The 57671-nt window shown below is 65.2% G+C and carries 51 protein-coding genes, 7 tRNA genes and 1 riboswitch; of the genes, 34 read left to right on the top strand and 24 right to left on the bottom strand.

Annotated elements, in window-relative coordinates; all coding sequences use genetic code 11:
- Window positions 1-212 precede the first annotated feature (212 nt).
- From AB4089_RS13710 to AB4089_RS13690, 5 genes are all read right to left on the bottom strand, one after another.
- Window positions 213-287: transfer RNA gene (locus AB4089_RS13710), tRNA-Val, on the bottom strand.
- Between the two features lie 49 nt (window positions 288-336).
- Window positions 337-409, bottom strand: a tRNA-Gly gene (locus AB4089_RS13705).
- A 61-nt stretch (window positions 410-470) separates the two neighbouring features.
- Window positions 471-545: transfer RNA gene (locus AB4089_RS13700), tRNA-Val, on the bottom strand.
- 39 nt (window positions 546-584) lie between these two features.
- Window positions 585-655: transfer RNA gene (locus AB4089_RS13695), tRNA-Cys, on the bottom strand.
- A gap of 46 nt (window positions 656-701) precedes the next feature.
- A tRNA-Gly gene (locus AB4089_RS13690) sits at window positions 702-774 on the bottom strand.
- Between the two features lie 422 nt (window positions 775-1196).
- Between AB4089_RS13690 and AB4089_RS13685 the strand changes: the two genes are divergently transcribed.
- The 15 genes from AB4089_RS13685 (at window position 1197) to hisF (ending at window position 13285) form a co-directional block, all read left to right on the top strand.
- Window positions 1197-1268, top strand: a tRNA-Val gene (locus tag AB4089_RS13685).
- A gap of 86 nt (window positions 1269-1354) precedes the next feature.
- Complete coding sequence (locus AB4089_RS13680; protein ID WP_441409831.1) at window positions 1355-2200, top strand: cytochrome; 846 nt, start codon at window positions 1355-1357, stop codon at window positions 2198-2200.
- 89 nt (window positions 2201-2289) lie between these two features.
- A complete protein-coding gene (gene def / locus AB4089_RS13675; RefSeq protein WP_441409830.1) occupies window positions 2290-2862 on the top strand; it encodes a peptide deformylase in 573 nt (190 codons plus the stop codon).
- Window positions 2859-3779, top strand: coding sequence for a methionyl-tRNA formyltransferase (gene fmt / locus AB4089_RS13670; RefSeq protein ID WP_441409829.1), 921 nt, complete (start codon window positions 2859-2861; stop codon window positions 3777-3779). The genes def and fmt overlap by 4 nt, the downstream gene beginning before the upstream one ends.
- On the top strand, window positions 3776-5365 hold the full coding sequence (locus AB4089_RS13665; protein ID WP_441409828.1) for an RsmB/NOP family class I SAM-dependent RNA methyltransferase: 1590 nt from the start codon (window positions 3776-3778) through the stop codon (window positions 5363-5365). The genes fmt and AB4089_RS13665 overlap by 4 nt, the downstream gene beginning before the upstream one ends.
- A gap of 81 nt (window positions 5366-5446) precedes the next feature.
- A complete protein-coding gene (rpe, locus tag AB4089_RS13660; protein ID WP_441409827.1) occupies window positions 5447-6103 on the top strand; it encodes a ribulose-phosphate 3-epimerase in 657 nt (218 codons plus the stop codon).
- A gap of 111 nt (window positions 6104-6214) precedes the next feature.
- Window positions 6215-6366, top strand: a riboswitch (FMN riboswitch).
- 94 nt (window positions 6367-6460) lie between these two features.
- Window positions 6461-7180 (top strand): nicotinamide riboside transporter PnuC, encoded by a 720-nt coding sequence (pnuC, locus tag AB4089_RS13655; RefSeq protein WP_441409826.1) that lies wholly within the window; start codon window positions 6461-6463, stop codon window positions 7178-7180.
- Window positions 7181-7320: 140 nt separating this feature from the next.
- Complete coding sequence (gene ribD, locus AB4089_RS13650) at window positions 7321-8436, top strand: bifunctional diaminohydroxyphosphoribosylaminopyrimidine deaminase/5-amino-6-(5-phosphoribosylamino)uracil reductase RibD (RefSeq protein WP_441409894.1); 1116 nt, start codon at window positions 7321-7323, stop codon at window positions 8434-8436.
- The gene (locus tag AB4089_RS13645) at window positions 8436-9140 is read left to right on the top strand and encodes a riboflavin synthase (RefSeq protein WP_441409825.1); all 705 of its coding nucleotides are present in this window, start codon (window positions 8436-8438) and stop codon (window positions 9138-9140) included. Before ribD ends, AB4089_RS13645 begins: the two co-directional genes overlap by 1 nt.
- Window positions 9137-9862, top strand: a complete 726-nt coding sequence (gene ribB, locus AB4089_RS13640) for a 3,4-dihydroxy-2-butanone-4-phosphate synthase (protein ID WP_441409824.1) — start codon at window positions 9137-9139, stop codon at window positions 9860-9862. Before AB4089_RS13645 ends, ribB begins: the two co-directional genes overlap by 4 nt.
- Window positions 9863-9908: 46 nt before the next feature.
- On the top strand, window positions 9909-10571 hold the full coding sequence (gene ribA / locus AB4089_RS13635; RefSeq protein WP_441409893.1) for a GTP cyclohydrolase II: 663 nt from the start codon (window positions 9909-9911) through the stop codon (window positions 10569-10571).
- A 55-nt stretch (window positions 10572-10626) separates the two neighbouring features.
- A complete protein-coding gene (gene ribH, locus AB4089_RS13630) occupies window positions 10627-11112 on the top strand; it encodes a 6,7-dimethyl-8-ribityllumazine synthase (RefSeq protein ID WP_441409823.1) in 486 nt (161 codons plus the stop codon).
- A 142-nt stretch (window positions 11113-11254) separates the two neighbouring features.
- A complete protein-coding gene (locus AB4089_RS13625) occupies window positions 11255-11518 on the top strand; it encodes a phosphoribosyl-ATP diphosphatase (RefSeq protein ID WP_018772463.1) in 264 nt (87 codons plus the stop codon).
- A gap of 104 nt (window positions 11519-11622) precedes the next feature.
- A complete protein-coding gene (hisG, locus tag AB4089_RS13620) occupies window positions 11623-12465 on the top strand; it encodes an ATP phosphoribosyltransferase (protein ID WP_441409822.1) in 843 nt (280 codons plus the stop codon).
- Between the two features lie 43 nt (window positions 12466-12508).
- The gene (gene hisF / locus AB4089_RS13615) at window positions 12509-13285 is read left to right on the top strand and encodes an imidazole glycerol phosphate synthase subunit HisF (RefSeq protein ID WP_441409821.1); all 777 of its coding nucleotides are present in this window, start codon (window positions 12509-12511) and stop codon (window positions 13283-13285) included.
- A gap of 83 nt (window positions 13286-13368) precedes the next feature.
- Here hisF and AB4089_RS13610 read toward each other — a convergent pair whose 3' ends face one another.
- Window positions 13369-14013 (bottom strand): TIGR03085 family metal-binding protein, encoded by a 645-nt coding sequence (locus AB4089_RS13610; RefSeq protein ID WP_441409820.1) that lies wholly within the window; start codon window positions 14011-14013, stop codon window positions 13369-13371.
- 177 nt (window positions 14014-14190) lie between these two features.
- On the opposite strand from AB4089_RS13610, the gene hisI reads away from it, so the two are divergent.
- The 11 genes from hisI (at window position 14191) to pyk (ending at window position 29740) form a co-directional block, all read left to right on the top strand.
- Window positions 14191-14622, top strand: a complete 432-nt coding sequence (hisI, locus tag AB4089_RS13605; RefSeq protein WP_441409819.1) for a phosphoribosyl-AMP cyclohydrolase — start codon at window positions 14191-14193, stop codon at window positions 14620-14622.
- A 103-nt stretch (window positions 14623-14725) separates the two neighbouring features.
- Window positions 14726-16303: an anthranilate synthase component I gene (locus AB4089_RS13600; protein WP_441409818.1), complete on the top strand. Its 1578-nt coding sequence runs from the start codon at window positions 14726-14728 to the stop codon at window positions 16301-16303.
- The gene (locus AB4089_RS13595; RefSeq protein WP_441409817.1) at window positions 16303-16959 is read left to right on the top strand and encodes a Trp biosynthesis-associated membrane protein; all 657 of its coding nucleotides are present in this window, start codon (window positions 16303-16305) and stop codon (window positions 16957-16959) included. Before AB4089_RS13600 ends, AB4089_RS13595 begins: the two co-directional genes overlap by 1 nt.
- Window positions 16960-17032: 73 nt before the next feature.
- Window positions 17033-17320 (top strand): HGxxPAAW family protein, encoded by a 288-nt coding sequence (locus AB4089_RS13590; protein WP_277524450.1) that lies wholly within the window; start codon window positions 17033-17035, stop codon window positions 17318-17320.
- A 2-nt stretch (window positions 17321-17322) separates the two neighbouring features.
- Window positions 17323-18141, top strand: a complete 819-nt coding sequence (gene trpC / locus AB4089_RS13585; protein ID WP_441409816.1) for an indole-3-glycerol phosphate synthase TrpC — start codon at window positions 17323-17325, stop codon at window positions 18139-18141.
- Window positions 18142-18264: 123 nt separating this feature from the next.
- On the top strand, window positions 18265-19632 hold the full coding sequence (gene trpB, locus AB4089_RS13580) for a tryptophan synthase subunit beta (RefSeq protein WP_441409815.1): 1368 nt from the start codon (window positions 18265-18267) through the stop codon (window positions 19630-19632).
- On the top strand, window positions 19629-20462 hold the full coding sequence (trpA, locus tag AB4089_RS13575) for a tryptophan synthase subunit alpha (RefSeq protein ID WP_441409814.1): 834 nt from the start codon (window positions 19629-19631) through the stop codon (window positions 20460-20462). The genes trpB and trpA overlap by 4 nt, the downstream gene beginning before the upstream one ends.
- A 3-nt stretch (window positions 20463-20465) precedes the next feature.
- Window positions 20466-21824 (top strand): prolipoprotein diacylglyceryl transferase, encoded by a 1359-nt coding sequence (gene lgt, locus AB4089_RS13570; RefSeq protein ID WP_441409813.1) that lies wholly within the window; start codon window positions 20466-20468, stop codon window positions 21822-21824.
- 263 nt (window positions 21825-22087) lie between these two features.
- Window positions 22088-26704, top strand: a complete 4617-nt coding sequence (gene gltB, locus AB4089_RS13565; RefSeq protein WP_441409812.1) for a glutamate synthase large subunit — start codon at window positions 22088-22090, stop codon at window positions 26702-26704.
- Window positions 26697-28154 carry a glutamate synthase subunit beta gene (locus tag AB4089_RS13560; protein ID WP_441409811.1) on the top strand — a complete coding sequence of 486 codons (1458 nt, stop codon included), beginning with the start codon at window positions 26697-26699 and terminating at the stop codon, window positions 28152-28154. Before gltB ends, AB4089_RS13560 begins: the two co-directional genes overlap by 8 nt.
- Window positions 28155-28237: 83 nt before the next feature.
- Window positions 28238-29740 (top strand): pyruvate kinase, encoded by a 1503-nt coding sequence (gene pyk, locus AB4089_RS13555; RefSeq protein ID WP_441409810.1) that lies wholly within the window; start codon window positions 28238-28240, stop codon window positions 29738-29740.
- 107 nt (window positions 29741-29847) lie between these two features.
- Here pyk and AB4089_RS13550 read toward each other — a convergent pair whose 3' ends face one another.
- Window positions 29848-30453, bottom strand: coding sequence for an ANTAR domain-containing response regulator (locus AB4089_RS13550; protein ID WP_090581781.1), 606 nt, complete (start codon window positions 30451-30453; stop codon window positions 29848-29850).
- Window positions 30454-30658: 205 nt separating this feature from the next.
- Between AB4089_RS13550 and AB4089_RS13545 the strand changes: the two genes are divergently transcribed.
- A tRNA-Leu gene (locus tag AB4089_RS13545) sits at window positions 30659-30740 on the top strand.
- An 811-nt stretch (window positions 30741-31551) separates the two neighbouring features.
- Here the strand turns inward: AB4089_RS13545 and AB4089_RS13540 are convergent.
- The 15 genes from AB4089_RS13540 to AB4089_RS13470 form a co-directional block, all read right to left on the bottom strand.
- The gene (locus AB4089_RS13540) at window positions 31552-32070 is read right to left on the bottom strand and encodes a glutathione peroxidase (protein ID WP_441409809.1); all 519 of its coding nucleotides are present in this window, start codon (window positions 32068-32070) and stop codon (window positions 31552-31554) included.
- A gap of 30 nt (window positions 32071-32100) precedes the next feature.
- Window positions 32101-33558: an aldehyde dehydrogenase family protein gene (locus AB4089_RS13535; RefSeq protein ID WP_441409808.1), complete on the bottom strand. Its 1458-nt coding sequence runs from the start codon at window positions 33556-33558 to the stop codon at window positions 32101-32103.
- Between the two features lie 47 nt (window positions 33559-33605).
- Window positions 33606-34100: a nuclear transport factor 2 family protein gene (locus tag AB4089_RS13530; RefSeq protein WP_441409807.1), complete on the bottom strand. Its 495-nt coding sequence runs from the start codon at window positions 34098-34100 to the stop codon at window positions 33606-33608.
- Window positions 34097-34975, bottom strand: coding sequence for an SDR family NAD(P)-dependent oxidoreductase (locus tag AB4089_RS13525; RefSeq protein WP_441409806.1), 879 nt, complete (start codon window positions 34973-34975; stop codon window positions 34097-34099). The genes AB4089_RS13530 and AB4089_RS13525 overlap by 4 nt, the downstream gene beginning before the upstream one ends.
- On the bottom strand, window positions 34972-35826 hold the full coding sequence (locus AB4089_RS13520) for an SDR family NAD(P)-dependent oxidoreductase (RefSeq protein WP_441409805.1): 855 nt from the start codon (window positions 35824-35826) through the stop codon (window positions 34972-34974). The genes AB4089_RS13525 and AB4089_RS13520 overlap by 4 nt, the downstream gene beginning before the upstream one ends.
- Window positions 35823-36323 carry a nuclear transport factor 2 family protein gene (locus tag AB4089_RS13515; RefSeq protein ID WP_441409804.1) on the bottom strand — a complete coding sequence of 167 codons (501 nt, stop codon included), beginning with the start codon at window positions 36321-36323 and terminating at the stop codon, window positions 35823-35825. The genes AB4089_RS13520 and AB4089_RS13515 overlap by 4 nt, the downstream gene beginning before the upstream one ends.
- Complete coding sequence (locus AB4089_RS13510; protein WP_441409803.1) at window positions 36320-37942, bottom strand: AMP-binding protein; 1623 nt, start codon at window positions 37940-37942, stop codon at window positions 36320-36322. The genes AB4089_RS13515 and AB4089_RS13510 overlap by 4 nt, the downstream gene beginning before the upstream one ends.
- The gene (locus AB4089_RS13505) at window positions 37939-38802 is read right to left on the bottom strand and encodes an amidohydrolase family protein (RefSeq protein WP_441409802.1); all 864 of its coding nucleotides are present in this window, start codon (window positions 38800-38802) and stop codon (window positions 37939-37941) included. Before AB4089_RS13505 ends, AB4089_RS13510 begins: the two co-directional genes overlap by 4 nt.
- Before the next feature lie 8 nt (window positions 38803-38810).
- Window positions 38811-39650: an ABC transporter ATP-binding protein gene (locus AB4089_RS13500; protein WP_441409801.1), complete on the bottom strand. Its 840-nt coding sequence runs from the start codon at window positions 39648-39650 to the stop codon at window positions 38811-38813.
- On the bottom strand, window positions 39647-40432 hold the full coding sequence (locus AB4089_RS13495; RefSeq protein ID WP_441409800.1) for an ABC transporter permease: 786 nt from the start codon (window positions 40430-40432) through the stop codon (window positions 39647-39649). The genes AB4089_RS13500 and AB4089_RS13495 overlap by 4 nt, the downstream gene beginning before the upstream one ends.
- Window positions 40429-41307: an ABC transporter permease gene (locus AB4089_RS13490; RefSeq protein ID WP_441409799.1), complete on the bottom strand. Its 879-nt coding sequence runs from the start codon at window positions 41305-41307 to the stop codon at window positions 40429-40431. Before AB4089_RS13490 ends, AB4089_RS13495 begins: the two co-directional genes overlap by 4 nt.
- A 30-nt stretch (window positions 41308-41337) precedes the next feature.
- The gene (locus AB4089_RS13485) at window positions 41338-42330 is read right to left on the bottom strand and encodes an ABC transporter substrate-binding protein (protein ID WP_441409798.1); all 993 of its coding nucleotides are present in this window, start codon (window positions 42328-42330) and stop codon (window positions 41338-41340) included.
- A gap of 66 nt (window positions 42331-42396) precedes the next feature.
- Window positions 42397-43260, bottom strand: a complete 864-nt coding sequence (locus AB4089_RS13480) for a MaoC/PaaZ C-terminal domain-containing protein (protein ID WP_441409797.1) — start codon at window positions 43258-43260, stop codon at window positions 42397-42399.
- Window positions 43257-44855 (bottom strand): class I adenylate-forming enzyme family protein, encoded by a 1599-nt coding sequence (locus AB4089_RS13475; protein WP_441409796.1) that lies wholly within the window; start codon window positions 44853-44855, stop codon window positions 43257-43259. The genes AB4089_RS13480 and AB4089_RS13475 overlap by 4 nt, the downstream gene beginning before the upstream one ends.
- Window positions 44855-45364, bottom strand: a complete 510-nt coding sequence (locus AB4089_RS13470) for a nuclear transport factor 2 family protein (protein ID WP_441409795.1) — start codon at window positions 45362-45364, stop codon at window positions 44855-44857. Before AB4089_RS13470 ends, AB4089_RS13475 begins: the two co-directional genes overlap by 1 nt.
- Before the next feature lie 126 nt (window positions 45365-45490).
- Between AB4089_RS13470 and AB4089_RS13465 the strand changes: the two genes are divergently transcribed.
- From AB4089_RS13465 to AB4089_RS13435, 7 genes are all read left to right on the top strand, one after another.
- The gene (locus AB4089_RS13465) at window positions 45491-46321 is read left to right on the top strand and encodes a PaaX family transcriptional regulator (protein WP_441409794.1); all 831 of its coding nucleotides are present in this window, start codon (window positions 45491-45493) and stop codon (window positions 46319-46321) included.
- Between the two features lie 121 nt (window positions 46322-46442).
- Window positions 46443-48485 (top strand): 3-hydroxyacyl-CoA dehydrogenase NAD-binding domain-containing protein, encoded by a 2043-nt coding sequence (locus AB4089_RS13460; protein ID WP_441409793.1) that lies wholly within the window; start codon window positions 46443-46445, stop codon window positions 48483-48485.
- Window positions 48482-49660, top strand: a complete 1179-nt coding sequence (locus AB4089_RS13455) for an acetyl-CoA C-acyltransferase (protein WP_441409792.1) — start codon at window positions 48482-48484, stop codon at window positions 49658-49660. The genes AB4089_RS13460 and AB4089_RS13455 overlap by 4 nt, the downstream gene beginning before the upstream one ends.
- 2 nt (window positions 49661-49662) lie before the next feature.
- The gene (locus AB4089_RS13450) at window positions 49663-50103 is read left to right on the top strand and encodes a PaaI family thioesterase (RefSeq protein ID WP_441409791.1); all 441 of its coding nucleotides are present in this window, start codon (window positions 49663-49665) and stop codon (window positions 50101-50103) included.
- Window positions 50100-50564, top strand: a complete 465-nt coding sequence (locus AB4089_RS13445; protein ID WP_441409790.1) for a VOC family protein — start codon at window positions 50100-50102, stop codon at window positions 50562-50564. Before AB4089_RS13450 ends, AB4089_RS13445 begins: the two co-directional genes overlap by 4 nt.
- 879 nt (window positions 50565-51443) lie before the next feature.
- Window positions 51444-51575 (top strand): hypothetical protein, encoded by a 132-nt coding sequence (locus tag AB4089_RS13440; RefSeq protein WP_441409789.1) that lies wholly within the window; start codon window positions 51444-51446, stop codon window positions 51573-51575.
- Between the two features lie 128 nt (window positions 51576-51703).
- On the top strand, window positions 51704-51847 hold the full coding sequence (locus AB4089_RS13435) for a hypothetical protein (protein WP_441409788.1): 144 nt from the start codon (window positions 51704-51706) through the stop codon (window positions 51845-51847).
- Between the two features lie 13 nt (window positions 51848-51860).
- Here the strand turns inward: AB4089_RS13435 and AB4089_RS13430 are convergent, their stop codons facing one another.
- Entirely contained in the window at window positions 51861-53732 is a 1872-nt protein-coding gene (locus AB4089_RS13430) for a glycoside hydrolase family 15 protein (RefSeq protein ID WP_441409787.1), read from the bottom strand.
- Window positions 53733-54643: 911 nt separating this feature from the next.
- Entirely contained in the window at window positions 54644-54820 is a 177-nt protein-coding gene (locus tag AB4089_RS13425) for a hypothetical protein (protein ID WP_441409786.1), read from the bottom strand.
- Window positions 54821-57671: the final 2851 nt, after the last annotated feature.

Here is a 57671-nt window from a genome sequence, read left to right as displayed (position 1 = left end):
CCGGCTTCGATAGTAACTGCCGCAGAAGATCGTGCCAAGGGTTGAGCCGCTTCCCGTAGTCGGCGCTGTCAAGAGTCTTGTGGCCCGGTCGGGGAACGGGYGGCGCGGGGTTCGCGGGGCAAGTGCCGCTGCGGGACGGGCGCTGAGGCGCCGCGGGCGCGGGCCGCTCCGGTTGTGGGCATGAAAAAAAGCAGCTCCGGAGAGCTGCTTGATGGTGGGCGATACTGGGATCGAACCAGTGACCTCTTCCGTGTCAGGGAAGCGCGCTACCGCTGCGCCAATCGCCCGCAACCGGAAGAATCCGGAGTGGATTTTTGTGAATCTAATACACAACAGAGCGGACGACGAGATTCGAACTCGCGACATCCACCTTGGCAAGGTGGTGCTCTACCAGCTGAGCTACGTCCGCAATTTTATGAAGTCCTTGCCGGCTGTGCCGGTGGTTCTGCATCAAGCAAGTTGCCTTGCTTTGGTGGGCGATACTGGGATCGAACCAGTGACCTCTTCCGTGTCAGGGAAGCGCGCTACCGCTGCGCCAATCGCCCCTTGCATCCGGTCGGAACCGGAAACCAGGGTTTTCACCGAGGTGGGTACGGGATTCGAACCCGTGTATACGGCTTTGCAGGCCGCTGCCTCGCCTCTCGGCCAACCCACCGTGTAGACAGGATTCCGAAAAACCTTTGCCGTGACAGTGTCCTGCGAGCGGACGACGAGATTCGAACTCGCGACATCCACCTTGGCAAGGTGGTGCTCTACCAGCTGAGCTACGTCCGCATTGTTGGGGTGCATTTCCCTGCCGCATTTGGCATTTCCTCGCGTTCCAACGAGTAAGAACTCTATAGGAGGTTCAGGGAATCTACAAATCGAGACACGTCGGCCTTCCTTCGATGTCCCTACTTCCTTGATTTCTAGGGGATTTTGCTAATTACAGCGCTGTAATTAGCGCACTCCTTTCGAGCCGCGGAACAAGTCGCAGCTGAATGCGGATCCGGATGCAGCGGACCCTAAAGACTGGGCCATAGTGAAAGCGCCATAGAGAAAGCGGCATGGAGACGGGCGAAGCCGCTCTGCAATATGACGGCCTCGCAGACACAGGACCTCGGCACTGGTGACGGGAGTGCGGATCCGAGGTGCGGCCGGGTTCTGCTGGCCGATTTCTAAAATCCGTCCGGGTGGGCTAGCATTCAATGTCGTTAGGGCGATTGGCGCAGTGGTAGCGCGCTTCGTTCACACCGAAGAGGTCACTGGTTCGAACCCAGTATCGCCCACTAACGAAATGGTCCGTTCCGCTGACTCAGCGGGGTGGGCCATTTTGCTTTTCACCGTTGTCTGACCCCCGTGAAAGAGTCTTCATATGACCGCTCCACTCCTCGCCCACGCCACTGACTACGGCCGCATGTACGCCCGCTCCACATCGGCACAGTTCTCCGTCCCCTCCATCACCACGGTGATCGGCCAGCAGCCTCATGGCCTGGATGGCTGGTTTGGATATATGGGCGCGAACAGCCTGGCCCAGGATCCCGAGCTCTCCGGCATCCTGGGAAGCCCCGCCAAACTGCGCCAGGCGGTAAGCCGCGCAGCCAAGGCGGCGGAGTCGTACCGGGACGAGGCAGCTAAGCGCGGGGACCGGGTCCACAACTACTGTGAGCAGGTTGCGCTGCGTGCGCTCGGCCGGCCGCACCAGATGAAGGAAACGCGGGAGGCGCTGGCCGCCAACGGTGAGGAAGCCTTCGCGGCGCGCTTCGACGAATGGTGGGAACTGTTCCAGGTTGAGCCCATCGCCCCGGAAATTACGGTGTGGAACAAGACTGTCGGCTACGCCGGCACCCTGGACCTCGTGGCAAAGATCAACGGCAGGACCTGCCTCATCGACTACAAGACGAAGGGCACCAGCCGGGACGGCACCGTCAAGCCGCTGGATGACAAGGTGGTCATGCAGCTCGTCGCCGGCATGAAGGCAGAGGAGAGCCTGGTCGATCCCGTGGCGGGGGAGTGGGAGGCCTGGCAGCATGGTGAATCCCCGATCCTCCTGGCGGTGGCGGTGGGCGAGACCGAAGTCCGCCCGCAGCGGGCCAACCCCGATGTCCTGAAGCATCACTGGTGGAAATTCTGTGCGCTGCGCCGCGTCTGGGAAATGTCCGCCGATACGGCAACCGCCGGAGCGGCGCTGCTCCCGCTGGCACCTCCCGTGAAGCGCTGAGCCGGGAACCCTGAGCCGGAGCGCTGGCCCGGCAGCTGCAACTAAACTGGACTGGATCCCTAGCCGACCACCGTGAGGACAGACTGCACATGGCCATTTTGAATATCCGCATCATCGGCGATCCTGTGTTGCGCACAGTCGCCGATCCCGTGACGGAATTCGGGCCTGAACTGGCAAAGCTCGTCGCCGACATGACTGAAACCATGGAGGATGTCGAAGGCGCAGGCCTGGCCGCGCCCCAGGTCGGTGTGAGCCTGCGTGTCTTCACCTACCGGATCGGTGGCGTCGAGGGTCACATCATCAACCCCGTGCTGGAAAACAGCGAGGACTTCCAGCCGGACCAGGTGGAGGGATGCCTGTCCATCCCGGGACTCGGCTTCCCGGTGCGCCGGTATCGCCATACCCGCGTGACCGGCGTGGACCTTCATGGGAACCCCGTCGCGGTGGAGGGCGAGGACATGCTGGCGCGCTGCTTCCAGCACGAGACCGACCACCTGGACGGCATCCTCTACACGGACCGGCTGGAGGGCGATGACCGGAAGGCCGCCCTGCGCGCCATCCGCAATGCCAACTACGACGCCATTACGGAACAGACAACAACCAAGCGCGCGAAAAGCGTCGGGACGAGCTTTGGCGGGTCCAGCTTCGGGCTCAACCCGTGAGGGTTCTTTTCGCGGGGACCCCCGCCGTCGCCGTGCCCTCCCTGGACGCCCTTGTTGACGCCGGGTTCGACGTCGTCGCCGTCCTCACCCGACCTGACGCCCCGCTGGGACGCAAACGGGTCCTGACGCCGTCGCCGGTGGCGGCCCGGGCCACCGAGCTTGGCATCGAGGTCATCCACGCTGCCAAGGTGGATGCCGAGGTCACCGCCCGCATCGCCGGCGCTGCGCCGGACGTCGCGGCGATCGTTGCCTACGGCGGACTGATTCCCCGTGCAGCCCTGGACGTTCCCCGCCACGGCTGGGTGAACCTGCACTTCTCCCTGCTCCCGGCCTGGCGCGGCGCCGCCCCCGTGCAGCGTGCCGTCATTGCAGGCGACGACGTCACCGGTGCTGTGACCTTCCGTCTTGAAGAGGGGTTGGACACCGGTCCGGTTTTCGGAACGCTCACGGAGACCGTGCACCCCGGCGACACCGCCGGGGCCTTGCTGGAACGGCTCTCCCACAGCGGTGCCGTCCTGCTGGCCCAGACGCTGTCCGCCATCGACGCCGGTAAGGCCGCCGCGATGCCGCAACAGGGCGAGGTCAGCCTGGCACCCAAGCTCAGTCTCGAGGACGGCCGGCTCGACTGGCGGCAGCCCGCCCTGGCGATCGGGCGCAGGGCCCGCGGCGTCACGCCGGAGCCCGGAGCCTGGACCTTGCTCGATGGCCAACGGATCAAACTGGAACCGGTGCAACCCGCCCCGGAGTCCGCCGCGCTTCGGCCCGGACAGCTGGCCATGGACGGGAAACGCGTCCTTGTAGGCACGGGGTCGCACCCCGTGGAATTGACCCGGGTCCAGCCCGCGGGCAAGAAAATGATGACCGCCGCTGATTGGGCGCGTGGGCAGGCAACACTTGAAAGCGTGGTATTCGAATGAGCGAGTCCGGGACCAGCGGCAGCAGCCGAGGCAGGGGCCCTCAGCGCGGCGCCGGGCAGGGTGGTGGCCAGGGCGGCCGGGGACGTGACGGCAGCATCCGCAACGCCCAGGGCCGGGAACGCAACCGCGGTCCGCAGCGCGGCTTCACCGAGAACGCACCGTCACAGCGCACCCGCCGCGCCGATCCTGCCCGGCTGGTTGCCTTCGAAGTGCTCCGCGCCGTGGCGTCTGAGGACGCCTACGCGAACCTCGTGCTGCCGGCCCGGATCCGGCACCACGGGCTGGACAAGCGCGACGCCGGTTTCGCCACCGAGCTCAGCTACGGCGCCCTCCGCGGCCAAGGCACGTACGACGCGATCCTGGCGCGATGCGTTGACCGGCCGCTGGACGAACTGGATCCGGCCATCCTCGACGCGCTCCGGATCGGCGTTCATCAGCTGCTCGCAATGCGCGTGCCCGCCCACGCCGCCCTGGACCAGACTGTCGGCCTGGCCCGGGCCGTGATCGGTGCCGGGCCCTCGGCACTGATCAATGCCGTGCTGCGAAAGGTCTCCGCACACACCCTTGAAGAATGGCTTGAGCTGCTGCTCAGCACCGAGACCGATGCCACCACGATCGCGTCCATCCGCTACGCCCACCCGGAGTGGATCGTCCGCGCGCTCCGCCAATCGCTGGTGGCTCACGGCCGGTCGGCTGCCGAGATTGACGCGCTCCTCGAGGCCGATAACGCCGCGCCCGTGGTGAATCTCGTGGCGCTGCCCGGCGTCGGCAGCCTGGACGAGGCCCTGGAAGGCGGGGCCACCCCGGGTGAACTCGTCGAGGGATCGGCTCTCTCCAGTGGCGGGGACCTCGGCCGGCTTGCCTCGGTCCGCGACGGAAGCACCCGTGTCCAGGACGTCGGTTCGCAGCTCGTGGCACGGGCTATGGCCGCCGTCGACCTCGGCGGGAATCCCAGCGGAGATGGGGGAGCGGGCAGCGGAGGCGCGGAGGAACGCTGGCTCGACCTCTGTGCCGGCCCGGGCGGCAAGGCCGCCCTGCTCGGAGCCCTCGCCCGGCAGCGCGGCGCGCACCTGCTGGCCAACGAATTCGCCCCGCACCGTGCCAAACTGGTCCGCCAAGCCCTCTCGGCCGTCCCGCGGGAGGCCTGGGAAGTCAGGACCGGCGACGGCCGTGAGATTGGCGCGGAGCAGCCGGAATCCTTCGACCGCGTCCTCGTTGACGTCCCGTGCACCGGCCTGGGCGCCTTGCGCCGGCGCCCGGAGTCACGCTGGCGGCGCACGCCCAAGGACCTCGTAGACCTTGGTCCGCTGCAGCGCCAGCTGCTCAAATCAGCGATCGACGCCGTCAAACCCGGCGGCGTGGTGGCGTACGTCACCTGCTCGCCGCACCCTGCGGAGACGACCGCCGTCGTGAGTGATGTCCTGCGTAAGCGAGAGGACCTCGAGCTCCTCGACGCCGGCGCCGTGCTGGACAGCGTCAGCCTCACCGGCCACCTCGAGGCCGGCAATGAGCTCACCGCGCAGCTTTGGCCGCACGTGCACCACACGGACGCAATGTTCCTGGCGCTTATTCACAAGAAGGCCTGAGTCTCACCGATACTGGGGCACTGATACCTGGAAAAGAACCAGCCAAAACGAACCAGCTGAGTACGAACAAGAAGGACATCCATGGCCCAGTGCTGCATCAACCCGAGCATCCTTTCGGCAGATTTCGTCAACCTTCAAGCCGAACTGCGCCGCATCAGCAATGCCGATGCGGTGCATGTGGACGTCATGGACAACCACTTCGTGCCCAACCTGACCATCGGGTTGCCCGTAGTGCAGCGCATCCAGGCCGTCAGCCCGGTGCCGCTGGACGCCCACCTGATGATCGCCGACGCCGACCGCTGGGCACCGGGCTTCGCCGACGCCGGCGTCGCCTCAGTGACGTTCCACGCCGAAGCCTCGATCGCGCCCATCAAACTCGCGCGGGAACTGCGGGCCCGCGGCGCCAAGGCCGGCATGGCACTGCGTCCCGGCACTCCCGTAGAGCCCTACCTGGACATGCTCTCGGAACTGGACCTGCTGTTGATCATGACGGTTGAGCCCGGTTTCGGCGGGCAGTCATTCCTGGACCTGACGCTGCCGAAGATCCGGCGGGCCCGCGCGGCCATTGACGGCTCCGGCGTGGGCGTGGCGCTGCAGGTCGACGGCGGCATCACCGAGGAGACGATCGTGCGTGCGGCGGAAGCGGGAGCAAACGTCTTCGTCGCCGGATCGGCCGTATACGGCGCCGCGGACCCGGCGGACGCGATCGAACGGCTCCGCGCGGCCGGAAGCCGCTGAGGGCCCGGCGGTCCCTGGAGGGAACTGCCACGCAAAGATGACTCAGACCGTAACTTCTGCGACCGGGAATAGCCGGAGACCGGTCCGGGTTGTGTCAGAATAGCAACACACATACGTGCTCCGGGGTCGGTGTAAGTCCGAACCGGCGGTGACAGTCCGCGACCCGCGCGCCAGCGCCTTCTTTCGGGAAGGACGCCGGCAAACGGTTGAATCGGTGAAATTCCGATACCGACAGTTAAAGTCTGGATGAGAGAAGCACGTACAGCTGTTACGGCGGTGCCCACAAGGCACCGCATAATTGTGCTGTCGTATACCCCCGGAGCCATCGCGGTTCTTAAGGGAAGGAACGACATACACATGGACTTTCTGCGATGGCTCTTCGAAGCACAGATCCCGGTAGGCGGATCTGTCCTGATTCTTCGCGAAGTGCTTGGCAACATCTTTGGGCTCGCCGGCGCCCTGGGAGGCATGCGCCGCCGGGTCTGGGCCTGGCCCGTCGGCATCGCCGGCAATCTCCTGCTCCTGACCGTCTTCCTTGGCAATGTCTTCGGCTCGGCGACGCCGGCCACGCTGTGGGGCCAGGCAGGTCGCCAGATCATGTTCATCGGCGTCGCCGTCTATGGCTGGTACCGCTGGCGGCAGGCCGCACATACAAGCGGCGCCGCGGAAGCCATTGCGCCACGCTGGGCCAGCAACAAAACCCGGCTGCTCCTGGGAGCATCGCTGGTGGCCGGCACCTTGGCGCTCACCCCGGTCTTCGATTCGCTCGGCTCCTACCCTCCGGTCTGGGCCGACGCCTGGACCTTCATGGGGTCCCTGCTCGCCACCTACGGGATGGCGCGCGGCTGGACGGAGTTCTGGCTCATCTGGGTAGCCGTCGACATCGTAGGCGTCCCCCTGCTCTTCAGCGCCGGGTATTTCGCCAGCGCCTTCATGTACCTGTTCTACGGCTTCTTCACGCTGGCCGGGTTCTTTGTCTGGTGGCGCGCGGCCCGGGTCGCGGCACGTTCCGGCGCAGCAGTTTCCGCCACGGCAGCATCCGATGAACCGGCCCCCGACCTGGCGGTCAGGGCATGAGCGGCTCACAGCCCGTTGCGACGGCCGCAATCGGCGTGCCCGACGCCGTCCGCCCACCCAGCGCCGCCGAATCCAGCGCCGCCGAATCCAGCACTGGCGAATTCAGCGCCGTCGAATTCAGCGCTGCCGAAAATGCTGCGATGCAGGATGCCCTCGCCGCCGCCGCGCAGGGCCCGCGGGGCGCCAACCCGCTCGTAGGCGCCGTCATCATGGGGCCCGACGGAACGCACCTCGCCACCGGCTACCACCGGGGAGCGGGGACCGCGCATGCCGAGGCTGACGCCATCACCCAGGCGACGGCGGCCGGCCAGGACCTGCGCGGCACCGCGATGGTGGTGACCCTGGAACCCTGCAACCACTGCGGCCGCACCGGCCCCTGCGCCCAGGCCATCATCGACGCCGGCATCACCGACGTCATCTATGCCATCGACGACCCCCACGATCCGGCCGCCGGCGGCGCCGTGACGCTCCGCGCCGCGGGCGTCCGGGTCCGCTCCGGGCTGGCCGCCGACGCCGCACTGGACCTGAACCGGCGCTGGTTCGACGCCGTCGACGCCAAACGGCCCTTTGTAACCCTGCACATCGCGCAGACCCTCGACAGCCGCATCGCCGCCAGCGACGGCACCAGCCAGTGGATCTCCAGCCCGGAGTCGCTCGCGGACAATCACGCCCTGCGGGGCAGGATTGACGCGATCTTGGTGGGTACCCAGACAGTCCTCGTTGACAACCCACGGCTTACGGCCCGGAACGCCGACGGCGAGGCCGCCGGCAAACAGCCGCTGCGCGCCGTCATGGGGTACCGGGGGATTCCCGAGGACGCCGCCATCCACGGGGCAGACGGCAACGTCCTGCACCTGGCCACCCGCGACCCGCGCGAGGCCCTGGACCAGCTGTTCGACAGCGGGGTCAGGCACCTCATGGTGGAGGGCGGCTCCCGCGTGCTGAGCGCGTTCCTTGCGGCGGGCCTGGTCGACGAGCTCATCGTTTACCTGGCGCCGACGCTTCTTGGCTCGGGCACAGCGGCCCTGGAGGACCTTGGCATCGCCACCCTGGCCGACGCCCAACACTGGGAATGGGACCCGGCCTCCGGAGGTGCCGTCCATGCCCTCGGCCGCGACCTCCGGCTGCATCTTCGCCCGGCCACGGCAGCCGCACCGGCCACGCCAGCCACCGCGGCCGTCCCCACCGCCACCCCTACTTCGTCCGATACAACCCCGCACCGCACCGGCGCGGACACCGCCGCAGGAGGCAACTGATGTTTACCGGAATTATCGCCGAGCAGGGAAAGGTGCTCTCCGTTGAACGCAACGGGGACAGCGCCACCGTTCGGCTCCACGCGCCCGGCACCACGGACGGCCTCGCCCTGGGCGGTTCCATAGCGGTCAACGGTGTCTGCCTCACCGCCACCCAGATCGACGGCAGGGACTTCAGCGTCGACGTCATGGGCGAGACCCTTGACCGCAGCACCATCGGAGAACTCACCGCCGGCGATCCGGTCAACCTGGAACGCTGCGTGCCCGCCGGCGGGCGGCTGGACGGCCACGTGGTCCAGGGGCACGTCGACGGCGTCGGCCGGCTCCTGGAACGCGAGGGCCTCGGCAACTGGGACCGGCTCCGGTTTGGAGTGCCGGCCGGACTGGCCCGCTACATCGCCGAAAAGGGTTCCATCGCCGTCGACGGCGTCTCCCTCACCGTTACCACTGTGAGCCCGGCCAACGATCCGGCGCCGTGGTTCGAAGTGGGGCTGATCCCCACAACCCTGGCCGAAACCGGGCTGGGCCAGAAGGCAGTCGGCGGCCACGTCAACCTCGAGGTCGACGTCCTGGCCAAGTACACCGAACGCCTCCTGTCCTTTGCCGGCGGAACCGGCCCCGCCGCACACCGGGCGCCCGACGCTTCCGCAGAAGCAGCCGCCGTGCCCGCAGGCGAGGCAGCACTCTCGGAAGGGGCCACGAAATGAGCCGCGTCAAAGATCCTGCCCATGGCTTGGCAAAGGCGCTCGGCGCCGCCACCCCAGCTGCCGCCACCCCAGATGCCGGCCGGGTAGGCCTGGACCCGATTGAGGATGCCATCAGCGCCATGGCAGCCGGACGACCGGTCCTGGTGGTGGATAACGAAGACCGCGAGAACGAAGGCGACATCATCTTCGCCGCCGAGCACGCGACCCCCGAGCTGATGGGCTGGACGGTCCGTTACAGCTCCGGTGTGATCTGCGTACCGCTCGACGCCGACCGCGCCGACGCCCTTGCGCTGCCGCCGATGGTGGCGGTCAATGAGGACGCGAAGGGCACCGCCTACACCGTGTCCTGCGACGCCGCGGTGGGTGTCAGCACCGGAATTTCCGCCACGGACCGCGCCCTGACGGCACGGATCCTGGCCGACCCGCAAAGCCAGCCGAAATCATTGACCCGTCCCGGGCATGTTTTCCCCCTCCGCGCCGTTAAGGGGGGAGTGCGGGAACGTCCCGGCCACACTGAGGCGGCCGTGGACCTGTGCCGGCTGGCGGGCCTGGAGCCCGTGGGAGTGATAGCAGAGCTGGTGTACGACAACGGAGAAATGATGCGGCTGGACGGATTGCGTGGCTTCGCCATCGAGCATGGCTGCCCCCTGATTTCGATTGCGGATCTGGTGGCCTACCTCGAGGCGGGGCAGCACGGCAGCCACGCAACGGACCCCGTCTGATGGAGGAGAAAAAGTGACGACTTCGAAGACCCGAGAAGAGATGCCCATGGCGCGCCAACCGCATCCGGTCAGCGCAGGACCCATCGTCCAGCTGCCCACCGCCTTTGGCAATTTCGTGGCGCAGGCCTGGACCGACCTGGCTACCGGCGCGGAACACCTGGCGGTCAGTTCGCCGATGCCCCCCACTGACGGCCAGGCCCCGCTGGTCCGCCTCCATTCCGAGTGCCTCACCGGCGACGTATTCGGTTCCTACCGCTGCGACTGCGGCGAGCAGCTGGCCTATGCCCTCGAGCTGATCAACGAACTCGGCGGCACGCTGCTGTACCTCCGCGGCCAGGAGGGCCGCGGGATCGGCCTGGCGAACAAGATGAAGGCCTACGCCCTGCAGGAAGCCGGGTTTGACACTGTGGAGGCCAACGAGCAGCTTGGGCTGCCGGTCGACGCGCGCTGCTACAAGGCCGCGGCCCAGATCCTCGCAGAGATGGGCCTCCATGAGATCCGGCTCCTGAGCAACAACCCGGACAAGCAGGACCGGCTCGCCCAGGCAGGGGTCAGGGTAGTGGAGATGGTTCCCACCGAGGTTCCCTCGCGCGAGCAGAACATCCGCTACCTGCAGACCAAGAAGGACCGGATGGATCACCGCCTGGTCCTGGACGGTGAACCCGCGCCGGCCGCCGGAATGGCCGGATTCGAGCCCGACCACGACTGACCGGGTGGCCCCCGGGCCGTCCCACCCACCTAGACCCAACAGCAAGGATTAACCTATGAGCGGCCACGGCGCCCCCCAGATCGACCTCAGCACCTTCAAGCCCGAGGAAACCTCGCAGCTCAAACTGGCCATCGTGGCCGCGAGCTGGCACACCCAAATCATGGACGGACTGCTCGACGGCGCCCTGCGCGCCGCGAAGGACGCCGGCATCAGCGAACCGACCGTCCTGCGGGTCCCCGGCACCTTTGAACTCCCCGTCGCGGCGGCCCGCCTGGCACCGCACTTCGACGCCGTCGTGGCGCTCGGCGTCGTCATTCGCGGCGGCACACCGCACTTCGAATACGTCTGCGAGGCAGCCACCCTGGGCCTGACCGAGGTCAGCGTCCGCACCGGTGTCCCCGTGGGCTTCGGCGTGCTGACCTGCGATACCGAACAGCAGGGGATCGACCGGGCCGGCCTGCCGGGATCCACCGAGGACAAGGGCCACGAGGCGGTCACCRCCGCCCTGGCCACGGCAGTGACCCTCAAGCAGTTCGGCTGAGCACCCAGGCTCCAGCCAGTGCCGGCGCGGAGGCCACCCTGGCTGTCCGCGCCGGCCGTGTTTTATGTATTGCCTCACATCCCGTCCGTCATGCAACGGCCCGGCAGGTGTTCCCGCGCCGGGAGCAAGTAGGCTTGGGGGCGTGAAGAATTTCGAGTCGCTGTTCGCAGAACTGAGTGAAAAGGCAGCCGTCCGCCCGGAAGGCTCCCGCACCGTCGCCGAACTGGATTCCGGAGTCCACGGCATCGGCAAGAAGGTCGTGGAGGAAGCAGCCGAGGTCTGGATGGCTGCCGAGTATGAATCCGATGAAGCCGCAGCCGAGGAAATTTCGCAGCTGCTGTACCACCTGCAGGTTCTGATGCTCGCCAAAGGACTCACCCTGGAAGACGTCTACAAGCATCTGTAGCCGCGCCCGCACCGGAAACCGCCATGACATCCCTGGCGGATCCCGTGCACCGCGTGGCCGATGTGCCCCCACAGAGACTTCCACACCCAAGAGAGACTTTTCCCATGCTTAGAGTTGCCGTCCCGAACAAGGGATCCCTGTCCGAAGCTGCCGCGGCCATGCTGGCCGAGGCAGGCTACCGCCAGCGCCGCGACACCCGCGAGCTTGTCATGGTGGACCCGGACAACGACATTGAATTCTTCTTCCTGCGCCCGCGCGACATCGCCGTGTACGTGGGGCAGGGAACGCTCGACGTCGGCATCACCGGCCGCGACCTGCTTCTCGACGCAGAGGTCGAGGCGGAGGAGCTGCTGCCGCTGGGCTTCGCCGCGTCCACGTTCCGCTTCGCCGGCCCGGTAGGCGACTTCACCACCGTCGCCGAGCTCGAGGGCAAGCGCCTCGCCACGAGCTATGACGGACTGCTGCGCGGCTACCTGGCCGAGCGCGGCATCAACGCCAAGGTGGTCCGCCTCGACGGCGCCGTGGAATCCTCCGTGCGCCTGGGCGTCGCGGACGCGATTGCCGACGTCGTCGAGACCGGCACCACGCTCAAGGCTGCCGGCATGGAGATCTTCGGCGAGCCGATCCTGAATTCCGAGTCGGTGCTGATCGGCCGCAAGGGCGAGCAGAACCCGGCCACTGAGGTGCTGATCCGCAGGCTCCAGGGCGTCCTGGTGGCGCGGCAGTATGTGCTGATGGACTACGACATCCGCAAGGAACTTGTCGAACAGGCCGCCGGACTGACTCCGGGCCTGGAATCGCCCACCGTCTCGCCGCTGCGCGATTCGGAATGGGTGGCCGTCCGCTCCATGGTCCCCAAGCGGGAAACCAACCGGATCATGGATGAGCTCTACGACCTCGGCGCCCGCGCCATCCTGGTCAGCAGCATCCACGCCTGCCGCATCTGAGCATCCACCCGCCACCGTCCTCCAGCAAACACCAGGAGAAGTCATGACTGTTGCCGTGCGCGTCATCCCGTGCCTCGACGTCGATGCCGGCCGCGTGGTCAAGGGCATCAACTTTGAAGGCCTGCGCGACGCCGGGGACCCGGTGGAACTGGCGCACCGCTACGACAACAGCGGCGCCGACGAGCTGACCTTCCTGGACGTCACTGCCTCCTCCGGCAACCGGGAGACCACGTTCGACGTCGTCCGCCGCACCGCCGAGGAAGTCTTCATCCCGTTGACGGTCGGTGGCGGCGTTCGCGGCGTCGCCGAGGTGGACAAACTCCTGCGCTGCGGGGCGGACAAGGCTGCCATCAACACCGCGGCCGTGGCCCGGCCGGATGTGATCGACGAGATCACCCGGCACTTCGGTTCCCAGGTCCTGGTGCTTTCCCTCGACGCCCGGCGCACGCGCCCCGGCTCAGTGCCCACGCCGTCGGGCTTTGAAGTGACCACACACGGCGGACGGCAGGGGACCGGAATCGATGCCATCGCGTGGGCAAAGGAGGCGGCCGACCGCGGGGTGGGCGAAATCCTGCTCAACTCGATCGACGCCGACGGCACCAAGGACGGCTTTGACCTGGAACTGATCCGCCTGGCGAGGGCTGGGGTCAAGGTCCCGCTCATCGCCTCCGGCGGCGCCGGCAAGCCCGAACACTTCCCGCCGGCAGTGGCCGCAGGCGCCGACGCTGTCCTGGCGGCCTCGGTCTTCCACTTCGGGCCCCTCGACATGATCGCCCAGGTCAAGGCCGCGATCCGCGAGGCCGGCTTCGAGGTCCGCTAAGCCACCCGCTTAGAGCAACGCGGGGTCACTCAGCGCCCATCCCGAAGGGATTATTGGCGCTAGGTGACCCCGCGTTGTTTGGTTTAGAGCCCGACTTCGGCGGACTGCAGGAGCGCGACGGCGTCCGGCTGGCCTTCGAAGGTCACGAGCGCGTGGCGGGTGCGGCCGTGCGCGTGCATGAGGAGTTCGCCCGGCTCGCCGACGATGGCCACCGACACGGGGGCCCGTTTGGCCACGTGCCTGGGGCCGGACGGACTGACCAGCACAATGCCCAGATCCACGCCGCGGTACAGGATAGCTGCCCGCTTGACCAGCTCATCCCACAGGGCGTCCGAGTACTCCTGGTCGAGGGCGCGCGGGGCCCAGCGGTCCACGGCGCGGCGGACGTCCTCGGTGTGCACAAAATACTCGATCAGGTTGGAGCTCTCGTCCAGGGCCTTGATCCGCAGCGGCGACAACGCCGGGGGACCGGCACGGAAGTCGTTGACCAGCTTGGCGTAGTCCTCGGGGGTCTTCAGCGTGTCCGCGAGTTGGGCCGTCGCCTGGTCCGAGGCCTTGGACAGGCGTTTGAACATGAGGCCCAGTCCGACGGCGATTTTTCGCTCGCGGAGGTACAAGTGCGCGGCAAGATCGCGGGTGCGCCAACCCGCACAGAGCGTGGCAGCATCGGGACCGGCCGCCAGCAGGGTTTCGGCCAGGACTTCTCGGGACGGTTCGACGAAATGCATCACTTGTGAAACTAGCACGAGACGGCCGTGCGTGGGCACAGGAATCGCCGCCATGACCGTGCCCGGCCGCGTCATTGGGCGGATGGACGCGGCAGGCGGCCCCAATGGCGCGCCAGTGTTAAGCGGCGGGCGGACCCACAGGCCGGCAGCCCGCCCGGAGGCACTAGACTTGATCTGATGTCTGAGCAGCCCGCCCCCGCCAACACGCCCGCCAACAGCGTTTCGACGCAGCCTGAGCCCGCAGCGTCGGCGAGCCCCCTTCCGGCCGGACTTGCCGACGCCCTCAAACGCGACAGCGCCGGCCTGGTGGCCGCGATCGTCCAGCAGTTCGACACCCATGAGGTGCTGATGCTGGGCTGGATGGATGACGAGGCCCTGCACCGCACCATGACGACCGGACGCGTGACCTTCTACTCGCGCTCCCGCCAGGAGTACTGGCGCAAGGGCGACACCTCCGGGCACGTGCAGTGGGTCAAGTCGCTCGCCATGGACTGCGACGGCGACGCCCTGCTGGTCCGGGTGGACCAGGTGGGCGCGGCCTGCCACACCGGATCCCGGACCTGCTTCGACGGCCGCGAGCTCGACGCCGTCGTCGGCCACGCAGGCTAGGCGCCCCCGGCGCGTCCACAAGCTTCACGAACCGGACCCAGGCAGGATCCCATCACCGGATCCGGTGACAGGTCCCCCTAACGAACAGGCGGAAAGCACAGCCATGCAGGACCTTGGAATCATCAGCCCCAGCCTCGAAGAGTTCCGCGAACTCGCGGGCCACAGCCGCGTCATCCCCGTCCGGCTCAAGGTGCTGGCTGACGCCGAAACCCCGATCGGACTCTACCGCAAGCTCGCCCAGGGCCAGCCCGGGACGTTCCTGATGGAGTCTGCGGCCGTCGGCGGATCCTGGTCCCGCTACTCCTTCATCGGCTCCCGCTCCCGTGCCACCCTGACCACCAAGGACGGCAACGCGCACTGGCTGGGCCAGCCCCCAGTCGGCGTGCCGCTGGACGGCAACCCGGTGGACGCCATCCGTGACACCGTCGCGGCCCTCCGCACCGAACGCTTCGACGGGCTCCCGCCGTTCACCTCCGGCCTGGTCGGCTTCCTGGGCTGGGAAACCGTCCGGCACTGGGAGAAACTGACCAGCCCGCCGGAGGATGACCTCAAACTCCCGGAGATGGCCCTCAACCTGGTCACGGACATGGCGGTCCACGACAACATTTACGGCACCGTCCTGCTGATCGCCAACGCCATCAACTTTGACAACAGCTCCGAACGCGTCGACGAGGCCTGGCACGACGCCGTCGCCCGCGTGAAAGCCCTGCTGGAGAAGATCAGCCGCCCCGTGGAGCAGCCGGTCTCCGTGCTGGAGACCGCGGCCCTGGATTTCGCGTCGAGCGTGCAGGAACGCTGGGACGAATCCGAGTACCTCGCCGCCCTGGACCGCGGCAAGGAAGCGATCGTGGACGGCGAAGTCTTCCAGGTGGTCATATCCCGCCGCTTCGAAATGGAATGCGGCGCCGACCCTCTCGACGTCTACCGGGTCCTGCGGAACACCAATCCCAGCCCCTATATGTACCTCTTCAGCTTCGAGGATGCCGCGGGCCGCGAGTACACGATCGTCGGCTCCTCGCCGGAGGCCCTCGTGACCGTGACCGGGGACGAGGTCATCACCCACCCCATCGCCGGCTCACGGCCGCGCGGCAAGACGGTGGAGGCGGACAAGGCCCTGGCCGAGGAACTGCTGGCGGACCAGAAGGAACGCGCCGAGCACCTGATGCTGGTCGACCTGTCCCGCAACGACCTCTCCAAGGTCTGCGTCGCAGGTTCTGTCGACGTCACCCAGTTCATGGAGGTGGAACGCTTCAGCCACATCATGCACCTCGTCTCCACCGTGGTCGGCGAGTTGGCCCCGGCCGCCAAGGCCTACGACGTCCTCAAGGCAACCTTCCCGGCCGGCACCCTCTCCGGTGCCCCGAAGCCGCGGGCCCTGCGCCTCCTGGACGAGCTGGAACCGCACCGGCGCGGCATCTACGGCGGCGTGGTCGGGTACCTGGACTTCGCCGGGGACATGGACATGGCGATCGCGATCCGCTCGGCCCTGCTCCGGGAAGGGCGCGCCTACGTGCAGGCTGGCGGCGGGATCGTGGCCGATTCGGTCAACCCCACCGAGGCCCAGGAAACCGTCAACAAGGCTGCCGCCCCGCTCCGCGCCGTGCACACCGCCGGTTCGCTGCACAACATCACCGCTGACGCCGTCATCGACTCAGCGCCCGACGCCGGAGCGGAGGACTGATGGAGCAGCCGGAAGCCACCGCTAAAAACACCGTTAAGACCACCACGCGACCCGCAGTCCCAGGCTGGGCCCGCAAGTCCACCCTGGTCCTGGTGATCGCCGCCCTGGCGCTGGCCGTGTTCGGGACCACCACCCAGACCTGGCTTACGGTGCACCTGGACCCCACGCAGCTCGGCGCGGCCGTGGCCAGCCAGGACGGCCTGCAGGTCCAGGGCAGCAAGGCCGCGACCACCGTCACGGCCCTGGCCCTCGTTGCCCTCGCCGGCGGCCTCGCTGCCTCCATCGCCGGCCGGGTGTCCCGCTGGGTCATCACGGCGATCATCCTGCTCGCGGCCGTGGGCATCGTCGCCGCGGCAGCCGTCGTGCTGGCGGACCCGCTGTCCGCTGCGCAGGGATCGATCGCGGCCGCCACCGGGATCAGCGGCAGCAGCGTCCAGGTGGACGTGACGGTGTTCCCCGTGATCGCCGTCGTCGCCGGCGCACTGCTGGGGCTCAGTGCCCTGGCGATCGTGCCGGCCGGCCGCTACTGGAAGAGCCGAACCAAATATGACGCGGCCGCCGCCGGCGGAACCGCAGCTGGTGGCACAGCGCCGGCCGCCCCCGCGGACGAGATTGAGAGCTGGGACCGCCTGTCCCGCGGTGACGACCCCACCTGAGCCGATGCCGCGGCCAATAACGCCCGCCAAAAAATGGCAGAATGTAAGCAGTATTCATCCTGAGGAGATTTCAATGAGCAAAGCCACTGTTTCCGCATCCACGTCCGCTGCCCCGAAGGGCGTCTACGACGACGTCGATCACAGCGAAGCGCCGGGTCACGGCAACAGCCCGGCCGCGTGGACCTGCGTGATCGTGATGCTGGTAGGCGCCCTCGTTGCGTCCATCGCGTTCGTGATCGCGAACACCCCGATCTTCGTCGCGGGTGCCGCCATCATGGTGATCGGCCTGCTTGCCGGCTGGGCCATGCGCAAGGCCGGCTACGGCGTCGGCGGCAGCAAGCTGAAGAACTCCGGCCACTGAGCGTGAGCGTTCTCGACGACATCAATGCCGGTGTCAGGGAGGATATGCAGGCGCGCCAGCGTCTGGTCACACTTGCGGAACTGAAGGAGCGCGCCGCCGCTGCGGCGCCCGCCCGTGACGCCTGGGCCGCCCTGGGCGGAACCTCAAGCACCCGGGCCCAACTCAAGGTGATTGCCGAGGTCAAGCGCCGCAGCCCGTCCAAGGGCCGCCTCGCGGACATCGCCGATCCCGCGTCCCTCGCCGCGCAGTACGCCGACGGCGGGGCCGCCGTGATCAGTGTCCTGACCGAGGAGCGCCGTTTTGGCGGCTCGCTGGCCGACCTCGACGCCGTCCGGGCAGCAGTGGATATCCCGCTGCTGCGCAAGGACTTCATGATTGACGAGTACCAGATCTGGGAGGCCCGGGCCCACGGTGCCGACCTGATCCTGCTGATCGTGGCCTCGCTCTCGGACGCCCAGCTGCGGGACTTCACGGCCCTCAGCCGCGAGCTCGGCATGAACGTGCTCGTGGAGACCCACACGGCCGAGGAGATCGAGCGCGCAGTCGCCGCGGAGGCCCGGATCATCGGCGTCAACGTGCGCAACCTCAAGACGCTCGACGTCGACCGTTCCGTTTTCGCGGAGCTGGCCGGCGGCATTCCCGCCGGCGCGCTCGTGGTCGCCGAGTCCGGCGTGCGCGACGTCGAGGACGTCAGGCACTACGCGGCCCGCGGCGCCAACGCAGTCCTGGTCGGCGAGGCGCTGGTCAGCGACGCGACGCCCCGCGAGCGGATCGAAGAATTCATGGCTGCCGGCGCAACGGCAATCGCCGCCCGCGCCTGAGCCTGCCGGTCCGGGCGCCCGCGTCCGGACCGAAAGCGGTACCGGGCCCGCAACTGCCCGGACAATGAGCGGATCTCGTCTGCAGATCCCCAAAGCTAGCAGTGGAACAGGATGGTGAGACTGATGGTCGATGCGCCAGCAGCCGGCTCTGACGAAAGTGCCGTGGACGCGTTCCTGCAGGGCGGCCGCCCCCAGGAGCACCCAGCACAGGGCGAACAGTCCCTGCGGCACGCCCCGGGGCCCTACTTCGGGAACTATGGCGGCCGGTGGATGCCCGAGTCGCTCATCGCGGCGCTGGACGAGCTCGAGGACACCTTCGAGAAGGCCAAGGCCGATCCCGAGTTCATCGCCCAGATCGCCGACCTGAACAAGAACTACTCCGGCCGCCCGTCGCTGCTGACCGAGGCCAAGCGCTTCGCCGAACACGCCGGCGGGGTTCGGATCTTCCTCAAGCGCGAGGACCTGAACCACACCGGCTCGCACAAGATCAACAACGTCCTGGGCCAGGCGCTGCTCGCCAAACGGATGGGCAAAACCCGGGTCATCGCCGAAACCGGCGCCGGACAGCACGGTGTGGCCAGCGCCACCGCCGCTGCCCTGCTGGGCCTGGAGTGCGTGGTCTACATGGGCGCGGAGGACTGCCGCCGGCAGGCACTCAACGTGGCCCGGATGGAACTCCTCGGCGCCACCGTCATCCCCGTGACCAACGGATCCCAGACGCTCAAAGATGCCATCAACGAGGCCCTGCGCGACTGGGTCGCGAACGTGGGCAACACGCACTACCTGCTGGGCACCGCCGCCGGAGCCCACCCGTTCCCGGCATTGGTCCGCTACTTCCACGAAGTGATCGGCGAGGAGGCCCGGGCCCAGATCCTGGACCAGGCCGGCCGGCTTCCGGATGCCGTCTGCGCCTGCATCGGCGGTGGCTCCAACGCGATCGGCATCTTCCACGGCTTCCTCGATGACCCCTCGGTCAAGATCTACGGCTTCGAAGCCGGCGGCGACGGCGTCGAAACCGGGCGCCACGCGGCCACCATCACCCTCGGCAAGCCCGGCGTGCTGCACGGCGCGCGCTCCTACCTCATGCAGGACGATGACGGCCAGACCATCGAGTCGCACTCGATCTCGGCCGGCCTGGACTACCCGGGCGTCGGCCCCGAGCACTCCTACCTCGCCGACATCGGCCGGGTCAGCTACGAGCCCATCACGGACAGCGAAGCCATGGAGGCCTTCCGCCTCCTGTGCCGCACCGAGGGCATCATCCCGGCCATCGAGTCTGCCCACGCCCTCGCCGGCGCCATCAAGGTGGGGCAACGGCTCGCCGCAGAAGCCGCCGGAGGCGGGGACGCAGGCAAAGCGTCGGACAAAATCGTGCTCGTGAACCTTTCAGGCCGCGGCGACAAGGACGTGGCCACCGCCGCCGAATGGTTCGACCTGCTGGCCGAGGATTCACCGGAAGCGGAAATCGCCAAAGAGGGGGAACAGCTGTGAGTACCGCAAACGATGCCAACCAGGCAGCCGACCAGTCCAGCAGCAAGTCGGCCGCGGCCATTGACCGCGCCCGCGCCCAGGGCCGGGCAGCCCTGATCGGCTACCTGCCCGCCGGCTACCCGAGCGTTGAAGCCACCATTGCGGCCGGCGTCGCCCTGGCCGAGAACGGCGCCGACCTCATCGAGATCGGCATCCCCTACTCCGACCCCGTTATGGACGGCCAGGTCATCCAGGCGGCCACCACGGAGGCCCTCGCGAAGGGCTTCCACGTGCGGGAGGTCTTCGACGTCATCCGCGGCATCACTAGCAAGACCGACGCCGCAGTGCTGGTCATGACGTACTGGAACCCGGTGATGCGGATGGGCGTGGACGAGTTCTCCCGCCGCCTGGCCGAGGCCGGGGGAGCCGGGCTGATAACGCCCGACCTCATCCCCGACGAGGCAGCCGAATGGTTCGCCGCCTCGGACAAGTACGGACTGGACCGGGTGTTCCTCGTGGCTCCCTCCTCCTCTCCGGAACGCATGAAGCGCACCGTCGACGCGAGCCGCGGCTTCGTGTACGCCGTCTCCATCATGGGCGTCACCGGCGCCCGTAGCTCGGTCAGTTCCGCCGCCAAGGATGTCGTCGCCGCCGCACACGCCGCGGGCGCCGAACGCGTCTGCGTGGGCCTCGGCGTCTCCAACGCCGGTCAAGTCCGCGAGATCGCCGAATATGCGGAAGGCGTGATTGTGGGCACCGCCCTCGTCGCGGCCATCCGGGACGGCGGCGTGGATGCTGTAGCCTCCTTGACGAAAGACCTCAGCACCGGCCTCACCAAGGAAGAAGCGTAAGCAATGCAGTCAGTCCTCCACGCGGCGGCGATGATTCCCGCGAGCATTCCGAGCCCCAGCTGGTCCGGATTCGACATCCCGCTGCCGTGGGGGGCCCTGCGCATCCACGCCTACGCCCTGTGCATCCTCGCCGGCATCATCGCCGGCCTGTGGCTGACCTCGGTCCGCTGGGCGCGCCGCGGCGCCCCTGAGGGCAGCGTCTGGGACATCGCCATCTGGGCCATCCCGTTCGGCATCATCGGCGGACGGCTCTACCACGTGTTCTCCTCGCCCGATGCCTACTTCGGCCCCGGCTTCGACGGCACGGGGGACCTGTCCCTCATTCCGCAGATCCAGCGCGGCGGCCTCGGCATCTGGGGCGCCGTCGTGCTGGGCGCCGTCGGTGCCTGGATCGGCTGCCGGCGTGCCGGGGTGAAGCTGAGCGCGTTCCTGGACGCCGCGGCCCCCGGGCTGCTGCTCGCCCAGGCGATCGGCCGGTGGGGCAACTACTTCAACCAGGAGCTCTTCGGCGGCCCCACCACGCTGCCGTGGGGGCTGCAGATCGATCCCAACAGCCCCAATTTCCCGGCCGGCATGCCCGCGGACACGCTCTTCCACCCGACGTTCCTCTACGAGTCACTGTGGAACCTGGCCGGTGTCCTGATCCTGCTGGCCCTGGACCGGCGCTTCAGCTTCCGCCGCGGCCGCCTGTTCTGCCTGTACGCCATGTACTACACGCTGGGCCGCGTCTGGATCGAGGCCATGCGGATCGACGACGCCGAGCAGATCAGCCTCTTCGGGATCACCACCAGGCTCAACGTCTGGACCAGCATTTTCGTCTTTGCCGGAGCCCTGATCGCCTTCATCATCCTGGGCCTGCGGAAGCGCTCGGAGCCGGACACCCCGTTCCTTCCGGGACGCGAACCGGCCGAAGAAAATGCAGTCGAAGAAAAGACTGCGGAAGCAGAGACTGCGGAGGCAAAGACTGCTGCAGCAAAGTCAGCGGAGGCCAAGGCTGTGGAGCCAGGGACCGCGGAGGAAATGTCCGCGGAGACCAAGGCCGCGAAGCAGCCTGCAGAGCCCAAAACGGCTACCGGAGCTGCCGGCGCCGCGGCGACTGACGTCGAAGAAACTGACGCAGAAGAAGGGGAGCGCGCCACCGTCCCCGCGGACGCGGCAACCATCCACCATTCGGACGCTGCTGTCTCAGATAGTGAATCCCGTGATAATCTCCGGAATAACCAAAGCGGGCCAGTCCCCGCATCCTCGGATGCGGTCAAGGACTCCACCGGCGGCAGCATGCCCGCCAACGGAGTTCCGGCAGCCGGAGTATCCGGCCGCCAGGGAACTGGAACCGCCCCGGAGGCTGAGGGCACCAAGTAGCTCAGCGCCGGACATCGGGTTGCGGAGCCACCGCTCGCAGGGCCCGACTCCACAGCGTCGTGGCAAGAGGGATTGCAGTGGGCAGCAGATAGGCGCTGTCCAAGCAAGCCCGGGTCAGCACCTGCGTAACTGTTAGTACAGGAGGCCGGGCTGGCCTACAATTCCAGTTAGAAAAACACTCTGTAGCGCCCGTCACACCGGCGTGCTGAGTGGGGCCAATGTTGTCCCTCCCATACGCACGATCAGGAGGAAGGACGTCTCCAATGACCCAAACTCGTCACAGCCCCAGCTGGTCCGTTCCGGACCAGCCCACGGCCGCCACGTCACCCTTCAGCAGGTTCGCCGCGATTCCGGCCGCTGCCGGACTTTACAACCCGGAGAATGAGAAGGACGCCTGCGGCCTGGCCATCATCGCCACGCTCCGCGGCGAGCCTGGCTATGACATCGTCGACGCCGCCCTGACCGCCCTGCGCAACCTCGAGCACCGCGGTGCCGTGGGAGCCGATGAAGGTACCGGCGACGGCGCCGGCCTCCTCATGCAGGTCCCGGACGAATTCTTCCGCGCAGTCACCGACTTCGAACTTCCGGCCCCCGGCCAGTACGTGGTGGGAACCGCGTTCCTGCCTGCCGAGCAGCGCGAATCCGACGCCGCCCGCGCCGGCATCGAAGGCCTCGCCGCGGACGAGGGCCTGACCGTTCTCGGCTGGCGCGAAGTCCCGATCGTCGCCGACCTGGTCGGCGCCATGGCCCGGGCCTGCATGCCGCACTTCTCGCAGCCCTTCTTCGCCTCCAGCACCGGCGAAACCCTCGAGCGCAACGAGCTCGATTCCCGCGCCTGGCGGATCCGCAAGCGCGCCCAGAACAAGTTCGGCGTGTACTTCCCGTCGCTGTCCTCCCGGACCATCGTCTACAAGGGCATGCTCACCACCGCCCAGCTGGAGCCGTTCTACCCGGACCTCTCGGACAAGCGCTTCAAGACCAAGCTCGCGATCGTCCACTCGCGCTTCTCCACCAACACCTTCCCGTCCTGGCCCCTGGCGCAGCCCTTCCGGACCATCGCGCACAACGGCGAGATCAACACCGTCAAGGGCAACCGCAACTGGATGCGGGCACGGCAGTCGCAGCTCTCCAGCCCGCTGCTGGGGGACTCGCCGGAAGAGCTGTTCCCCATCTGCACCCCGGGCGCCTCAGACTCGGCATCGTTCGATGAGGTGGCGGAGCTGCTCTGGCTCTCCGGCCGGCCCATCACGCACTCGATCATGATGATGATCCCGGAGGCCTGGGAAAACCACGCCACCATGGATCCGGCACGCCGCGCCTTCTACGAATACCACTCCATGCTCATGGAGCCGTGGGACGGCCCCGCGGCCGTTTCCTTCACGGACGGCAACCTGGTCGGTGCCACCCTGGACCGCAACGGCCTGCGCCCGGGACGGTACTGGATCACCGAAGACGGGCTCGTCGTCTTCGCCTCCGAAGTCGGCGTGATCGACGTCGAACCTTCCAAGGTGGTCAAGAAGGGCCGCGTCTCCCCGGGCAAGATGTTCCTGGTGGACACCGGGTCCGGCCGGATCATTGACGACGCCGAGGTCAAGGCCGAGGTCGCCGCCGCGAACCCGTGGGCCGAATGGCTCAAGGACAACCTGATCGACCTCAAGGACCTCCCCGAGCGCGAGCACGTGGTCCACACCGCTGCCTCGGTCAACATCCGCCAGCGGACCTTCGGCTACACCACCGAGGAACTGAAGATCCTGCTCGGCCCCATGGCCCGCACCGGCGCCGAGCCGCTGGGCGCCATGGGCTCGGACACGCCAGTGGCCGTGCTGTCCAAGCGGCCCCGGCTGCTCTTCGACTACTTCGTGCAGTCCTTCGCCCAGGTCACCAACCCGCCGCTGGACGCCATCCGTGAAGAGCTCGTCACGTCCCTGATGTGCGCGATCGGCCCGAACGGGAACCTGCTGGACACCAAGCAGGTACGCCAGCCGCAGGTCGCGCTGCCGTTCCCCGTGATCAACAACGACCAGCTCGCCAAGATCGCGAACATCGAGAGCGCCGACGGCGACAGGGTCGCCATGAAGGTCCGCGGACTCTACCGCCCCGAAGGCGGCGAGCACGCCCTCCGCGCCCGGCTGACCGAGATCTGCGAGCAGGTCTCCGGCGCCATCAACCGCGGCGTCCAGTACGTCGTGCTCTCGGACCGCGACTCGAACGCCCAGTGGGCGCCGATCCCGTCCCTGCTGCTGGTCAGCGCCGTGCACCACCACCTGCTGCGCAGCGCCAACCGCACCAAGACCGCGCTCGTGGTCGAGGCCGGCGACGTCCGCGAGACGCACCACGTCGCCGTGCTGATCGGCTACGGCGCCTCCGCCGTGAACCCGTACTTGGCCATGGAATCCGTGGAACAGCTCATCGCCACCGGCGACGTCGTGGGGGTCACCCCGCATGATGGCGTCTACAACCTGATCAAGGGCCTCGGCAAGGGCGTCCTGAAGATCATGTCCAAGATGGGCATCTCCACCGTGGCCTCCTACACGGGTGCCCAGACCTTCGAAGCCCTCGGCCTCGGCCAGGAACTCGTGGACGAGTACTTCTCCGGCACGCACTCCCAGCTCGGCGGCGTCGGCCTCGATGTCATTGCCGCCGAGGTCCTGGCCCGGCACCGCATGGCCTACCCCGAGAACGGCATCGAACTGCCGCACCAGCCCCTGCTGGGCGGCGGCGAGTACCAGTGGCGCCGCGACGGCGAACCCCACCTGTTCAACCCCGAGACCGTCTTCCGGCTGCAGCACGCCACGCGTGAACGCCGCTACGACATCTTCAAGGCCTACACCCGGGGCGTGGACGACCAGTCCGAGAACCTCATGACCCTGCGCGGGCTGCTGAAGTTCAAGGCCGGCCTGCGTCCCGCCGTGCCGCTGGAGGAAGTGGAGCCTGTCTCCAGCATCGTCAAGCGGTTCTCCACCGGCGCCATGAGCTACGGCTCCATCTCGCAGGAAGCCCACGAGACCCTCGCGATCGCCATGAACCGGCTGGGCGGCAAGTCCAACACCGGTGAAGGCGGCGAGGACGTGGACCGCCTGCTCGATCCCACCCGCCGGTCCGCGGTCAAGCAGATCGCCTCGGGCCGCTTCGGCGTCACGAGCCTGTACCTGTCCAACGCCGATGACATCCAGATCAAGATGGCGCAGGGTGCCAAGCCCGGCGAGGGCGGCCAGCTGATGGCGCAGAAGGTCTACCCCTGGGTGGCCCGTACACGGCACTCCACCCCCGGCGTCGGCCTCATCTCGCCGCCCCCGCACCACGACATCTACTCCATCGAGGACCTCGCGCAGCTGATCTATGACGCCAAGCGCGCCAACCCCTCGGCCCGGGTGCACGTCAAGCTCGTCTCCGAGGTCGGAATCGGCACCGTGGCGGCCGGCGTGACCAAGGCGAAGGCCGACGTCGTGCTGGTTTCCGGGCACGACGGCGGTACCGGCGCCTCGCCGCTGAACTCGCTCAAGCACGCCGGTGTCCCCTGGGAACTCGGCCTGGCCGAGACCCAGCAGACGCTTATGCTCAACGGCCTGCGCGACCGTGTGGTGGTGCAGGTGGACGGCCAGCTCAAGACCGGCCGCGACGTCGTGATCGCCGCGCTGCTTGGCGGCGAGGAGTTTGGATTCGCCACCGCACCGCTGGTGGTCTCCGGCTGCATCATGATGCGCGTCTGCCACCTGGACACCTGCCCGGTGGGCGTCGCGACCCAGAACCCCGAGCTGCGCTCCCGGTTCAACGGCAAGCCCGAATTCGTGGTCAACTTCTTCGAATTCCTTGCCGAGGAGGTCCGCGAAATCCTCGCGGAACTGGGTTTCCACAGCATCGAAGAGGCGATCGGCCACGCCGAAATGCTCGACTCCCGCGACGCGGTCAACCACTGGAAGGCCGAAGGGCTGGACCTGGATCCGATCCTGCACGGCCTCGAGTTCGACGACGACGCGCCGCTGCGCAACCTCACCGGCCAGAACCACGAGCTGGACAAGCACTTCGACCAGCGCCTGATCGCCATGGCCGCGGAAGCGCTGAGCGACCGCACGCCGGTGAAGATCTCGGTGAACGTCATCAACACGGACCGCTCCGTCGGCACCATGCTGGGCCACGTCGTCACCAAGACCTTCAGCACCGACGTGCTGGCCACGGACACCATTGACATCACGCTCACTGGCACCGCGGGCCAGTCCCTCGGCGCGTTCTTGCCCGCCGGTATCACGCTGCGCATGTTCGGCGACTCCAACGACTACGTCGGCAAGGGACTTTCCGGCGGCCGCATCATTGTCCGGCCGGACCGCACCAACGTTTTCCCGGCCGAGCGCAACGTCATTGCCGGCAACGTGATCGGCTACGGCGCCACGAGCGGCGAGATGTTCCTGCGCGGCCAGGTGGGCGAACGATTCCTGGTCCGCAACTCCGGCGCCACCGCGGTGGCCGAGGGCATCGGGGACCACGGCTGCGAGTACATGACTGGCGGCCAGACGCTCATAATCGGCCGCACCGGCCGAAACTTCGGCGCCGGCATGTCCGGGGGCACAGCCTACGTGCTGGACCTCCAGACCGAACGCGTCAACAAGCAGGCCCTCGAGTCCGGCGAGCTGCAGCTGCGCGAGCTCGACGCCGAGGACCGCGACATCGTCCACGGGCTGCTCGTCAAGCACGTCGAGGAAACCGAGTCACTGCTCGGGGCACGCCTTCTCGAAAACTTCGATGACACCGCAGCCCGCATAACCAAGGTGCTGCCGCGCGACTACGCGGCCGTCCTGCAAACCCGTCTTGACGCCATCGAAGAGGGCCTGGACCCCGACGGCGAAGAAGTTTGGTCTCGAATCCTGGAGGTGACCGGTGGCTGATCCACGCGGATTTCTGAAAGTACGTCAGCGTGAAACCCAGCCGCGCCGTCCCGTTCCCGTCCGCATCATGGACTGGAAAGAGGTCTACGAGGCCCAGGAGAAGGGTGTCCTGAAGAGCCAGGCCGGCCGCTGCATGGACTGCGGCGTGCCGTTCTGCCACCAGGGCTGCCCGCTGGGCAACCTCATCCCGGAATGGAACGACCTCATCTGGCGGGACAAGGGCGAGGAAGCGATGGAGCGGCTGCACGCCACCAACAACTTCCCCGAGTGGACCGGCCGGCTGTGCCCGGCCCCCTGCGAGGCCTCCTGCGTGCTGGGCATCAACCAGCCCGCGGTGACCATCAAGCAGGTCGAGGTCTCGATCGTGGACCAGGCCTTCGAGAACGGCTGGGTCAACCCGCTGCCCCCGGCGCGACTGACCGGCAAGACGGTCGCCGTCGTCGGTTCCGGCCCCGCCGGGCTCGCCGTCGCCCAGCAGCTGACCCGGGTGGGCCACACTGTGGCCGTTTACGAGCGCGACGACAAGATCGGCGGACTCCTGCGCTACGGGATCCCCGACTTCAAGATGGAAAAAGAGCAGGTGGACCGCCGGCTGGAGCAGATGAAGGCCGAAGGCACCCGGTTCCGCACCGGCGTGGCCGTCGGCACCGACGTCACGTGGGAGCAGCTGCGCCGCCGGTACGACGCCGTCGTGATCGCCACCGGCGCAACCGTCCCGCGTGACCTGCCGATCCCGGGCCGCGAGCTCGAGGGCGTCCACTTCGCCATGGACTACCTCGTGCCGGCCAACCGGGTGGTGGCGGGGGAGACCGTGGAGAACCAGATCAACGCCGCGGGCAAGCACGTCGTCATCCTCGGCGGCGGCGATACCGGCGCGGACTGCCTCGGCACCGCGCACCGGCACCAGGCCGCGTCCGTAACCACCCTCGCGATCGGCAAGCAGCCGCCCGTCGAGCGTGCCGGCCACCAGCCGTGGCCGACGTTCCCCACCCTGTTCGAGGTCGCCAGCGCCCACGAGGAAGGCGGCGAACGCACCTACCTCGCCTCCACCGTGGAGTTCGTCGGGGAAAACGGCAAACTCACGGGCGTCAAGGTGGCGGAGACGGAATTCGTCGACGGCAAGCGCCTCCCGAAGGCCGGCACCGAGCGGATCATCCCCGCGGACCTCGTCTTCCTGTCCCTGGGCTTCACCGGCCCCGAGCCGGCCGGGATCACCGACCAGGTCCAGGCCGACTTCGACGGCCGCGGCAACGTGGCCCGGGACGGCTACTACATGACCAACACCGAGGGCATCTTCGTCGCCGGCGACGCCGGCCGCGGCCAGTCGCTCATCGTCTGGGCCATCGCCGAAGGGCGCGCCTGCGCGGCCGCGGTGGACAAGTTCCTGATGGGCAGCACCATTCTGCCGGCTCCAGTGGCGCCGACAGACCGTGCGATGGCTGTTCTGTAGTCCAACAGCTCGAGTCCGGCAGGTCGTCCGGGATTCATCCTCACTTCAACTTAATCAATGCAACAGACCACTAGGGTAGGTATATGAGACGCGCTAAAATCGTCGCCACGTTCGGACCGGCAATCGCAAGCTTCGAGAACACGCTTGCCGTGCTGGAAGCCGGCGTCGACGTGGCACGCATGAACATGAGCCACGGCGATTACTCCGTGCACGACAACACCTACGAGAACGTCCGCAAGGCAGCGGCACAGCTCGGCAAGGCCGTGGCCATCATGGCTGACCTGCAGGGCCCCAAGATCCGCCTGGGCCGCTTCGTTGACGGACCGCACCTGCTGGAGGTCGGTGACACGTTCACGATCACCACCGAGGACGTTCCCGGCACCAAGGACATCTGCTCCACGACGCTCAAGAGCCTCACCGAGGACGTCAACCCCGGTGACGCCCTGCTGATCGACGACGGCAAGGTCGCCCTCCGCGCGATCGACGTCGACGCCGTCAAGGTGGTTGCCCAGGTGATTGTTGGCGGCTGGGTATCCAACAACAAGGGCATCAACCTGCCCGGCGTTGCTGTCAACGTCCCGGCGCTGAGCGAAAAGGACGAGGACGATCTGCGCTGGGCCATGCGCCGCGGCGTGGACATGGTTGCCCTGTCCTTCGTCCGGGATGCCTCGGACATCACCCGCGTCCACGAGATCATGGACGAAGAAGGCCGCCGCGTGCCGGTGATCGCCAAGATCGAGAAGCCGCAGGCCGTGGAGCAGCTGCACGAGATTATCGACGCCTTCGACGCCATCATGGTGGCCCGTGGCGACCTCGGTGTGGAACTTCCCCTCGAGGAAGTGCCGATCGTGCAGAAGCGCGCCATCGAACTGGCACGCCGCTGGGCCAAGCCGGTCATCGTGGCCACCCAGGTCCTCGAGTCCATGATCGAGAACCCCCGCCCGACCCGCGCCGAGGCCTCCGACTGCGCCAACGCCGTGCTCGACGGCGCCGACGCGGTCATGCTCTCAGGCGAGACCAGCGTGGGCAAGTACCCGATCGAGACCGTCAAGGTCATGGCCCGGATCATCGAGTCCACCGAAGAGCACGGCCTGGAGCGCGTTCCCCCGCTGGGCACCAAGCCCAAGACCCGCGGCGGCGCCATCACCCGTGCCGCCGTCGAGATCGCCGACCAGCTGGAAGCAAAGTACATCTGTACCTTCACCCAGTCCGGTGACTCGGCACGCCGCCTCTCGCGCCTGCGCCCCATCAAGCCGGTCTTCGCCTTCACCCCGGTGGAGCACGTCTGGAACGAGCTCGCTCTGACGTGGGGCATCCAGCCGGTCCTGGTCCCGATGGTGGGCCACACTGACGAGATGACGGCGCAGGTTGACCGCAGCCTGCTGGAGCTGAACGTCGTCGAGGACGGTGACCTGGTGGTCATCGCCGCCGGTTCGCCTCCCGGAAAGGCCGGTTCGACGAACCTGCTGAAGGTCCACAAGGTTGGCGACCTCGCCGACATTGGCGGCCAGGGCGAAGCAGCCGTGACGAAGGACAAGCTCGGCCCGTGGCCGGAAAAGAAGAAGAAGAACCGGGTCCAGGCCTAGTTCTAAAGGCTTGAACGAAAAAGGGAGGATCCCCGCCGGTTGGCGGGGATCCTCCCTTTTTTGCTTTTGGTGCTTTGCAGCTTGCTCGCTTTGGTGCCGGCTGGTGGCTAGTTGACCTGGTTGATGATGGTCTCGGCGACCTCGCGCATGCTCAGGCGGCGGTCCATCGAGGTCTTCTGGATCCAGCGGAAGGCTTCCGGCTCCGTGAGGCCCATCTTGGTGGTCAGGAGGCTCTTGGCGCGCTCCACGAGCTTGCGGGTGGCGAACTGCTCCTGCAGGTCGGTGACCTCGCTTTCGAGGGCCTTGATTTCCTCGTGGCGGGACAGCGCGATCTCCAACGCCGGGATGAGGTCCGCCGGGGTGAAGGGCTTGACCACGTACGCCATGGCGCCAGCGTCGCGGGCCCGCTCCACCAGTTCCTTCTGGCTGAAGGCCGTCAGCAGGACCACGGGGGCGATCCGGGCCTTGACGATCTTTTCTGCGGCCGAGATGCCGTCCATGACGGGCATCTTGACGTCCATCAGGACCAGGTCGGGCTTGAGCTCCTCGGCAAGCTGCACGGCCTTCTCGCCGTTGTCCGCCTCGCCGACGACGTCGTAGCCTTCGCCGCGCAGGATCTCGATGATGTCCAGGCGGATGAGGGTCTCATCCTCGGCGACAACAACGCGGCGCGCCGGCTGGGAAGTGGGGGATGACTCCGTCTGTTCTGACACGGGAACTCCTTGGAAAGGTACGGCGGGTACTCCACCATCATAGGTTTTGTCCGCCAATGTACTTGGACCGGTTTGGTTCGATGCGGCGTCACTGGCGCGATTCTGGAATTCAGCCTATCTGCATGTAGAGTAATTTCGCGCACTGGAAGCGATCGCGTTGCTCACAGCACTGTGGTTGAGTGATTGTTACACCGGTGTACTCCGCGCCCGAGTGGCGGAATTGGCAGACGCGCCGCACTCAAAATGCGGTATCGAAAGGTGTGTGGGTTCGAGTCCCACCTCGGGCACGACAGATTCCCTCGTCAGAGGCGATTTTGCTTTGACGTGTTGACAAAGCTTGTGGTCGCGTCGCTCTGACGGTTCGCGGGCTGTGGCCTGGCCGCCGCGTGGCCTGTTCAGGTGTGAGGGGTGGCGGGTTCAAGTCCCTGGCTGGTGGGCCTTCCGCCTGCTGAGAAGTGGGTTCTGGCGTTTCCTCGTTCCGGTTCTCGTTGGGTGGGCCCGGGGTGGCCTACACCTATTCATGGGCCGGGGGAGCAGGGACGACATGACCACAGCGATGTCGACGTAGGGCTTCCAGATATGGGTTCGGGGGACCGTTCGAGAAGCCCCGTACCTGTGTTTGTCCAGCCAAAGAGGGTGTGGACATTGTCCACACTCATATCCGCTTTATTGAGGGTGCGGGTGGCAGGGCCGCGTCCGGTGTCAGGTTTGGACCTCGGAGTTCTATGCGGCTGTGTGAGAAAAGAACGAAACCGAGCCAAATCTGACGAGCTCTGACCACAGCCTGACGTCAGCTTGGGGTGTACTTCAATCGGACAATGGAAGAGAAGTGCCGTCCCGTAGTCCGCTGCAATCGCACCGTCACGACGCCCCAGCGTGGCCAGCAGCCAACCGATGCCGTGACTGACGACGATCGATCTGTCTTTCAGCCCGAGGGGTCGAGACGCGCATGTGAGACGCTTGCGGCAACCGTTGCATCAAGGCACAGAACGTCTCGTGACTCGGTCTCTCAACGCGTACAGCCGCTTTCACTGTCTCCAAACATGGATGTGAGACAAGGCGTAGGGCAGGATAGCCGAAAGCCGGGAACCTCCTGAGTTATTCCGAAGCGACGGGCCGGTCAGACAGGTGGTCTTCCAACCAAAGGACGAACTCAGGATCCGAGAGGCGTTGCCGTGGGCGTACTCGCCTTAGAACTGCACCTTCCGGGGCTATGACGAATTTTTCGAAGTTCCATTCAACATCGCCCGACTTGCCATCATCGTCCGGTGTGGCGGTCAGCAGCTCATACAACGGGTGTTGCCCTGGGCCATTCACCTCGATTTTTCCCATAACGGGGAAGTCGGCACCGAAGGTGATAGAACAGAATTCCTTCACCTCCTTTGCCGTGCCAGGTTCTTGCCCGTTGAACTGGTTGCATGGAAATGCCACGACGGTGAAGCCACGACCCGAGTAGTCCTCCTGGAGCTTTTGCAGATCCCGGTATTGGTCTGTCAGGCCGCAGCGTGAGGCTACGTTGACGATCAGGAGGAGTTTGTCCCTGTAGCGGCCAAAGTCGACGGTGTTCCCAGTGGAATCTTCAATAGGGCACTCGTATATATCGGCGTTGCTGCTCATGGTTGCTCCTTTGGCAGGACAGAGATGTTGTCAGAATGGATAGTTCGCGATGTCCGGGCGAACCGTGAGCCATTGAAGTTCGGTGAAGGATTCCATGTTGGCTTTGTGGCCGCCGATCCGGGAACCATTTCCAGAGCTTTTGAACCCGCCGAAAGGGGCGTTGGCTTCGTCCGAGATGGTTTGTTCGTTGATATGCACTTTCCCGGAATGGACTTGGTCAGCAATCTGCATGGCCATGCCGACGTCGCCGAGGATGGAGACGGCCAGCCCATAGTCGTTATCGTTCACGAGTTCGATGGCATCGCTGATGTCGGTGAACTTGGCGATGGGGGCCACCGGGCCGAAGATTTCCTCGCGCCATGCCGTGTTGGTTCTGTCGACGTCGGCGAGCACGGTGGGGCGGTAGTACGGGCCGTCACTGGTTCCGCCGGCCATGAGTCGCGCTCCTCCCAGGACAGACTCCTGGACAATGGAGTCGATGCGTTTCAGTTGTTTTTCATCGATGATCGGCCCAAGCGCTACTTGGCCTGACTTTGGGTCGCCTACTGGGAGGTTCCGGGCCTTTTCTGCGACTGCGTTGACGAAATCGTCGTAGAGGTCTTCGTGAACGATGTGCCGTCCAGTGGTCATGCAGACTTGGCCTTGATGCATGAAGGAACCGAAGGCCGCGGCCGAGGCTGCCTTGGCGAGGTCGGCGCCGGGGAGGACGATCATCGCGTTGTTGCCGCCGAGTTCAAGATGCGCGCGCTTGAGGTTACGTGCCGCTGTTTCACCCACGTGGCGGCCCGCAGCCGTCGAACCGGTGAACGCAATGACCCTCACCTCCGGCGCCTCCACGATGGCTGTGCCGATGTCCGCTCCACCTGGCAGGAGAGACAACAGGCCGCTCGGGAGGCCGGCGCTTTCGAAGACGCGCATCAGAGCGACACCGCCGGAGATAGTGGTCCGGGTATCCGGCTTAAGAAGGACCGCGTTGCCGAGGGCCAGCGCCGGAGCGACAGCGCGGATGGACAGGATGAGGGGGAAGTTGAAGGGCGCGATGACCCCGACGACGCCCACCGGACGGCGGCGGGCCAGTGACCATCGGTCTTCGTTGCTGGAGAGCACATCGCCGGCAGGCAGCGACGGCAGGCTGGATGCCTCGTAGCATTCGTTGGCGGCGATGTGCGTTTCCAGTTCGGCTTTGGGAAGGATGCCGCCGGATTCGCGGACAATCCAGGACTGGATCTCTTCGGCGTGCTCTTCCCAGAGCTGACCGGCTCGCCGAAGCACAGCGGCGCGTTCTTCCGGCCGCTGTGCCGCCCATGATCTTTGGGCTTTCTGCGCGACGGAAGCGGCCTCGGCGACGTCCGCGGCGGCGGCGACACCGTAGGTTCCGAGGGTCTCGCCAGTTGCCGGCTCCGTGCTCGCGGCGGTACCTCCACGCCCGGGACGCCAGCCGTCCAGGTTGATGTGGCCCTGCCAAATGGAAGTTTCGAGCAGCGTCATGTTCCACTCCTTCGTGGTTCTTGGGTCCTTAATTTTTTTGGGGCGTGTCAGTTGACTGGGGCGGCGAAATTAGCTGGCAGCGTAGCCCGCGCAATGGCGTTTTCAGGGAAAGCGTTGAGCACTTCGCCCTGCCACTTGCTTGCCTTTCGGTAAGTGAACAGCCATTCGCCATCGATTTTGGCGACGACGTCGCTGTAGTGGCCGGTCCAGTAGAGGGAGGGGCCCACGTCCCGGAGGACGAAGACATGGGCGAATGACTTCATCCGCCAATGGTCCGGACGTCCTTGTTCGTCTTGCTCGAACAGAACCTGGCCAATGAGGTGTTGCCGGCCGGCGAACAATGGGTTGTCGTGGAAGGCCTGGAGCACGAGTTTGCGGATTTGGTCCCGGCCGGTGGCGATGGTGATTTCGTCGAAGACAGAGTCTTCGCTGAAGCATTCCACTAAGGCATCGGTGTCGCAGGTGTCCAGGGCCCAGGCGTACTTTGCGCAAAGATCGGCGATCAGGAATCTGTCTTCGGGGGAGGGGGTCCTTGCGGTCACTGTCGGCTGTCCTGTTCTGTGTGGAGTTGTGTGTCTGAGGGTTGCGGCAGGGGGAAGGCGGAGAGGCCGCCTCCGTCGACTGCCAAGGACTGGGCGGTGATGTACCCGGCGGCCTCCGAGGAGAGGAACGCAACTGCCGCAGCGATGTCCTCTGGCGTTCCCACACGTCCCACGGGCAGCATCCGGCCCCGTGCAAGACGCTGCTCGTCATCAGCTCCAGAACCTTCGAACATTCCGGCGCGGCTTGTCCATACGATTCCGGGGCAGACGGCGTTGACCGTGATTCCCCACGGGCCCACATCCATGGCCAGCGAGCGGGTGAAGCCGATGACGCCGGCCTTGGATGCCGAATAGGCCGTGGAGTGCGGCAACGCGTCGATTCCGGCCATGGAAGCGATGTTCACAATGCGTCCGTAGCGGTGGTTGCGCATGAGCGGAACCGCCGCGCGGGACATGAGGTACGTACCGCGCAGATTGATGTCAAGCACGTTGTCCCACGTGGAGATGCCGAATCCTTCGACGTCGTTCCGGTCGTCTCCTTGCGGAGCTGCGGCATTGTTGACGAGGATGTCGAGCCTGCCATTGAACTGGGCTGCTTCGGCAACCATTCGAGCCGAATCTTCCTCGCTTGCGATGTCGCCGATTATGAACTCAGCCTGGCCGCCCCGGGCTCGGATCTCTTCCACCAGGGTGGAGATGCCGCGCCATCCGCCCGAGCGCGTTGCCCGGTTTTCCTGGCCGGCGTTGGGAACGCCTCCCGCTTTTAGATCTGAAACGACGACGGCCGTCCCGGCGGCCGCCAGATATCTGGCAATGGCCTGGCCCATGCCATCCGGTTTGCCGCACCCGGTGATGAGCGCTGTTCTTTGGGTCATCGTCCGCTGTCTCCTGCCGGGCCGGCCTGTCCTGTCGACCGGAAAACCGGCCCGCCGCCGTCGACGGCAATTATTTGCCCTGTGATCCAGCGGGCACGCTCTCCTGACAGGAACAGCGCCGCTGAGGCGATATCCCATACGTTGCCTTCCATCTGCAGGGCGACATTGTTGGCCCGGGTGGCGCGTTGGTCTTCATCGAAGACCTGGGCAGCGAAAGTGGACCAAATGGTGCCTACGCGGACGGCGTTGACCCGGATGCCTTTCGGTGCCAACGTTGCCGCCGCACCGACGGTCAGTTGCTCGAGTCCCGCCTTCGCCACGCTGTAGGGCATGCCCGGACCGCGTGAGGTGGCCGCGCCTGACGAGGTGGTCACGATCGAGCTGCCTGACGGCATGACGGGGGACGCATGGCGCATGAGCTGCCATGCGGTTGTCAGGTTCAGAGTGAGGATGTCGTCCCACTGCTGGCGGTCGACGTCGAAAATTCCCTCTACGTCGCCCCTGCCGATGGTGGTGGCCAACGCGTCAAGCGTGCCGTAGCGGGCGATCGTCTCTGTCACGGCCCGTTCACAGTCGGCATCCTGGGAGGCGTCTCCGGCGATGCTGAAGGCCTCGCCGCCCTCGGCGAGGATCAGATCAACCGTTGCCTGGGCCGCATCTTTATCCCGGTCAAACACGGCCACCCGGGCTCCATTCGTGGCGTAAAGCCATGACAGCGAAAATCCGATGCTTCCGGCGCTGCCGCTGAGTCCGCCTCCGGCGACGAGTGCCGTCCGTCCCCTCATGGACTGGTTGGAGGGTTTGGCGAGGTAATCATTCAGAGTCTCGGGGACGTCTGCGGGCCTGGTCATGACGCCACCGGAGCACGGAGGGAGAGCGGGGCAATGAGCTGCATGCGTTGCTCATAGATTTTCCAGCGGCCGGCCTGATCCTGCCGCAGCCTGGTGTGCTCACGCGCCAAGGCGTAGATCACCGGGGCTTCCAGTTCCACGGCCACGCCTGATTCGCCGGTGGTGAGCTCGTAGACCGTGGTGAGATACCGGGCGGCCATAGTTCCCTGGCCGGAAGGCTCCACCCGCAGGTTGCTTACAGAATGCAGCGTTCGCCGGCCCGGGTAGGAGAACCGGAAAGCAGCGGCTGCGTTCTTCGCCTCGTCACGGCCGGTACGGGGTTCCTCTGCTCCGGGTACCCAGAACTTCAGGGCTTCCTCATGAAGCTGATATGCGGCCTCTATGTCGCCTTCATCGAGGAAGTCGTTGAAGGCCACGATCGCGTCTCCGCAGGCGAGAATTGCGGCCGCTGTTTCCGGGTCATGCTGGTGCCCGGGGGAATTGACGTTGTCACTCATGCAGATGCCTCTCTGTCTATTGCTGCCGGGCCCAGCGGGTTTTCGCGCAGCCGGTACTTTTCAACGCGTTGGGTTGCGGTCCGGGGAAACTCCTCGAAAACCTCCACGTAGCGGGGCACCATGAAGCGGGGCAGGGATGCCTCGCACCAGGCGAAGAAGTCCGGGGCACTGAACGTTGCGGGCTCCGTGAGCCGGATGCAGGCTTTGACGTCGTCTTCACCCAGCGGTGAGGGGACGCCGATGACTGCTGCCTCGAGGAGCCCGGTGTAGCCCCTCAGCGCTTGCTCGAGTTCGGAGGAGGAAATGTTCTCTCCGCGCCGGCGTAGGGCGTCCTTCTTTCGGTCGACGAAGTAGTAGTAGCCATTCTCGTCACGTCGTCCCATGTCGCCTGAGTGGAACCAGAGGTCGCGCCATGCCTCCACCGTCTTCTCGGGCATGCCGTAGTACCCGCACGTCATCGAATCCGCCCTTCGGGGACGCGTGACAATCTCGCCTGGGGTTCCGACCGGGACAGGCTCGCCGTCGTCGTCCACCAGCTGAAGTTCAAATCCGTCAGCTGGCTTGCCGAAGGACCCCGGCGGCAGGTCGTCGGCCCAGTTGTATGTGACGATTCCCGATTCCGTTGCGCCGTAGCCTGTGATGAAGCGGAGATTCCAGCGGCTGGCGCCGGCTTGGAGCACATCGGGCGTCAGCGGACCTCCGAAGGCCACGCGCGGGACGTCGCTCCACTCGTCCGGGTGCGCGGGGCGTCCAGCGAGGATGCTGAGCATGGCGCCGATGAAGTTGAAATGCGTGGCCTGGGTTCGTTTGAGCATTGACCAGAAGCCACTGGCCGAGAATTTGGGTTCGAGGGCGAGCGTGGCTCCGGCCCGCAGGACGGCAACGGTGGTGAGGTGCTGCGCGTTCAGGTGGAACAGCGGCAGGCATGTGGCGAAGACGTCCTCCTGTGTCAGGCCCCGGTATTTTTTGGCGTCATCGCCGGCGTACCAGGCTGCCTTGTGGCTGATCATGACGCCCTTGGATGGACCGGTGGTGCCTGATGTGTATCCGATCACGGCAACGTCGCGCACGTTCACGGCAACGTCCGGCGCAGACTGTAGGCCAGTGAGCTCTTCAAAGCGGTGAACTGTGATGTCCTGCAGTTTGCGGTCGAGATCTTCCGGGGCGTCCAGCACGATGACGTTGCGAAGTTCAGGCAGTTCGGTGACGACGGTGAGGAGGTGCGGAAGCAGGCTGTATTCAATGAGCGCATGGGCCGCGTTGCTGTTGCTTATGAGATACGACAGGAACGTTCCACGAAGGTCAACGTTCACAGGTACCTCGACGACACCGATCCGGGTCGTGGCGAACCAAGCCTTCAGGAATTCCGGGCGGTTTCCTGACATGATGGCCAGCTTGTCACCGGGGCGGATACCGATGGAAAGGAAGGCGTTGGCGAGTCGGATCGTGGCGGAAGCCATGTCCGCGTAGCTGGTGTCCATGCCTCCGAAGCGAAGGAACGGGTGTGCTCCCAACCGTTCAGCCTGGAGGTCCAGGAGCTCACCAACCGTGCTCGGTGCGACCACCGGATCAGGCGTGGTGTGGGAAGCCGTAACAGCCAGTTCGGGTGTTTCAATCATTGAGTGGCTCCTGTCAGGCCGAGCAGGCGGGCGGCATTGTCCTTGAGTATGGCCGGGCGTACTGCATCACGGATGTCGATGTCCTCGAAGTCCTTGAGCCATCGCTCCGGTTCGATGACAGGGTAGTCGGATCCGAACATGACCTTTTCCTTCAGCAGGGTGTTGGCGTACTGCACGAGCTGTGGCGGGAAGTATTTGGGCGACCACCCGGACAGATCGATGTAGACGTTTTCCCGCCGGGAGGCCACCGACAGGGCGGTGTCCTGCCATGGGAAGGAAGGATGGGCCATGATAATGGTCAGGTTCGGAAAGTCTACGGCGACGTCGTCAAGGTAGATCGGGTCAGAGTACTTCAGCCGCACGCGGCCGCCGCCGGACTGCCCGGTGTGGAACAGTGCCGGCACCTGCAGTTCCTCCAATGCGGCGAATAGCGGATAGGCGCTTTGATCGTTGGGGAAGAATTCCTGGAGTCCCGGATGGAACTTGAAGCCCCGGGTGCCGTACTCCTCCACCAGACGTCGCGCAGTTCGCGGTGCTGATGCTCCTCGGCCCGGATCGATGCTGCCGAAGGGAATCATGACGTCTGGATTAGCCGCAGCGACGTCGGCGACCTCCTCGTTTGGGACGCAGTGCGTGCCGAGCATTCGTTCCGCGTCTACGGGAAATACGACGCACGCCATGCCGATGTTCCGGTAGTAGTCAGCAATTTCCTGGGCGTTTGGTGCCGGGAATGGGGTGTGTCCGTGCCGTGGCTCCTTGTCCTTGATGGAGGCCTCGGCATGAACATGCATGTCGATGGCGGTGATGGCGTTCAGGTCGACGGCAGCGTTTCGGCCGCTGTCCCTCTTGATTGTTGGCACGCTTGTCATCACGCATTCCCGCTGGTGGGGGCCAAGGGGGCGCCGTGCCGGATCAGGCTGTGGACGTGGGCACGTATGGCCGCAAACTCAGGGGTGCTCTTGGTGCTGATCTGGTCCCGGTCGTTGCCCAGGGGTATGTCAACAATTTCTTCCACGCGGGCCGGCTTGCCGCTCAGGGCGATGACTCTGTCGGAGAGGTACACGGATTCGTCGATATCGTGGGTGACGAGAACCACTGTGAGAGAAAGTTCGCGCTGCAGGTTGCGCACGAGGTCTTCCAGGTCGGCGCGGGTCTGGGCATCCACGGAGGCGAATGGTTCATCCATGAGGAGAAGCGTCGGCTCGTAGGCCAGAGCCCGAGCAATGGCTACGCGTTGCTGCATTCCCCCGGACAGTTGCCACGGGTACAGACGCGCGGCCGTGTCGTCGAGGCCTACCAGGCGCAGGGCATTCCGGCTCGCTTCGCTCGCAGCAGCCTTGGACTTACCGTTGGCACGCAGCGGCAGCATGACGTTGTGCAGCACTGATGCCCATGGCATCAGTGAACGGCTGTAGTCCTGGAACACCAGGGCCACGCCCGGGACGGGTTCCGTCACTGTGTTGCCGCGGACCGAGATTGATCCCCGGGTGGACCTCTGCAAGCCGGCGAGACAACGCAAAAGCGTGGTCTTGCCGACTCCGGAGGGGCCGATGATGCAGACGAATTCTCCGCGCCGGACTTCGAAGTCGATCCGTTCGATGACGTCCCGGCCGTTATAGGCGTGGCCCAGGCCATCGGCCGCCAGTTCTATCATGGCGTTGCCGTTTCCTGCCGGGGCCACGGTGCCTTCGGATTCGATGGCTGTCATTTCGCGTTCTCCAGTCTTGCTTGTAGCTGGCGGTGCCACTTGAGGACACCGCTTTCGATGATCCTGAAGACGATGTTCAGGAGGTATCCGAGGATGCCGAGGGCGACGATGGCCCCCCACATCGAGGTGACTTGGAAGTTCCGCTGGGCAGCCAGCAGGAAGTAGCCGATGCCGCCGTCCGCTCCCACCGTTTCGCTGACCACCAGGATGATCAGGGAGATGGCCAGAGATGTCCGGGCACCGGCGAAGATTTGCGGACTCGCTCCGGGCAAGACAATCGACCACAACCTGCGTGCGGGGCTGATGCGGAAGACCCGTGCAACGTCGGTAAGCGTCGGCTCGATGCCCCTGACTCCGTCCACGGTATTGAGCAGGACGGGCCAGAAAGCACCGAAAGCGATCAGCGCGATCTTCATTTCGACGCCGATGCCGAACAGCACCATGAAGATGGGCAGCAACGCTACCCCCGGTATGGCCCTAAGGATTTCCAACAGCGGCCGCGTTGCGCGTTCGAGGACGTCCGTCAATCCCAGAAGAATGCCAACGATCACGCCGGCGACGACCGCCAGGATGTAGCCCAGCCCCAACAGTTGAAGACTCGGGATCAGGTTGGCCAGTGCCTTTTCCGGGTTAAGCCAGTCCCGGCTGAATGCGGCTGTGATCTTGGATAGCGAGGGAAAGTAGGTGGATTTGCTGTTGAGACTTGCAAACCACCAAATTGCAATCAGGACCACCGGAAGCCAAACTTCGGTGCCCACGGTTCGGAGCCACTTGAGGTTCATCGCCCGCCCTCCTTTCGTGCGGAAGCGTGCCAGCGAAGGATATAGCGCTGGACTGCGAAGAAGACACCGTTGACGATGAGCCCCAGGACCGCTGCCACGAGGACGTAGGCGTACATGCGCGGCGTATCGGCGAACGTGAGCGCATCCTGGATCTGCGCCCCTACTCCCGGGGCGCCTCCCAGCAATTGGGCTGTGATGGTGAGCAGGAGACACACGGTAGTCGTCACGCGCAGGCCGGTCATGATGAACGGGAGTGCACCGGGGAAGAAGATGTGCGTGATGAACCAGCGACGGGGAACCCGGTACGCGGCCGCCATTTCCGCGAGCTGTGGTTCTCCTTGACGTGCGGCATAGACGGATTGGATGAGGATGGGCCAAATCGCCCCCAGCACCACCAGGACAAAAACCATCTGGAATGTTGCCCCGTGCAGGAGCAGGATCAGCGGCAGGATCGCGATGGGCGGGATGGTGCGCAGGAAGTCGAACACGAGCCGGGTGCTTTCCGTCGCGAATTTACTTGCCCCAATGGCCAGGCCTACCGGTATGCCGATAATGGCGCAGACCGCCAAACCCAGGAGGAACGTGCCTATGGTGATGCCCACGTTGGACCAGAAGGCCTGGGCGCTAGCCAGCTTCACCAGCACCGCGATGGTCTCAGCCGGGCCCGGCATGCTGTTACGGGGGAGATTGACTGATCCGTACCACCAGATCAGCACAGCCATGGTGATTACGGCCGCTTGGGCTGCCAAGCGGCGCAACCGCACCGCCTGGTTCGAGGGTCCGCGACGGGCCGGGAGCCGGGGCCTTCCGCCGGGCGGGGAAGGCGGTGACGCATCTGCCTGCTTGCCGCCCTTAGTCAAGACGTGAACTGTCACGTTCCGTCTCCTTTCCTGCGAGATCGCAAATCATTTCCCGGCGATGATCAGGCTCTCGGCCTTGGGCGCTTCATCTTTGGAGAACACACCGTGCTTCACCTCAAGGTCGATGAATTTCTGCACGTGATCCGTGGCGACCGGAAATTCGGCGAATTTGGGAAGGGTCATCTTGGGCAGCAGGGCCGGATCGACTTTCGCTGCGGCTGGCGATTTGCGAACTGCGTCGGGATTCGCGTTGGCAAACTTGTTGCTCTCGAGGATCGAATCGGAGAAGGCTTTGATGACGGCGGGATTGGCGTCAGCGTATTCAGCAGAAGCAAGGAAGACGAAGGTGGGAATGCCGGCGACGGTCTTTTGCTCAGGATTCAGGACCACAGTCATACCTAGCTTCTTGGCGGTCTGGACCAATGGTTCCGACAGGAACGCAGCATCAACCTGGCCCGACTGGAGGGCGGGAATGGCCTGGGGAGGTGCGATTTCGACGAACTGTACCTTCGACGGGTCGGCACCCTCGGATTCCATGGTGGTTTCGAGCAGGATCTGCGCCGTGCCCTTGAGCTGGTTGACCTGGACTTTCTTTCCTTCAAGATCCTTGGCGCTCTTAATGCCAGGCTGGTTGGTCACAATGCCTGCATAACCCACCTCGTCGCCGTTGCCCACGGTGTTCGGGGCAACGATGACGACTCCGACGTCCTGGTGCGCAGCGGAAAGAGCCGTTGCCATGTCCACCTGGGCGAACTGCATCTGGCCGTTCAGGAGCAACGGAACAGCGGCCGAACCCACAGTGATTGCCTGGGTGGTCACAGTAAGTCCGGCGTTCTTGAAAGTGTTGTTGGACATGCCGAGGGTGACATCGGCATTGGACAACTGCGGTCCCATGCCGATGGTGATATTCGCGTTGACCGGGCCTGCCCCGGACGAGGCGGGTGACGCGTTCGTTTCTGCGCCGCAGCCAGCCAAGACAATTGTGCCGGCAAGCAGGCCGGACATCATGCCTGCGATGCGGATCCGTGATGTTTTCATGACGAGAACTCTCCTTTGGGTTCTGGCAGAACGTGGTATTTGGGGATTGGTGCGGACTTCCGCGTGTCAGTCAATGACTTCGATGAGGCCATCGGAAAGGCACGGTGTGCCGTCCGCGAGGAGGGACTCGAAGCTGTAGGTCGAGATGCCGTCGGAAGAGCCCGCACGGAAAATGCGGGTGGTGATCGTGTCGTGGGGCGTGACCCAGCGGCTGAAACGTACCGCCAGGCGCTTTACCCGACGAGGATCCCCGCCGGCGACTTCGTCCACAAGGGATCGTGTCGCGAAAGCGAAAGTGCAGTTGCCGTGGAGGATGATTCCTGGAAAGCCCCATTTGCGGGCTGTGGTGTTGTCCGAGTGAAGAGGCATCACATCGCCCGAGGCGCCCATGTATCGGAAGCTCTGGTCGACGTCGAATGTTTGCGTGATCGCTGCGATGGATTCAGGCTCGCGGACGTAGTCCCTGGTCGGCGGCTCGTCGCCAAGTTTTTCCGGTGAGATTGCCGTCCGGATGAAGACGGTCACGTACTGGTCGACGACAGGTACGCCGTCCGCGGTGGTGGTTTCGCCCTTGACTGTGATCAGGGAACCTGTCGATCGTGGCGTGATGCCGATGGGCATCGCCCGCGTGACGAGGGACATTCCCGCCTCGATGGGACGGTGGAACCGGAAGTCCTGTTCCCCGTGGAGGCCCATCATTCGCTTGTCGGCCGGCGGCATGTTCAGTGTGAGGGGGGCAATTACTTGGAACGCCGGAACGACATTGAAAACGGGGGATGCGATGTCGCCGTTGAGGTACTCCCCGCGGGTTTCGTTGGTGGCGTTTGCATACGCCACCAGGCGTTCACGGTCCACGACGTATTCCATGGGCTCGGACCATTTGCCAAGTGGCTCGGTATCAAAGCTTAGGGATGTCTCCATGACGGTCATGATGTTCCTTTCAAGAGTGTGGGTTGGGCCCCGCCGGCCCGCGGGCCGGCGGTGGCGAGTTCAGGCCAGTAGATTTCGCGGACCAGACGGCGGGAAAGCTTGCCCAGTTCGTTCCGCGGCAAAGGTTCGCGGATGACGATCACGCTGGCGGGCTTCTTCATGGACCCGATGCGCTCTTTGCAGAGAGCCACAAGTTCGCTCTCCGTGACCGTGGAGGGATCATCGACGACGACTACTGCGTTGGGCGTTTCGCCCCACTTGGGGTGGGGAAGTCCCACGACCACTGCGTCCCGGACTTCCGGATGCTTGAGGAGGGCATTCTCGATTTCGGCGGGCCAGATGTTGAAGCCCCCGGAAATGATCATGTCGTTCTTACGGTCAACAACGAACAGCAGTCCGCGTTCATCCAGGTATCCGATGTCGTTGCTGTGCACGAATCCGTCTGTGGTGATACGCGCCGCCGTCGCCTCCGGATCGCCATAGACACCGAGCATCCTCCCAGCCGTGGAGACCAGGATTTCCCCGACCTCGCCGGCAGGCAGGACCTCGCCCCGGTCATTGACGATCCGGATGATGGCGCTGAGGCATGGCCTGCCCGCCGAGCGCAGGATGCTTTCATCCGAAGTGACCCCGATTTCGTGGTCTTCGGGGGTGAGGCAGGTTGCCGGCAGGCACTCGCTCTGGCCATAGGACTGGAAGAGGACTTTGCCAAAAACCTGTTGTGCGGCCCGTGCCGTTGCTACCGAGATGGGAGCCCCCGCGTACATGATCGTGCGGAGGGTGGAAAGATCGAAGGCCGCAACATTGGGCTGCGTGGCAAGGAGTTGCAGCATCGTCGGGACCATGAAAGTTATGGTGCATCGTTCCCGTTCGATGATCGCTAAGGCTTCCTGGGCGTCGAAGCGGTCCATGATCCGGATGCTCGCACCCCGCGCCAAAAGCAAATAGAGGACAGTTGAGGCAGCGTGGGTCAGAGGTGCCGCGGCAAGGTAGACGTCTTCAGCACTAACGCGGGGCAGCATGCCGGCGTTATCCAACGTGACGTGCATCCAACTGCCGTGGGTGTGCATGGAGGCGGTGGGCCGGCCGCTGGCACCCGACGAATAGGCCAGATGCAACAACGAGTCCTGGGTGACCGGAACGAGCGCGTCCTGTGGGTCTGCTGCCCCGAGGACCTGCTCATAGTCCAGCCCGCTGCCGTCGGCGCCGTTGCGGACAATGATGTAGTCAAGGGATTCGACGGACGCCAGGTCAGCTGCGCATTTTGCCTGGTAGGTCGAGTCGACAATCAGGGCACGGGCGCCCGCGGCTTCGAGCATGTCCTTGTGCACGGACCCGCTGTTCATGGCGTGCAGTGCAACCCGGACGTAGCCTCCAAGAGCCAGGCCAACCATCAATTCCAGACTCGTGACGTCGTTGGCTCCAAGCGTCGCCACTCGGTCTCCGGCCACGATACCCCGCGACCTGAGCGCATTTACCAGCCGATAGGACCGGGCCGCGAGATCGGCGTAGCTGAGGGCCGTGGTGCCGTCCGTGATGACAGTCCGGTCCCTGTGCTGCGACAGTGCGCGGCGGATCAATTCAGCGATGATCATCAGTCGTTCGTTTCCTGGAAGCCATTGGGGTCGGCGTACGGACGCACCATCCGGAAGCGCATCTCCGAGAAGACCCACTTTCCGTCGGCTCCCCGCCTGTAACGGCACCTGTACTGTCCCTCTTCCCAAACACCCCACGAGGAAACGGTGCGACCTGCCACGTTCGCCGTGCTGTGGAAGCGGTGCCACGTCCACGTCCCGGTGCCCTCATCGCCGGAGGCACTGATGACCGGGGAGCTGAGCAGGTAGCTGGCCCCCTCCAAGGGGCTGTTGACCATATGGTCAAAATGTTCCGCAATGGCCTGGCTACCCCGTTTTTCCCCGTGGAAGCGCATGTCGATGGTCGCGTCCGAGGTGAAGAAGCGGGAGAGAATTTCGAAGCGGCGGTCTGCGACGGCCCGCACGAAGGTGGCATGCAGGTTGCGGATGGCTTCTGCGGACTCCAAATCTTCCACCCGTGAGCTGAGGGCGAGAAGAGCCGCAATCTGCTCTTCCTTGAGTTCAAGCATCAGTTCAGGCTCCTTTGCCCAACAAAATCGGGCGCTGTTCGCCCGATGCAAGAAACGTACTACTGAAAATCTACGATCGTCAATAGTTTGTCGCACATTGCTCCGATTATGATGTATTCTGCGTTTATGCCAAGCACTACAACCGGGTCGACGACGACCACGCGACGCACAAAGACGCTCTTGCTGACGATCATCGGCGAGATCATGACGCCACTTATGCCCTCCCTATGGCAGGAAACGGTGGTCGACGCCCTCACAAGCCTCGGCTCTTCGACGGCTGCCTCACGCCAGGCGATTGGTCGGGCGGTAGGCGACGGGTGGCTCACGAGCGAGCGGGTGGGACGGCGCTCGCTGCTCTCCGTCAGCGCGGACACCGCTGCCGGACTGGAAGCGGGCAGGAACAGGACCATGGCGTTTGGCCGACCGCGGGAATGGGACGGGCAGTGGCTGCTCGTAGCCCTGACGGTGCCCGAGGAGAGCAGGGCGCTACGGCACCACTTCCGCACAGAGCTGGCGTGGTTGGGATTCGGTTCCTTGGGTAATGGACTGTGGATTTCCCCGCACACGGGGAACGAGCAGGCAACGATCAAGCTTCTGCAATCGGTGGACGGGCCCAAGGGCGCCTACGTGTTCACGTCTTCCAAACCGGCTATCCACACCCCTAGGGATATCGCGGCAACAGCTTGGGACCTGGACAGCCTGCGTGAGCGGTACGACGCATTCTGCTCAAGGTTCGAGAGTGAGGAGCCTTCCTCACCCAAGGAGCACTTCTCGGCCTGGATAGACATGGAAACCAGCTGGCGGCACTTTCCCCTTTTCGACCCGGAACTGCCGGACAGTCTCCTGCCGAGGGACTGGCCGAGGCACCGCGCTGTCACCCTCTTTCATGAACGTAGGGCCGAATGGACCGAGCCCGCTCTTGCCCATTTTCGCTCCCTCGATCTACCCGCGGTCTGATCCCACAAGGCGCTGACTGCCGTTCGACCCAACCAGCCTGTTATGCGACACCAGCTGAAAGATCGTCAAACACGCGTATCACTAAAACTTCCAATGACCTGTTCTCAACGAGGAGAAACTGATGGCAGCACCACCCGTTATTTCCACCGCCCGTGTCGGGTCGGTGGCCATACTCACCCTGGAAAGCTCCCCCGTAAACTGCCTTGACCGCCCCGTGCGCCGGGCTTTGCTCGCCGCCTTGGAGCGTTCGGAGCATGATCCGGGTGTCCATGCCGTAGTCATCACCGGATCCCGCAACTTCAGTGCCGGCGCTGATCTTGCAGAGTTCGACAATGAGCAAGGACTCGCGGAACCGACCCTGCATTTGACCATCGCGGGGTACCTGGATGCAATGACGAAGCCATCGGTAGCAGCAATCTACGGAGCGGCGCTCGGCGGGGGACTTGAACTCGCTCTCGCATGCACGGCCCGAGTCGCGCATCCAGAGGCAAAACTCGGATTGCCCGAGACCACGCTTGGATTCATGCCAGGGGCTGGTGGCACCCAGCGGCTGCCGCGTTCGGTCGGCATGGAGGCCGCCGTGGACCTCATCGTCACGGGAAGAACCATAAGAGCGGGTGACGCTCGCAGCCTCGGGCTGGTCGACGTTGTCGATTCCGATCCGGTGAAGGCCGCGATTGAGCTGGCATCTTCCCTCACGGGCGACAGGAAACGGCGCCTGCGTGACGAACCGATATCCGAGCCGATGGCAGAGGCGATCGTAAACTACGCCAAGAGGGCCGCTGAGCGCAGCCCACATACAAACGCCGGCGTCGTCGCAGCCCTGGACGCCCTCATGGCGGCTGTCCAGCTCCCGTTTGATCAGGGCCTGGCGAAGGAGTTGGCGCTCTTCGAGCAACTCGCGGCCCAGCCAGAGGCAAAGGCTGCACGGTACCGCTTCCTGTCCGACCGCCACGCCGGCAAGAACGCGGATTCACCTGACATCCTGCCGGTCCGCACGGCCGCAGTGGTCGGAGCCGGCACGATGGGCCGGGGCATCGCTTTGGCTCTCCTGTCCGTCGGAATTGCAGTGACCTTGATTGACACGGAGTCGGACAGGGTCGATGCCGGCGCGGCCGCCATCAAAGCGGAAGTAGACCGCGCGGCGGCACGCGGCCGGGTCTCGGACCACGAACGGCACCTCCAGCTCTCAGCATTAACAACTGCAGTGGGACTCGACAACGCCGGAGGAGTCGATCTCGTAATTGAAGCGGTCTTCGAAGACATGGACGTCAAACAGGAAGTATTCCGCAGGCTCGATGCGGTGGTGAGCCCTGAAACGATTCTTGCGTCGAACACGTCCTCGCTCGACCTCAACGTCCTGGCCGCAATGACGTCCCATCCCGAGCGGGTGGTCGGAATGCACTTCTTCAGCCCGGCAAGCGTCATGAAGCTGGTTGAGGTGGTTGACGGCAAGGAGACCTCGACAAGCATCCTCGCCACCGTCGTCGCTCTCGTTCGCAGGATGGGCAAGCTTCCAGTCATAGCGCAGGTTGGTCCCGGATTCATCGGTAACCGTTTGTTCGATCAGTACTTACGGCAGGCGCAACTTCTTTTGTTGTCCGGCGTGTCCCCCCAGAGGATCGACCACCTCCTGGAGGAATGGGGCATGGCCATGGGCCCGTTCCGCGTACTCGACCTCGTTGGCAACGACATTCCATGGCTGGCGCGCAAAGCAGCCAACGAGCCAGATCCGGCATGGCGCATTGCAGACGAGGTTTGTCAGAACGGATGGTTCGGCCGGAAGTCCGGAACTGGCTGGTACATGTACGGGGACGACGGGACAATTACACCCAACCCCGGGGTGGACGAACTCATTAGACCCTTCGCCGCAACGGCCACGGTCACCGATGAGGACATCGTCCTGCGGTGCATTTTCGCGTTCGTCAACGAAGCAGCCGCTGCGCTAGCGGACGGAATCGCGGCCGGCACTGCCGATGTCGACACCGTCCTCGTGAACGGGTACGGCTTTCCACGACGCCGTGGTGGTGCCTGGTTCTTCGCGGAAAATTACGACTGGAACCGCGTGGTCGATGCGATGGAGCGCTGGAAAACAGAGACGGCGGACCCGTTTTGGGAGCCGCATCCCACGATCCAAGCGAAAGTTGAAGGAGCGCTCCGGTGAGAAATGCAGTTATAGTCTCGACAGCGCGAACACCGCTTACAAGGTCGTGGGTTGGGGGCCTGAACCTGACACATGGTGCCGCCCTCGCGGGGCACGTGATCGCAGAAGCGGTTAGGCGTGCCGGCGTGGACCCTCACCAAATTGATGATGTTGTGCTTGGGTGCGCCAACCCGGAGGGCGCTACCGGTGGGAACATTGCGCGGCAGGGGGCGCTGGCGGCTGGCCTGCCGGATACGACCGCAGGCGTGACCGTCAGTCGTTTCTGCGCCTCCGGCCTGGAAGCCATCGCTACTGCAGCCCAGCGCGTCATGACGGGGCAGTACGATATTTCCGTGGCCGGGGGAGTGGAGTCCATCAGCCTCGTCCAAGAGCAAATGAACAGCTTCACGCTCAAGGATCCGACACTGAACATTGCTGTTCCCAGCATCTACTGGCCCATGTTGCGAACCGCCGAAACCGTGGCCGACCGCTATTCCATCACCCGGGACCGGCAGGATGAGTATGGGCTCGCGAGTCACCTGAAAGCCGCCGCCGCGCAGTCCGCCGGCCGCTTCGACGCCGAAATTGTGCCCGTCGAAGCACGCACAGTAGTGGTTGACAAAAAGACAGCCGTGACCCGGACGAAAGCAATAACGGTCAGCAGAGACGACGGTGTCAGAGGTGACTCCACATTCGAGGGTTTGTCCGCCATTCGCCGCGCAGTCCCCGGCGGCACCGTGGCTGCAGGTAACGCCAGTGGATTTTCCGACGGCGCATCCGCCTGCGTCGTCATGTCGGAGGACCAGGCCGAGCGTTTGGGGCTCGAGCCGTTGGGCAGGTTCAGCGCCTACGCTGTGGCCGGTTGCCGACCTGACGAAATGGGCGTCGGGCCTGTCCATGCCGTCCCGAGACTCCTCGACAAAGCAGGTTTGACCGTCGACGACATCGACCTTTGGGAACTCAACGAAGCCTTCGCTGTCCAGGTTCTGTACTGCCGGGACAAGCTAGGGATCGACGACTCAATCCTGAACGTCAACGGCGGCGCCATCGCGATGGGACACCCTTACGGGGTCTCCGGAGCCCGGCTCACAGGACATGCCCTGATTGAAGGCCGGCGCCGTGGCGCATCTCGGGTGGTCGTAACGATGTGCGTCGGCGGCGGCCAGGGCGCCGCTGCACTGCTCGAGGTGCTCTAGCCATGCCCGAGGTGGATCTACTGCTCGATGAACAAGCCCTGCGCGCGAGCCGGCTGGTGACCTCGCTGCAGGAATCGGACCCGGCGGCCCTGTCGCTCGGTATCAAACTGGGCGACATATCACCCGGACGAGTCACTTTGGAGCAACCGATCCGCCCGGAGATGCTCAACGGCCATGGAATCGTCCACGGCGGCTACCTGTTTCTCCTTGCCGACACCGCGTTTGCCTACTGCTGCGCTTCCCTTGGCAGGCTCTCGGTCACCCGCAACGCTGAAATCGCGTTCATAGCTGCAGCCCACGGTGGCACAGCGCTGACGGCCACGGCCGCCATCCGCACAACCTATGGACGCAACTCGATCTGCGACATCAGCATCACAACCGACCACGGAAAGTTGCTCGCCGAATTTCGGGGCACCGGATCTGTAATGTCGACGGTCAAATGACAACCGGGACTCACACGGATGGCCCGCGATTTCCGGAAGCCCAGGGCATTCATCATCTACGAGTCCCCGTCTCAGACCTCGGCGTTGCCTTCGGGTTCTGGCGGGACATCTTCGGCTACGAACGTGACTTTGACTTCCCAGGCCCGGACGGTGTGGTGAATTGGGCCATCAAGAGCGTTACGGGAGGCCCCAGCATTGTGTTGTGGGTAGACCCCGAGCGGGCAAACAATCCGCCGCCGTATCCGCTATTCTCGCTCTCTTTGCGGGATGAGCAGTCGGTCTTCGATCTGGAGGCAGAACTTGACCGGCGCGGCTTTGAGCACGGGGAAGTCCAGTTTAGAAAAAGGAGCGCGCGCTTTTTCGCGTACGATCCCGACCGCAACAAGATCGGCTGCTACGTCAGACACGATTATGTGAGGAGCGTGTCGGACCGCCGAAAGCGGCCACTGCCAGAAGAATGAACCCCGTGGCGTCCAAGGAAGCCGGCTCTTGCGGTAGGCGAAGGTGACGTGGGCGTCTGTCGCTCGGCATGGGGGTGAGTGAAGGGCGGTTGCTGCCGTGAACCTGAGGATTGCCAGTAGCCTACGGTCATACACAGCCGCATGCCCGAACTTAGAGTGGTCCTGCCGCTTTTCATGCCGGTGAATCATTTCAGTACAACGAAGAGCCGCTCCACTGCGATTTGCGTGCAGCTGGCGATTCGAGTGCCCAGGATTGCCAAATTGGGGTGTGTACATTGTGCGCACTTTGGGCTTCGGACTGCGTCGTATGTGGGTCGGATCGGGCCGGATTCCGCATGTTTCCGGGGGTGCCCAGTGTCTGCGGGGGAGGGAATGCAGTTCGAGTCCCACCTTGGGCACGCATTCCCCCTCGTCAGAGGGGGTTTTGCTTTTAATGTGTGTACATTGCCCTCGCGGGGCTCCTCTGACGCTGTTCCGTGGCTGGTGCCTGGCCGCCGCGGTGGCCTATTCGGTTTCGTGGGGCGGGTTCAGGGCTCTGGCCAGGGGGTCCTCCGCCTGCTGGGATCTGAGGTCATCCGGATCTGCTTTCTGACTTGTCCTGGTGGCCGTGGATGTCCTTGTACCTATTCATGCCGTGGCGTTGCGGTGTTGACATGACCTAGGCAAGTGGGCGGCCGTCGCGGGATCCTAACAATGCCGGATTTGCCCGCCTATATCGGCTGATCCTTGGACCCGTTGGCATTCGGGCGCCGGATACGTCTTGCTAAGGCGCGAAGACGATTGGCTACGGCCTAGGGTGCTTGACGACTGTCCCCGGTGACTCGCAAAGGTTGAACGTCAGGTGGAGCCTGCGGGCCCTTTTGGGAGCTGGCGGCCCTCGTGGCCCTTGACTCGGAGGATCTGAACGGGACTAAAGCTGTCGCCTATGTGGTGGGCACCGGCGTATCGACATTCGTGGCGCACGTAATCGCGGAGTCGGTGGCCTCCGTTGGCGTACCGATCAGCGCCTGACCCCGGAGCACTTCCGGGACCAGCTGCGCGATTCTCTTCCTATCGTCTCGGCGACCGCCGTACCGGCGCTGCTGTTGGGCGCGGCCAGGCTGGGCTGGCTGGACGCTGAGCAGGCTCTGCTGCTTGCGATGGCCATCATCATCTTGCGGCTGGCGGCACTCGGCTGGGTGGTGGGTCACCTGCGGCAGCGACGTCCCTCATTCCGCACTTTCCTCTCCGGTATGCTGCTGGCCCTCGCCGGCATAGCTGCCGCCACCCTGAATGGTGGCTGACGCACCGAGGAACTTATCCCGCTACTCTCCGCATCCGCCCCGGGCGGCCCTTCTGTTCCGCGGCGTCCAGGCACCCGTTCAGAGTCATTGCGGCATCGATGAGGGCGAGGTGCGTAATGGCCTGCGGGAAATTTCCCAGCTGCTCACCGGTGGCCGCGATCTCTTCGGCGTACAGGCCGAGGTGGTTGGCATAGGTCAGCATCGTCTCGAAAATAAGGCGTGCGTCCTCAATGCGGCCCGCTCGCGCCAGGGCGTCCACGTAGAGGAAACTGCACATGGAGAACGTCCCTTCGTGGCCGCCGAGCCCGTCGGGAGACGCGCTCGGGTCGTAGCGGAAGACTAGGCTGTCAGACACCAGTTCGGTGTGCATCGCGCGGAGGGTTGACTGCCACATGGGATCCTCCGGGGCCACGAAGCCGACCTGAGGCATCTTTAACAGGGAGGCGTCGAGTACCGTATCGCCGTAATGCTGCACGAAGGCTTCACGTTCGGCGCTCCAACCCTTGTCCATAATCTGGTTGTAGATCGCGTCCCGCTCCGCCATCCATCGCGATAGGGGCGCCGGCCGGCCATGCGCCGTCGCGAGTCGGATGGCGCGGTCGAACGCGACCCAGCACATCAATCTCCCGTACGTGAAGTCCTTGCGACCGCCGCGGGTCTCCCAGATTCCCTCGTCCGGCCGGTCCCAGTTGTCGGCAAGCCACTCCAGCACGTCGCAAATGGCGAGCCATCCGGGCTGGCCGATCCTGACGCCGAAGCGGTCGATGTAGTGGATGGCGTCGAGCGCTTCGCCGTAGATGTCCAGCTGAAGCTGTCCGGCAGCTCCGTTCCCGATCCGCACCGGGTATGAGCCGCGGTAGCCCTCCCAGCCGGCCAAGACCTCCTCGTCGAGTTCGCGGCTGCCGTCCACTCGGTACATGATGTTTAGCGGGCCGGTGCCGCTGTCCAGCGGTTCGGCAACCCGGTCGCCGAGCCACCGTCTGAAGGCGATGGCCTCCTCCACGAAACCCATCCGAACCAGCGTGTGCACAGAAAAGGATGCGTCCCGCACCCAGGTGAAGCGGTAGTCCCAGTTGCGTTCCCCTCCGATCTCTTCCGGCAGGCCGGCGGTGGGAGCGGCCACCAGGGCCCCGGTCGGCGCATAGGTCAGCAGCTTCAGTGTGATGGCGGACCGCTCCAGCACCTCCCGCCAGCGGCCGGTGTACGTGGATTGGCTGAGCCAGTTCTGCCAGAAGTGCGCGGTGGCGTCTGCCAGCCGCTGGGCCTCTGCGGGACGTATCTTCCGCGGCTCAGCATCCGGAGCCGTGTCCAGAACGACGCCGCGTACCTGGCCTTCCTCCAGACTCAGCGAAAGGTGCAGGTCGCCGTCGACTGTGTCGTCATAGCTGTCGGGAGTTTCGTCCCCCTCCTCGCCGATGCGGCTGAGGGCCAGCCGGGCCTCGCCGGCATCGAAGAGGGCGCCGTCGCCGCAGACGCTGAGCCGGTGAGTCCGCCGGCCGTAGTCGAACCGGGGGGCCACCTCGATGTCGAAAGAAATCCGTCCCCGCGCGCATCGCACCATCCGGATCAGGCGATGCTCTTCGCTGGGCGACGTGCCGGTCTTGGGCATGAAGTCGACCAGTTCGCCGACCCCTCCCTTGGTCAGGAATCGCGTGATGAGGATCGCCGTGTCAGGAAGGTAGAGCTGCTTCGTGGCGAACGCTTCGGCGACAGGCCGGGTGCTGAAGTGACCGCCGCGGGCATGGTCAAGCAGCGACGCGAAGATGCTGGGTGAGTCGAAGCGTGGACTGCAAAACCAGTCCAGGGTGCCGTTGGTGGCGACCAGCGCCGCCGTCTGCAGGTCACCGATGAGACCATGGTCGGCGATCAATGGATACTCGTTCATGACGATCTACTCCTCGGGAACCGAAGGATGGCGGACCGCGGCATGGACGTCAGCTACTTCATTGCGCAGGGCGTCGACTGCCCACGTCAGCCACATGATAGGCGCACGTTCGCGGCTTCTACAAGGAGCCGACGAAACCCGCGAGCACTGCACCGCTTGCCATCCCTCCGGGAATCAGCGGAGCTAACGACAGCTTGCCTGGTGCAACTATCGTCGACCCGTTGACGGCCACTCGGGGGTGCGCCGTAGCGACCGCCCAGATTGCGTTCTTTCGCCACTGTGAGGTCGTCTGCAAGACGAACTAACCACATTCCCCAAAAGTAAAGCGTCCGCGTCCTCGAGAGAGTCAGGCCGTGCCGCCCATCACCTGTTCATCCCCCGGCCGGCGCAGGACCGCCGCTTGCCCCATGCCTCACGTTCAGGGTTCGAAGTGCATTTAGTTGCCGCCACGGCAGAGCTGGGTGCCGTCGCCCGACTCGAGCAGGACAAACAGCGTAACCAAGTTGCCGATTGGCTCGACGGGCAGTTCATCGGCATCACAGACCGCCGCGTTCTGCGTGAGGCTGCCTCAAATGCTCTCGACGGTCTTTACTATCGAGGCGGGATGGGGTCATTTCACGACGTTGGCACCGAGGCATCGTCCCAGGCGGTCAACAGACTTTATCTCGCCGTGCGCCGCGCCCGCTCTTGGTTTCTGAGCAATTTGCGAAGCGCACGGACGACGCCACCGGCACGCCCGTAAGCCGATCGGCTTGCGGACAATCGTGGTTGCTTCAATGGTCGATTGGGTTACTCCGACGACTCAGCCGCGTCCTGTCGCCGGCCTGAAGATTTCGGTTTCGACCTGCGCTCTCGTTCGACCGTAACTTCTCCCCAGCCTGCGAGCAGATCCAAGTATTAGAGGGTGGAGGTCAGAACCGTGACAGGAGCCGGGCCATGGACTGGAGTGTCCCGGTCAGTGCAGCGCTGATTCCGGCCAAGGCCAGGAGTACGCTCATGGCGATGACCTGGGCCAGGAAGAACAGCAGCGCCACTCCAAGTGTGGCGGCGTACGTCAGGGTAAAACTCAACGTTGAAGGTTCGCTCATGCAGCAGTGACCTCCAGCCCGATTTCTATTTGCCTTCTTGTCAACACTAGCTGCGGGGCTCTCCCCGGCGTGGATGCAGCGCGGGCACTCTGATCCTGTAGGTCCCGGGCTCTTGCCGCGCGGCGGGTGCCGGAGGTAGGTTCTTGCATGCCGTGGCCGTCCGCCCGCAGTGGGGCGGGCCGCGCAGCGGTGGTTGGCCCGGGTGCGGCGTTGGAACTCGCCCGGGCCGCCACCCACCTCACGGGGTGGGCTGCAGCTCCGGTCCGGCCGGTGGGATGCGGGAACGTGGAGGGACGGCTCTCAGGCTGTTCTCAGCGCGAAGAGGGACATTGAGAAAAGCCCTGAAATGCCGACCCCGGCTCGGCCGTCGATCCATAGACTCCGGCCGCACGCTCTCCTCAATCGGCGTGCGGCCGGGCATCACGTCTCCCTCATGCGCAGTCAAAAGTCACCTGGAATGTATAGGACACGGGGCCGCCTTTCGTTTCGGATGCAACAACTCTGCCATTAGTCCCCGGCCTGATGCCCCCCGGCGATGTAGCCGCTTCGTCCATCCAGCTCGCCGTCCAGCGGTCCTCTTGCTGACCGCCTGCTGCCGCCGATTTGTGGGATTGGCCGCGCCTCAGGTGGCCGGGATCTGCGGCTGGGGCCATCCACTCGATGTCTTTTGCTCGCAGGAGACCGGCGGGGCAACGCCCGTCGGAGGCCCTGTCCCGGCGCCCCGTTTGGCTGGGTATCATGGATGGTCTTACGCCACCTGCCGACCGTCCAACAATGCGGCGGCGGAGTGAACATCGTTCCTATTTCTTCTGGACTGTCATGGATTGGCTGAACCTTCATACCTGGCCATTCCGCGACGCTACTACCAGTCAAGACCGGAGGGCAAAGAAAATGCACGTAGACGTCGGCATCGGAAGGGTGCTCCTTTGCTCGGCGGTAATAGCGGCTTCTATAGCCACTATTTCCCAGCTCAGAGCACCCCTCAAATGTTTAGACACTCAGTTCGAACACTGACCCCGACACTGGATTCACAGGGAGGCCGGGGTCGCACCACGTCTCCCAGCACCACCGGGACGATAGTGCTGGGAGTGGTCGGTAGCGGCCGCTTGGGTCAGCTGCCCGAAGCAGGGCACGAAGGGCGCATCGGGTCCGGCCAGTTGCCGACGCCGGACCGGTTGCACATCGGGTCCGGCCAGTTGCCGACCCGAGCGGGTGCGTGGCCGGAGACGGAGCCGCGGTGGGCGGCAGCGGAAGCGGCATGAAGGAAGGGGGCGTGGATGGACATGACTATTCTCCTGACTGAAATTTGAATCCGAACGCCGAGGGGCGTCGGTGGCCGTTGTCTGCCCGTGGGAGGGCAGAGAGGGCCTATTCAGTCAGGGGAAGATCCAGGGTCAAAGGACGGACTTGTCGCCGGCGCCTGCGCAAGGTCCGGCGCCTGGGCGCTACTGCGCGCCTCCCAGGGATTCCAAAATCCGGCGGCGTCTCCGGCCGCCTGGGCACCGCTGCCGCCGGGTCCGGAAGTCGAGGAGCCCGAGGAGCCTTGCGCGGCGGACAGCAAGAGCAGGACCTCTGGGTCCAGCGTGGCCTCCGGGTCGGAGGAAGGTGCCAAATAGCCGGCAACGGCCGACAGCGCCCCAATCGCGGGGGCGTTAACCCGGGGCTGCGCGAGGCCGGGACCCGAGACCGCAGTGTTCTGGGCATGGCCTGCCGAGGTTGGCTGCGGCCTTGCTGCGGGCGCGTGAGTGGCCGGGGCAGCGGCCGGCCGAGTGCTCGGAGTAACGACCTTGCTGCTTGTATCCGGGAGCGGGACTGGAACCGGCACCACCGCGGGGAGGGGGAGCTGGACTGGAACCGGCACCACCGCGGGGAGGGGGAGCTGGACTGGAACCGGCACCACTGCGGGGAGGGGGAGCTGGACTGGAACCGGCACCACTGCGGGGAGGGGGAGCTGGACTGGAACCGGCACCACTGCGGGGAGGGGGAGCTGGACTGGAACCGGCACCACCGCGGGGACGGGGAGCTGGACTGGAACCGCCCCGGCGGCCGAGTCGATGACCTTTGCGGTCTGATGGATGACCGGCGCGGCACGTGTGAGAACCGGCGCATCCTGGTTAACGACGGGGGCGACGCTGGCGGCCGAGTCGATGACCTTTGCGGTCTGATGGATGACCGGCGCGGCACGTGTGAGAACCGGCGCATTCTTGTTAGCGACGGGGGCGACGCTCCCGACCACGGTTGCAACAGCAGAAGGTGTCTGGTTCGCGACCGGATCTGCAGAGACGGCAGGAGCTGTCACCCCGGCCGGATGGGCGACGGGAAGCGGCACATCCGTGATCGGGCCGGGGCTGGACGAGCCCGGCAATCCGCTGACTCTAGGCAGCGCCCGTGCGGAGACGGTCTGAAGGGGATGCGTCACCGGTCGGGCTGCGGCCGAGGCCTGGTTCGGGGGCGAGGCAGGATCGTGCTGGGACAAGCCAAGATCCGTTAGAACCACGACCGTAGGCCCCGCGGCGGGCACGGACGGCGCGGCGTCGGCAGTTCCTGCACCCCACACGAGGCAAATCAGCGCAAGGAACGCGGCAAGCATGAGTGGGCGAGCGGCCGAACCGCAACGATCCCGCAGCATGCTTTCCATCCGGTTATCCCCCCAGAGGCGACGGAGCATCAGACTACGCCTGTGCCGTCGCCCAGTCTAGACGTCGAGTTGACTCATCAAAGATGCCCGCGTAGCGGTTTTCGAGGAATCATCTGAGAATGCCCGCGTGGCGGCGTGTCCGTCGGGGGTGGTGTCCGCCGCTTCGGCAGTGTGAGCCATGGAGCTTTCGATGAGTGAACGCAAGGCTGTCAC

The organism is Arthrobacter sp. 2MCAF15 (assembly GCF_052115605.1).
In the GTDB taxonomy this organism is placed as follows: domain Bacteria; phylum Actinomycetota; class Actinomycetes; order Actinomycetales; family Micrococcaceae; genus Arthrobacter.
Note: the sequence above shows the minus strand (reverse complement) of the source record. Positions and strands in the feature narration are given on the sequence as shown.

Excerpts from the sequence above, each read along its gene's own strand:
- AB4089_RS13680 (WP_441409831.1), top strand. The coding sequence starts at position 1,355 with ATGACCGCTCCACTCCTCGCCCACGCCACTGACTACGGCCGCATGTAC.
- def (WP_441409830.1), top strand. The coding sequence starts at position 2,290 with ATGGCCATTTTGAATATCCGCATCATCGGCGATCCTGTGTTGCGCACA.
- AB4089_RS13665 (WP_441409828.1), top strand. The coding sequence starts at position 3,776 with ATGAGCGAGTCCGGGACCAGCGGCAGCAGCCGAGGCAGGGGCCCTCAG.
- rpe (WP_441409827.1), top strand. The coding sequence starts at position 5,447 with ATGGCCCAGTGCTGCATCAACCCGAGCATCCTTTCGGCAGATTTCGTC.
- pnuC (WP_441409826.1), top strand. The coding sequence starts at position 6,461 with ATGGACTTTCTGCGATGGCTCTTCGAAGCACAGATCCCGGTAGGCGGA.
- ribD (WP_441409894.1), top strand. The coding sequence starts at position 7,321 with ATGCAGGATGCCCTCGCCGCCGCCGCGCAGGGCCCGCGGGGCGCCAAC.
- AB4089_RS13645 (WP_441409825.1), top strand. The coding sequence starts at position 8,436 with ATGTTTACCGGAATTATCGCCGAGCAGGGAAAGGTGCTCTCCGTTGAA.
- ribB (WP_441409824.1), top strand. The coding sequence starts at position 9,137 with ATGAGCCGCGTCAAAGATCCTGCCCATGGCTTGGCAAAGGCGCTCGGC.
- ribA (WP_441409893.1), top strand. The coding sequence starts at position 9,909 with ATGGCGCGCCAACCGCATCCGGTCAGCGCAGGACCCATCGTCCAGCTG.
- hisG (WP_441409822.1), top strand. The coding sequence starts at position 11,623 with ATGCTTAGAGTTGCCGTCCCGAACAAGGGATCCCTGTCCGAAGCTGCC.
- hisF (WP_441409821.1), top strand. The coding sequence starts at position 12,509 with ATGACTGTTGCCGTGCGCGTCATCCCGTGCCTCGACGTCGATGCCGGC.
- AB4089_RS13610 (WP_441409820.1), bottom strand. The coding sequence starts at position 14,013 with ATGCATTTCGTCGAACCGTCCCGAGAAGTCCTGGCCGAAACCCTGCTG.
- hisI (WP_441409819.1), top strand. The coding sequence starts at position 14,191 with ATGTCTGAGCAGCCCGCCCCCGCCAACACGCCCGCCAACAGCGTTTCG.
- AB4089_RS13600 (WP_441409818.1), top strand. The coding sequence starts at position 14,726 with ATGCAGGACCTTGGAATCATCAGCCCCAGCCTCGAAGAGTTCCGCGAA.
- AB4089_RS13595 (WP_441409817.1), top strand. The coding sequence starts at position 16,303 with ATGGAGCAGCCGGAAGCCACCGCTAAAAACACCGTTAAGACCACCACG.
- AB4089_RS13590 (WP_277524450.1), top strand. The coding sequence starts at position 17,033 with ATGAGCAAAGCCACTGTTTCCGCATCCACGTCCGCTGCCCCGAAGGGC.
- trpB (WP_441409815.1), top strand. The coding sequence starts at position 18,265 with ATGGTCGATGCGCCAGCAGCCGGCTCTGACGAAAGTGCCGTGGACGCG.
- lgt (WP_441409813.1), top strand. The coding sequence starts at position 20,466 with ATGCAGTCAGTCCTCCACGCGGCGGCGATGATTCCCGCGAGCATTCCG.
- gltB (WP_441409812.1), top strand. The coding sequence starts at position 22,088 with ATGACCCAAACTCGTCACAGCCCCAGCTGGTCCGTTCCGGACCAGCCC.
- pyk (WP_441409810.1), top strand. The coding sequence starts at position 28,238 with ATGAGACGCGCTAAAATCGTCGCCACGTTCGGACCGGCAATCGCAAGC.
- AB4089_RS13540 (WP_441409809.1), bottom strand. The coding sequence starts at position 32,070 with ATGAGCAGCAACGCCGATATATACGAGTGCCCTATTGAAGATTCCACT.
- AB4089_RS13535 (WP_441409808.1), bottom strand. The coding sequence starts at position 33,558 with ATGACGCTGCTCGAAACTTCCATTTGGCAGGGCCACATCAACCTGGAC.
- AB4089_RS13525 (WP_441409806.1), bottom strand. The coding sequence starts at position 34,975 with ATGACCCAAAGAACAGCGCTCATCACCGGGTGCGGCAAACCGGATGGC.
- AB4089_RS13520 (WP_441409805.1), bottom strand. The coding sequence starts at position 35,826 with ATGACCAGGCCCGCAGACGTCCCCGAGACTCTGAATGATTACCTCGCC.
- AB4089_RS13515 (WP_441409804.1), bottom strand. The coding sequence starts at position 36,323 with ATGAGTGACAACGTCAATTCCCCCGGGCACCAGCATGACCCGGAAACA.
- AB4089_RS13510 (WP_441409803.1), bottom strand. The coding sequence starts at position 37,942 with ATGATTGAAACACCCGAACTGGCTGTTACGGCTTCCCACACCACGCCT.
- AB4089_RS13500 (WP_441409801.1), bottom strand. The coding sequence starts at position 39,650 with ATGACAGCCATCGAATCCGAAGGCACCGTGGCCCCGGCAGGAAACGGC.
- AB4089_RS13495 (WP_441409800.1), bottom strand. The coding sequence starts at position 40,432 with ATGAACCTCAAGTGGCTCCGAACCGTGGGCACCGAAGTTTGGCTTCCG.
- AB4089_RS13485 (WP_441409798.1), bottom strand. The coding sequence starts at position 42,330 with ATGAAAACATCACGGATCCGCATCGCAGGCATGATGTCCGGCCTGCTT.
- AB4089_RS13480 (WP_441409797.1), bottom strand. The coding sequence starts at position 43,260 with ATGACCGTCATGGAGACATCCCTAAGCTTTGATACCGAGCCACTTGGC.
- AB4089_RS13475 (WP_441409796.1), bottom strand. The coding sequence starts at position 44,855 with ATGATCATCGCTGAATTGATCCGCCGCGCACTGTCGCAGCACAGGGAC.
- AB4089_RS13470 (WP_441409795.1), bottom strand. The coding sequence starts at position 45,364 with ATGCTTGAACTCAAGGAAGAGCAGATTGCGGCTCTTCTCGCCCTCAGC.
- AB4089_RS13465 (WP_441409794.1), top strand. The coding sequence starts at position 45,491 with ATGCCAAGCACTACAACCGGGTCGACGACGACCACGCGACGCACAAAG.
- AB4089_RS13460 (WP_441409793.1), top strand. The coding sequence starts at position 46,443 with ATGGCAGCACCACCCGTTATTTCCACCGCCCGTGTCGGGTCGGTGGCC.
- AB4089_RS13450 (WP_441409791.1), top strand. The coding sequence starts at position 49,663 with ATGCCCGAGGTGGATCTACTGCTCGATGAACAAGCCCTGCGCGCGAGC.
- AB4089_RS13445 (WP_441409790.1), top strand. The coding sequence starts at position 50,100 with ATGACAACCGGGACTCACACGGATGGCCCGCGATTTCCGGAAGCCCAG.
- AB4089_RS13435 (WP_441409788.1), top strand. The coding sequence starts at position 51,704 with ATGGCCATCATCATCTTGCGGCTGGCGGCACTCGGCTGGGTGGTGGGT.
- AB4089_RS13430 (WP_441409787.1), bottom strand. The coding sequence starts at position 53,732 with ATGAACGAGTATCCATTGATCGCCGACCATGGTCTCATCGGTGACCTG.
- AB4089_RS13425 (WP_441409786.1), bottom strand. The coding sequence starts at position 54,820 with ATGAGCGAACCTTCAACGTTGAGTTTTACCCTGACGTACGCCGCCACA.